Annotated in this window: 50 protein-coding genes; 17 read left to right on the top strand and 33 right to left on the bottom strand. The window is 75.2% G+C overall.

All coding sequences use genetic code 11. The features are described 5' to 3' along the window. Positions 1–21 precede the first annotated feature (21 nt). The 19 genes from AC0IVP_RS02890 to AC0IVP_RS02800 form a co-directional block, all read right to left on the bottom strand. Positions 22–1,263, bottom strand: a complete 1,242-nt coding sequence (locus AC0IVP_RS02890) for an MFS transporter (RefSeq protein ID WP_471754400.1) — start codon at positions 1,261–1,263, stop codon at positions 22–24. Positions 1,264–1,350: 87 nt separating this feature from the next. After that, positions 1,351–2,448 carry an alpha/beta hydrolase family protein gene (locus AC0IVP_RS02885; protein WP_471754398.1) on the bottom strand — a complete coding sequence of 366 codons (1,098 nt, stop codon included), beginning with the start codon at positions 2,446–2,448 and terminating at the stop codon, positions 1,351–1,353. Beyond that, a complete protein-coding gene (gene mhpA / locus AC0IVP_RS02880; protein ID WP_471754396.1) occupies positions 2,445–4,001 on the bottom strand; it encodes a bifunctional 3-(3-hydroxy-phenyl)propionate/3-hydroxycinnamic acid hydroxylase MhpA in 1,557 nt (518 codons plus the stop codon). The genes AC0IVP_RS02885 and mhpA overlap by 4 nt, the downstream gene beginning before the upstream one ends. A 124-nt stretch (positions 4,002–4,125) precedes the next feature. Then, positions 4,126–4,782 carry a TetR/AcrR family transcriptional regulator gene (locus AC0IVP_RS02875; RefSeq protein ID WP_471754394.1) on the bottom strand — a complete coding sequence of 219 codons (657 nt, stop codon included), beginning with the start codon at positions 4,780–4,782 and terminating at the stop codon, positions 4,126–4,128. 218 nt (positions 4,783–5,000) lie between these two features. Beyond that, positions 5,001–5,459 (bottom strand): hypothetical protein, encoded by a 459-nt coding sequence (locus AC0IVP_RS02870; protein WP_471754392.1) that lies wholly within the window; start codon positions 5,457–5,459, stop codon positions 5,001–5,003. Further along, complete coding sequence (locus AC0IVP_RS02865; protein ID WP_200938755.1) at positions 5,414–5,659, bottom strand: hypothetical protein; 246 nt, start codon at positions 5,657–5,659, stop codon at positions 5,414–5,416. Before AC0IVP_RS02865 ends, AC0IVP_RS02870 begins: the two co-directional genes overlap by 46 nt. 18 nt (positions 5,660–5,677) lie before the next feature. Further along, positions 5,678–6,484 carry an HAD-IIB family hydrolase gene (locus tag AC0IVP_RS02860; RefSeq protein WP_056291365.1) on the bottom strand — a complete coding sequence of 269 codons (807 nt, stop codon included), beginning with the start codon at positions 6,482–6,484 and terminating at the stop codon, positions 5,678–5,680. Further along, the gene (locus tag AC0IVP_RS02855; protein ID WP_471754390.1) at positions 6,481–7,410 is read right to left on the bottom strand and encodes an HAD family hydrolase; all 930 of its coding nucleotides are present in this window, start codon (positions 7,408–7,410) and stop codon (positions 6,481–6,483) included. Before AC0IVP_RS02855 ends, AC0IVP_RS02860 begins: the two co-directional genes overlap by 4 nt. Then, the gene (gene serS, locus AC0IVP_RS02850; RefSeq protein WP_056291360.1) at positions 7,407–8,705 is read right to left on the bottom strand and encodes a serine--tRNA ligase; all 1,299 of its coding nucleotides are present in this window, start codon (positions 8,703–8,705) and stop codon (positions 7,407–7,409) included. The genes AC0IVP_RS02855 and serS overlap by 4 nt, the downstream gene beginning before the upstream one ends. A gap of 99 nt (positions 8,706–8,804) precedes the next feature. Continuing rightward, positions 8,805–9,818, bottom strand: a complete 1,014-nt coding sequence (locus tag AC0IVP_RS02845) for a D-alanine--D-alanine ligase family protein (protein ID WP_471754388.1) — start codon at positions 9,816–9,818, stop codon at positions 8,805–8,807. Beyond that, complete coding sequence (locus tag AC0IVP_RS02840) at positions 9,818–11,056, bottom strand: ATP-grasp domain-containing protein (RefSeq protein WP_200938754.1); 1,239 nt, start codon at positions 11,054–11,056, stop codon at positions 9,818–9,820. Before AC0IVP_RS02840 ends, AC0IVP_RS02845 begins: the two co-directional genes overlap by 1 nt. A gap of 98 nt (positions 11,057–11,154) precedes the next feature. Continuing rightward, on the bottom strand, positions 11,155–11,976 hold the full coding sequence (locus AC0IVP_RS02835; protein ID WP_471754386.1) for a TauD/TfdA dioxygenase family protein: 822 nt from the start codon (positions 11,974–11,976) through the stop codon (positions 11,155–11,157). A 9-nt stretch (positions 11,977–11,985) separates the two neighbouring features. Next, positions 11,986–12,765: an O-methyltransferase gene (locus AC0IVP_RS02830; protein WP_200938753.1), complete on the bottom strand. Its 780-nt coding sequence runs from the start codon at positions 12,763–12,765 to the stop codon at positions 11,986–11,988. Positions 12,766–12,775: 10 nt separating this feature from the next. Beyond that, positions 12,776–14,005, bottom strand: coding sequence for a sedoheptulose 7-phosphate cyclase (locus AC0IVP_RS02825; RefSeq protein ID WP_056291352.1), 1,230 nt, complete (start codon positions 14,003–14,005; stop codon positions 12,776–12,778). A gap of 40 nt (positions 14,006–14,045) precedes the next feature. Next, positions 14,046–14,708, bottom strand: coding sequence for an HAD family hydrolase (locus AC0IVP_RS02820; protein WP_471754384.1), 663 nt, complete (start codon positions 14,706–14,708; stop codon positions 14,046–14,048). Between the two features lie 216 nt (positions 14,709–14,924). Next, positions 14,925–16,082, bottom strand: coding sequence for an RNA polymerase sigma factor (locus tag AC0IVP_RS02815; protein ID WP_471754382.1), 1,158 nt, complete (start codon positions 16,080–16,082; stop codon positions 14,925–14,927). Further along, the gene (locus AC0IVP_RS02810) at positions 16,079–16,486 is read right to left on the bottom strand and encodes a YciI family protein (RefSeq protein WP_471754380.1); all 408 of its coding nucleotides are present in this window, start codon (positions 16,484–16,486) and stop codon (positions 16,079–16,081) included. The genes AC0IVP_RS02815 and AC0IVP_RS02810 overlap by 4 nt, the downstream gene beginning before the upstream one ends. Before the next feature lie 99 nt (positions 16,487–16,585). Then, entirely contained in the window at positions 16,586–16,966 is a 381-nt protein-coding gene (locus AC0IVP_RS02805) for an ArsR/SmtB family transcription factor (protein ID WP_056291345.1), read from the bottom strand. Next, positions 16,963–17,625, bottom strand: a complete 663-nt coding sequence (locus AC0IVP_RS02800; protein ID WP_471754378.1) for an SRPBCC family protein — start codon at positions 17,623–17,625, stop codon at positions 16,963–16,965. The genes AC0IVP_RS02805 and AC0IVP_RS02800 overlap by 4 nt, the downstream gene beginning before the upstream one ends. Positions 17,626–17,701: 76 nt before the next feature. Here AC0IVP_RS02800 and AC0IVP_RS02795 point away from each other — a divergent pair, with 76 nt between their 5' ends. Together AC0IVP_RS02795 and AC0IVP_RS02790 are read left to right on the top strand one after the other, a co-directional pair. Next, positions 17,702–19,135: a GuaB1 family IMP dehydrogenase-related protein gene (locus AC0IVP_RS02795; protein WP_056291341.1), complete on the top strand. Its 1,434-nt coding sequence runs from the start codon at positions 17,702–17,704 to the stop codon at positions 19,133–19,135. Continuing rightward, on the top strand, positions 19,132–19,479 hold the full coding sequence (locus AC0IVP_RS02790) for a metallopeptidase family protein (RefSeq protein ID WP_056291339.1): 348 nt from the start codon (positions 19,132–19,134) through the stop codon (positions 19,477–19,479). Before AC0IVP_RS02795 ends, AC0IVP_RS02790 begins: the two co-directional genes overlap by 4 nt. Positions 19,480–19,603: 124 nt before the next feature. Here the strand turns inward: AC0IVP_RS02790 and pheA are convergent, their stop codons facing one another. After that, positions 19,604–20,539: a prephenate dehydratase gene (gene pheA / locus AC0IVP_RS02785; RefSeq protein WP_056291337.1), complete on the bottom strand. Its 936-nt coding sequence runs from the start codon at positions 20,537–20,539 to the stop codon at positions 19,604–19,606. Between the two features lie 128 nt (positions 20,540–20,667). On the opposite strand from pheA, the gene AC0IVP_RS02780 reads away from it, so the two are divergent. From AC0IVP_RS02780 to AC0IVP_RS02740, 9 genes are all read left to right on the top strand, one after another. Beyond that, on the top strand, positions 20,668–22,533 hold the full coding sequence (locus tag AC0IVP_RS02780) for a diguanylate cyclase (protein ID WP_471754376.1): 1,866 nt from the start codon (positions 20,668–20,670) through the stop codon (positions 22,531–22,533). A gap of 178 nt (positions 22,534–22,711) precedes the next feature. After that, positions 22,712–25,618 (top strand): diguanylate cyclase, encoded by a 2,907-nt coding sequence (locus AC0IVP_RS02775; RefSeq protein WP_471754374.1) that lies wholly within the window; start codon positions 22,712–22,714, stop codon positions 25,616–25,618. 2 nt (positions 25,619–25,620) lie between these two features. Beyond that, positions 25,621–26,277, top strand: a complete 657-nt coding sequence (locus tag AC0IVP_RS02770) for a pentapeptide repeat-containing protein (protein WP_471754372.1) — start codon at positions 25,621–25,623, stop codon at positions 26,275–26,277. Between the two features lie 199 nt (positions 26,278–26,476). Further along, positions 26,477–27,739, top strand: a complete 1,263-nt coding sequence (locus AC0IVP_RS02765; protein WP_471754370.1) for an RNA polymerase sigma factor — start codon at positions 26,477–26,479, stop codon at positions 27,737–27,739. Between the two features lie 3 nt (positions 27,740–27,742). Next, a complete protein-coding gene (gene larC / locus AC0IVP_RS02760) occupies positions 27,743–28,936 on the top strand; it encodes a nickel pincer cofactor biosynthesis protein LarC (protein ID WP_471754368.1) in 1,194 nt (397 codons plus the stop codon). Positions 28,937–29,106: 170 nt separating this feature from the next. Continuing rightward, on the top strand, positions 29,107–29,706 hold the full coding sequence (locus AC0IVP_RS02755; protein ID WP_200938750.1) for a TMEM165/GDT1 family protein: 600 nt from the start codon (positions 29,107–29,109) through the stop codon (positions 29,704–29,706). A gap of 123 nt (positions 29,707–29,829) precedes the next feature. Next, positions 29,830–31,296 carry a diguanylate cyclase domain-containing protein gene (locus AC0IVP_RS02750; RefSeq protein ID WP_471754366.1) on the top strand — a complete coding sequence of 489 codons (1,467 nt, stop codon included), beginning with the start codon at positions 29,830–29,832 and terminating at the stop codon, positions 31,294–31,296. A 45-nt stretch (positions 31,297–31,341) separates the two neighbouring features. Then, complete coding sequence (locus tag AC0IVP_RS02745; RefSeq protein WP_471754364.1) at positions 31,342–32,763, top strand: YcaO-like family protein; 1,422 nt, start codon at positions 31,342–31,344, stop codon at positions 32,761–32,763. 128 nt (positions 32,764–32,891) lie between these two features. Then, positions 32,892–33,758 (top strand): bacteriorhodopsin, encoded by an 867-nt coding sequence (locus AC0IVP_RS02740; protein ID WP_471754362.1) that lies wholly within the window; start codon positions 32,892–32,894, stop codon positions 33,756–33,758. Here AC0IVP_RS02740 and AC0IVP_RS02735 read toward each other — a convergent pair. From AC0IVP_RS02735 to AC0IVP_RS02715, 5 genes are all read right to left on the bottom strand, one after another. Continuing rightward, entirely contained in the window at positions 33,752–34,780 is a 1,029-nt protein-coding gene (locus AC0IVP_RS02735) for an SRPBCC family protein (RefSeq protein WP_471754360.1), read from the bottom strand. The genes AC0IVP_RS02740 and AC0IVP_RS02735 overlap by 7 nt on opposite strands. Further along, positions 34,777–36,798 (bottom strand): NAD(+) synthase, encoded by a 2,022-nt coding sequence (locus tag AC0IVP_RS02730; RefSeq protein ID WP_056291325.1) that lies wholly within the window; start codon positions 36,796–36,798, stop codon positions 34,777–34,779. Before AC0IVP_RS02730 ends, AC0IVP_RS02735 begins: the two co-directional genes overlap by 4 nt. Positions 36,799–36,943: 145 nt before the next feature. Then, positions 36,944–37,960: a polysaccharide deacetylase family protein gene (locus tag AC0IVP_RS02725; protein WP_471754358.1), complete on the bottom strand. Its 1,017-nt coding sequence runs from the start codon at positions 37,958–37,960 to the stop codon at positions 36,944–36,946. A gap of 26 nt (positions 37,961–37,986) precedes the next feature. Then, positions 37,987–40,290: a HelD family protein gene (locus AC0IVP_RS02720; protein ID WP_471754356.1), complete on the bottom strand. Its 2,304-nt coding sequence runs from the start codon at positions 40,288–40,290 to the stop codon at positions 37,987–37,989. Positions 40,291–40,363: 73 nt separating this feature from the next. Continuing rightward, the gene (locus AC0IVP_RS02715) at positions 40,364–42,148 is read right to left on the bottom strand and encodes an FAD-dependent oxidoreductase (protein ID WP_471754354.1); all 1,785 of its coding nucleotides are present in this window, start codon (positions 42,146–42,148) and stop codon (positions 40,364–40,366) included. A gap of 71 nt (positions 42,149–42,219) precedes the next feature. On the opposite strand from AC0IVP_RS02715, the gene AC0IVP_RS02710 reads away from it, so the two are divergent. After that, on the top strand, positions 42,220–43,113 hold the full coding sequence (locus AC0IVP_RS02710) for a hypothetical protein (protein ID WP_056291312.1): 894 nt from the start codon (positions 42,220–42,222) through the stop codon (positions 43,111–43,113). A gap of 18 nt (positions 43,114–43,131) precedes the next feature. Here AC0IVP_RS02710 and AC0IVP_RS02705 read toward each other — a convergent pair whose 3' ends face one another. Genes AC0IVP_RS02705 through AC0IVP_RS02675 form a run of 7 tightly spaced genes read right to left on the bottom strand, consistent with a single transcriptional unit; the run spans position 43,132 to position 50,419 of the window. After that, positions 43,132–44,541, bottom strand: coding sequence for an FAD-binding oxidoreductase (locus AC0IVP_RS02705; RefSeq protein WP_471754352.1), 1,410 nt, complete (start codon positions 44,539–44,541; stop codon positions 43,132–43,134). Further along, a complete protein-coding gene (mqo, locus tag AC0IVP_RS02700; protein WP_471754350.1) occupies positions 44,538–46,004 on the bottom strand; it encodes a malate dehydrogenase (quinone) in 1,467 nt (488 codons plus the stop codon). Before mqo ends, AC0IVP_RS02705 begins: the two co-directional genes overlap by 4 nt. A gap of 27 nt (positions 46,005–46,031) precedes the next feature. After that, positions 46,032–46,769, bottom strand: a complete 738-nt coding sequence (locus AC0IVP_RS02695) for a sulfite exporter TauE/SafE family protein (protein WP_471754348.1) — start codon at positions 46,767–46,769, stop codon at positions 46,032–46,034. Between the two features lie 23 nt (positions 46,770–46,792). Continuing rightward, a complete protein-coding gene (locus AC0IVP_RS02690) occupies positions 46,793–47,188 on the bottom strand; it encodes a universal stress protein (RefSeq protein WP_056291304.1) in 396 nt (131 codons plus the stop codon). Beyond that, positions 47,185–48,711, bottom strand: coding sequence for a tripartite tricarboxylate transporter permease (locus tag AC0IVP_RS02685; RefSeq protein ID WP_056291302.1), 1,527 nt, complete (start codon positions 48,709–48,711; stop codon positions 47,185–47,187). The genes AC0IVP_RS02690 and AC0IVP_RS02685 overlap by 4 nt, the downstream gene beginning before the upstream one ends. An 11-nt stretch (positions 48,712–48,722) precedes the next feature. Next, positions 48,723–49,409 (bottom strand): tripartite tricarboxylate transporter TctB family protein, encoded by a 687-nt coding sequence (locus tag AC0IVP_RS02680; protein ID WP_471754346.1) that lies wholly within the window; start codon positions 49,407–49,409, stop codon positions 48,723–48,725. Next, a complete protein-coding gene (locus tag AC0IVP_RS02675) occupies positions 49,406–50,419 on the bottom strand; it encodes a Bug family tripartite tricarboxylate transporter substrate binding protein (RefSeq protein ID WP_056291300.1) in 1,014 nt (337 codons plus the stop codon). The genes AC0IVP_RS02680 and AC0IVP_RS02675 overlap by 4 nt, the downstream gene beginning before the upstream one ends. Positions 50,420–50,571: 152 nt before the next feature. On the opposite strand from AC0IVP_RS02675, the gene AC0IVP_RS02670 reads away from it, so the two are divergent. The 5 genes from AC0IVP_RS02670 (at position 50,572) to AC0IVP_RS02650 (ending at position 56,580) form a co-directional block, all read left to right on the top strand. Further along, the gene (locus tag AC0IVP_RS02670; protein WP_471754344.1) at positions 50,572–51,465 is read left to right on the top strand and encodes a LysR substrate-binding domain-containing protein; all 894 of its coding nucleotides are present in this window, start codon (positions 50,572–50,574) and stop codon (positions 51,463–51,465) included. Positions 51,466–51,591: 126 nt separating this feature from the next. Then, the gene (kdgD, locus tag AC0IVP_RS02665) at positions 51,592–52,497 is read left to right on the top strand and encodes a 5-dehydro-4-deoxyglucarate dehydratase (protein ID WP_235564543.1); all 906 of its coding nucleotides are present in this window, start codon (positions 51,592–51,594) and stop codon (positions 52,495–52,497) included. Further along, positions 52,497–54,092, top strand: a complete 1,596-nt coding sequence (locus tag AC0IVP_RS02660) for an aldehyde dehydrogenase (NADP(+)) (RefSeq protein WP_471754342.1) — start codon at positions 52,497–52,499, stop codon at positions 54,090–54,092. Before kdgD ends, AC0IVP_RS02660 begins: the two co-directional genes overlap by 1 nt. Then, the gene (locus tag AC0IVP_RS02655; protein WP_471754340.1) at positions 54,092–55,417 is read left to right on the top strand and encodes an enolase C-terminal domain-like protein; all 1,326 of its coding nucleotides are present in this window, start codon (positions 54,092–54,094) and stop codon (positions 55,415–55,417) included. The genes AC0IVP_RS02660 and AC0IVP_RS02655 overlap by 1 nt, the downstream gene beginning before the upstream one ends. After that, complete coding sequence (locus AC0IVP_RS02650) at positions 55,414–56,580, top strand: L-talarate/galactarate dehydratase (RefSeq protein ID WP_056291289.1); 1,167 nt, start codon at positions 55,414–55,416, stop codon at positions 56,578–56,580. The genes AC0IVP_RS02655 and AC0IVP_RS02650 overlap by 4 nt, the downstream gene beginning before the upstream one ends. A 103-nt stretch (positions 56,581–56,683) precedes the next feature. Here the strand turns inward: AC0IVP_RS02650 and AC0IVP_RS02645 are convergent, their stop codons facing one another. Beyond that, positions 56,684–57,625, bottom strand: a complete 942-nt coding sequence (locus AC0IVP_RS02645) for a protein kinase family protein (RefSeq protein WP_471754338.1) — start codon at positions 57,623–57,625, stop codon at positions 56,684–56,686. Positions 57,626–57,671 lie beyond the last annotated feature (46 nt).

Raw genomic sequence — 57,671 nt, 5'->3', positions numbered from 1 at the left:
CCTGGGAGGTGGGGGGTGCCGTCAGTCACGGGTGACGTCCAGCGGCACGTCGTGGTGCCGGGTGACCACAGCGGTGACCGCTGCGACGAGCAGGGAGAGGACGGCCAGCACCCAGAACGCCTGGCGGAGACCACCGACGCCGGCCGCCACGGCGGAGATCAGGACGGGGGCGGCGAACTGACCCAGGTACAGCGCTCCCGTCCACGCCCCGGTGCCCCGTCCACGGTGGTGGAAGGCGAGCTGGTTCACCGACCAGGTCAGCAGGGTGGGCAGCAGCATCCCGGTGCCGAGGCCGGAGAGGACGGCGCCGACGACGATCACCGGCACGGTCGTGGTGCTCGCCACGAGCGCGAAACCGAGCCCGGTGAGGCCGAACTCCAGTGGGAGCAGCGTCCGCGGGGTGCGGTGGGCGTTGGTGGCGAAGGTGAGGCAGCCGGCCGCGGTGGCCAGCGCCATGACGGCGCTCACCGCACCGATGCTCGCCGGGGAGGACATGCCCGCACCGGTCAGCAGGAACGACAGCTCCACGATCAGGGCGAAGAACACCGTGCCGCCGGCCAGGGTGACCAGGCACGGCACCAGCAGCCGTCGCCACGGCATCGGCGCGGCGGCCACGGCGTCCCCGGTGCCCCGCGTGTCCCCTGCCTCCCGCGTCGCGGTGGGCTGCCAGATGAGTGCCACGACCAGGACGGCCAGGAGCAGGGCGACGGCGTAGAGCCAGAAGGGCGTCCGCCAACCCACGCTGCCCAGGGCCCCGCCCACGAGCAGGAAGACGGTGGCCGCCAGCGCGGTCACGAGGACCTGCAGGCTCAGGTACCGGCTGCGCTGCCGACCCGACCAGTAGTCGCCCAGCAGCGTGGTCGCGCAGGTCATGATCGCGGCCTCGAAGACCCCGACGACCACGCGACTGGCGATGATCGAGGACAGGGTCGTCAGGTACAGCGGTGCGGTCCCGGCGACGGCGTAGCCGACGAGGGCGACCACGAGCAGGCGTCGGCGGTCCAGCCGGTCGACGACGAACCCGGCGAAGGGCGCACCCAGCCCGATGAGCAGCGCCGGGATCGCGAGCATCACGGGGACCAGCGTCCCCACGCCGGGTGTCGCGGCGAACTCGGCGGCGATCTGCGGGAGGACCGGTGCGATGAGGACGGCCCCCAGGGGGGACATGCAGGAGACCGCGAGCAGGAGGAGCAGCTGGCGGCGACCGGCCGTGCGTGGGACGCCGGCCGTCGTCGGGGCGGGTGCGGTGGTGCTGTGGGACATGTCGGGACCTCGTCGTCCGGTGGGCAGGGCGGGATCGCCGGCCCGGGTCCGGGTCGGCGTGGTGGTGGGGTGGTGCGGGAGGGCGGGTCAGCGGAGGAGCTGGTCGGCCGTCCAGTCCGCGGTGAGGGCGTTGCGGCCGGCGGAGTGGCCGTAGAGGGTGTGCTCGCCGTCGGGCCACACCCGGACCATCGTGGTGCGCGGGTCGGCCCCGACGGTGAACAGCTCCTGCTGCTCCTGGGTCACCAGCGGGTCGCGGCCGCCGTGCAGCACCAGCAGCGGGCAGCGGACCGGGGCCGTCGAGCCGTCGAAGGCCAGCGAGGCCAGGACCTGCGCCAACCGGTCCAGGTCGTCGGTGCCGGTGGCGGCCAGGAGCTGCTCGCGGGCAGCGCGGAACTCCGGGACGCCCGGGGCGGGCGGCCCGCCGTTGACCACGCAGGCCCCGACCCGGTCGTCGGAGGCGGCCAGCAGTGCGGCGAACAGGCCACCGAAGCTGTTGCCGTGGACGCCGACGCGGTCCCCCAGCGCCGGGTGGCGTTCGACGACGTCCAGGAAGGCCCCGAACCCCGCCGCCACGTGTTCGTCGACGTGCAGGCCGTGCTCCAGGCGGGGCACGCCCTGCCCCGGGCCCTCGGCGAGCAGGCAGGCCAGCCCGCGGCGGGTGTAGGCGTCGGCGACCCCGAGGAAGCTCGCGCCCCAGCCGGACATGCCGCCCCACACCACGACCGTGGCGTCCGCCGTCCCGGACGGCGGCAGGCACAACCAGCCCGACAGCTCACCACCCCGGTACGGCACGACCACCCGCTCCATCGCCGGTCCACGCAGCGTGGCCACCCGGGCGACAGCCTCGACGTGGGCGCGGTAGAGGTCACGCTTGCGGTCGTCGTCGGCGTTGAGGGCCAGCTGGGCGACGGTGAAGGCCGCCGCGGCGAAGCCGGCGGCCTCGGTCGCGGTGACCGGATGGCCCATGTCCGCGGCCCGTCCCGAGCGCACCCGCTGCGCCGTCCCGAAGGACTCGGCCACGGTGGTCCAGTCCTCCCCGCCGGCCGTGCGGGCCAGCAGGGCGCGGGCCTCGGCCGGGTCCATGCCGTAGTCGACGAGGCGGGTGGCGGGCGCCGCCCGGTGCATGGCCGCGGTCGCCGGGTCCAGCTCCGTCGGGGGCACCGTGCCGGTGGACGGCGCGGTCACGACAGGACCGCCGCAGCCGACGGCGCGGACACCGCGGCCCGCAGGTCCAGCACCAGCGCCTCGACGTCCGCCGGGGACGACGCGGTGCCGAACAGCACGAAGTCCGGCCGGGCCAGGTAGGCGCACGCCCCCAGCTCGTCGAGGTAGCGGGTGTGCACGCCGTCCAGGTCCACGACGTCGGCCCCCAGGTGCACCACCCGGCAGCCCAGTCGCCGCAGCACCGCGGCGGCCTCCTCCCCCAGCACCACCGCGGGATCGGCGGTGGTGACCAGGACGAAGCCGGGCCCGACGACGTCGTCGAGCAGGCCCGTGGCCGCACCCGTGGAGACCCTGCCCTGCGGCACGAGTCCGCCGACGCCCTGCTCCGGCCCCTGCCCGGGCCGGAGGACCCCGCTCAGGAGCGGTGGCATCGCCGGGGGCGGGGGCGCCGAACCGGTCCGGAACGCCTCGTCGCGGTGCGCGGCGGCAGCGGGGTCGTGCGTGTTCGCCACCCCGCCCAGGCCCACGGACATGTGCACCAGGGCGGTGGCGTGCGGACGGCGCTCCTGCTCGTAGGTGTCCAGCAGGTCGTCGGGCGCCTCGCCGCGCAGGACGAGGTCGAGCTTCCAGGCCAGGTTCGTGGCGTCGCGGATGCCCGAGCACGCCCCCTGGCCGAGGTAGGGGGGCATGGTGTGCGCGGCGTCGCCGGCGAGCAGGACCCGGCGGTCCCGCCACTGCTGGGCGACCCGGGACTCGAAGGTGTAGACGATCTGCCGGATGACCCGGACGTCGTCGGGCCCCAGGCCGTGGGCGTCGCGCAGCAGTTCCCAGACCTTGTCCGGGTGCTCGAAGTCGCTGGTGGCCTCGCCGGGGAGCAGCGCGAACTCGAAGCGCTGCCGGCTCCGCCCGATGCCCATGTACATGTGCCCGCGGGCGGGGTCGCAGTACTGCTTGCTGACGCCGTACTCGGCCGGCGGGGCGGTCAGCCACTCGGTGTCGAAGTTGAGCCAGCGCTCGTTGAAGCCGTGGTCCTCCCGCCCGATGCCCAGCAGCTCGCGGACGGCGCTCTTGCTGCCGTCGGAGGCGATCACGTACCGGGCCCGGACGGACTGCTGCGAGCCGGGGCCGGCCGCCTTCCAGCGCTCGAGGTCCAGCTCGACGTGCTCGGCGGTCTGGGTCAGCGCGGTCACCGACCACCCCTGCCGGACGTCGACGGCGGGGAGGGACCGGACGCGGGCGTCGACGGCGTCCTCGACGTCGGGCTGGTACATCGAGATGTGGGTGGGGTAGCCCATCGTGCCCACGGTCGCCGGCAGGTGCAGCAGCTCCTCGTCGGCCCCGTTCACCCAGCGGTACTCGACGGGGGTGGAGTCGGCCAGCGCTGCCGCCACGTCACCACAGGCCTGTACCGCGCGCGCCGTCTCGTCGTCGATGTGGGTGAACCGGGGCAACCCGTACAGCGAGGGCCACCGCTCGCACACCAGCACCCGGTGTCCGAGCCGGCCGAGCAGCGACGCGGCCGCCATCCCGGTGGGCCCGTATCCGATGACCGCCACGTCGTAGACGTCGTCCACGCCAGCCTCCACTCCTCGAGTACCGCCTCCGTTGGCGGCGCTGCCGTGGCGTGCACCACAGCAAATGTGAGGAGAGGTTCACAGAACAGCGACGGAGAGTCAAGAGCTCCCCCGCCGCCCCGGGTCAGGAGGGTGGTGGCCCCAGCAGGTAGCCGGCCACGGCGGCCTGCAGCTCGCGGACGAGCGCGTCATAGGGCAGCGGCCGCGCCGACTCCAGGAACTCCCCCTGCACCACACGGTGGGCGCACGTGGCGTACGTCAGGCGGTGGGCGAAGTCGATGGCCGCCTCGACGTCGCCGTGGTGGCGCAGGGCGGGCGCAGCCAGCATGACGGTGTCCCGGAAGACCCGGCCGCCGGCGACGCTGGCCTGGGAGCCGGTCGCGAACACCGCCTCGTCCTGGGTCCCCAGGAGCATGAACACCCGCAGCAGGGGGGCGTGGGCCTCGAAGGTCCAGGCCACGCCGGAGACCGCCGTGTCGATCACCTCCCGCGCAGTGGTGGTCGCGTCCAGGCCGGTGTCGGCGACCCGCTGGGCGTACTCGGCGCGGAACGCAGCGGTGAAGTGGGCCTGCAGCACGGCGAACAGCCGCTCCTTGTCACCGAAGCGGCGGTACACGCTGCCCACCGCGACGCCGGCCGCCTGGGCTACGGCGGCGATCGTCAGGGCGCCAGCACCGCCCTCCTGGAGGAGGCGCAGCCCGGCAGCGACGATCTTGTCGACGGTCTCGCGACTCCGCGCCTGGACGGCGGGCGGAACGAGGGGAGCGCTCGGGTCGGACACCGGGCGAGCCTACGTTCGCCTGTCACACCGTCCCGATCGATGTGAGCTGATGTTCACATCGAACGGCCGTTCCCAAAGGGACGAGCCGCGTGACGGGGGGTGTCCGGGTCGGCCACCCCAGGGGCGAGCCGGACCGCGGGGTGGCCGACCGGACGACTGTCGCGGACGCAGCACCTCCCGGGTGCCACCCCGGTGGCCCACCAGGACCACGCACCGGGTCAGGGGTCGTCGGTGGCGCGGGAGTCGGTGAGGGAGAGCGCGCCGTACGTGGCGAGGACACCGACGACGCCGACCAGGACCAGGTAGGTGGTCCGCTCCCCACTGGAGGAGGAGTGCACGAGCTCGGAGGTCCAGACGCCGGCGGGCAGCGTCGAGGTGACCAGCGCGGCGATCATGGTGCCGACGATCGCCGTCCCCAGGCTCGAGCCGACCTCCTGGGCGGTGTCGTTGAGCGCGGCGCCGATGGAGGTGCGGTTCGCCGGCATCGCCTCGACCAGGGCGACGGCGCAGATCGTCATGATGATGCGCAGGCCCGTGGTCAGCACGACCATGGCGACGGCGATCGCGGGGTAGCCGTGCTCGACGGCCCAGGCCATGCCCAGCAGGGACACCGCGAGCAGCACGGCGCCGGTCAGGCAGGCGGTGCGGTGCGGTGCCCGGAGCGTGCGGCCAGCCACTCCGAGAGCGGGGTGGCGGCGAGCATGGTGATGATCAGCGGCAGGTCGGCCAGGCCGGCTCGCACCGGGCTCCAGCCGTAGGCGTACTGGAAGTGCCGGATCAGCCCGAACAGGACGCTGGCCATGGTGATGGCCGCGGCCATCTGGGTGATGGCCGCGCCTCGCGCAGGTCCCGAGGCGAACAGGCGCAGGTCGAGCATCGGGAACTCGGTCGAGGGTCAGTGCAGGGAGGCCAGGAACCTGGCCACACCGTCCTCGTCGTTGGTGTCGGTGACGTCGGTGGCGGCGGCGAGCACGTCGGGGTGCGCGTTGCCCATGGCGACGGCGCGACCGCCGCCGTCGCGGACCCACTCGAAGGCGGCGACGTCGTTGGGCATGTCCCCGAAGAAGACGACGTCGGCGGCGGTGAGCCCCCGCTGGGCGCAGACGTCGGCCAGGCCGGTGGCCTTGGTGACGCCCTTCGCGGAGATCTCCACCAGCGCGTCGGAGGAGGAGTTGGTGACCGTCGCCAGGTCACCGACGACGTCGTCCACCAGCGCGATGAACTCCTCGCGGGAGAGCTGCTCGTGCCGGGCCAGCAGCTTGGCGACCGGCTCGGCGACCATCTCCTCCAGGGTCGCCTCGGCGACGCCGGCGGCGTTGACGTCCCAGCGCGGCTGGTACACCGGCTCGTGCCGGAACTCCAGGCCGTACTCGACGGCGAACCAGGTGCCCGGCTGGGCCGCGCGCAGGCCCGCGGTCACCCGCTGCAGCACCTCGACGGACACGGTGCGCTCGTGGGTGACCTCGAAGGCCCCCAGGTCCAGCATCACCGCCCCGTTGCAGCACACCGCCGTCCCGGTGGGGACCACCTCGCGGATGGCCACCATCCAGCGCGGCGGGCGGCCGGTGGCCAGCACGAACGGCACCCCGGCCTCACCCCAGCGGGCGATCTCGGCCAGCGTGGCCGGTGCCACGGTCTCGTCGCTGCGCAGCAGCGTGCCGTCCATGTCGCTGGCGATCAGCCCGGGCTTCCAGTCACTCACAGCGCCAGCGCCTCGAGGTAGCGGGCCACGCCGTCGACGTCGTGGCCGCTGGTCCGCGCGGTGGCGACGGCCGCGACGGCGGGGTGCGCGTTGGCGACGGCGACCGACCGGCCCCCGGCCTCGTTCACCGCGGTGATCATCGGCAGGTCGTTGGGCATGTCGCCGAACACGACCACGTCGGACATCGCGACGCCGAAGCGCTCCAGGGCGATCGCCAGGCCGCTGGCCTTGGTGATCCCCGGCGGCAGCACCTCGATGAAGCCCAGCCCGGCGTGGGTGACCTCGGCGGACGACGGGTCGGTGACCGAGCGGGCCAGCGACAGCAGCTCGTCCTGTCCCAGCGTCAGCGAGCGCAGGAAGACCTTGAGCACCGGTCCGTCGGGCAGCACCTGGTCCCGCGGCAGCAGGTCGGCGGGCTCCGGGTAGGGCCAGTCGAAGCCGTGCTGCACCCGCAGCGGGGACAGCGCACCGCTCTGGGTGGCGGCGTCCTCGACGGCGACGACGAGCTCGCCGGTGACCGCCTCGATGGCGGCGATGGCGGCGTGCGCCTCGTCCCGGGGCAGCCCGACGGTGCGGAGCACCTCGTCGTCGGCGGGGGTGTCGCCGAACGCGACGACGAACCCGCCCTGGGCCAGGACGCCGATGCCGCGCCCGCCGAGTGCGGTCCGCACGCTGTCCAGCAGCCGGGGCCCACGGCCGGTGACGCCGACGACGGGCACACCCGCGGCCCAGCTGGCGTCGATGGCGGCCCGGGTGCGGTCGCTGACGACCCCTTCGCTGGTCAGCAGGGTGCCGTCGAGGTCGGTGGCGACCAGCCTGGGCCGCCACGGCCCCACGTCGCCGAGGTCGACGACGAGGTCGCTGCCCTCGCCGCCGCTGTGCTTCGGGAGGGTGTTGGCGGCGCGGGCCGGGATGTGTGCGGTCACGCGGTCGGTGCTGCGGTGGGCACCAGCGACATGCCCGGCGTGAGGACGGCGTGCCCGCCCAGCCAGGGGCGCAGGGCGGCCGGCACGTGCACCGAGCCGTCGGCGCGCTGGTGCACCTCGAGCAGGCAGGCGATGGTGCGGGCGATCGCGCACAGCGTGCCGTTGAGGGTGGCGACGGTCTGCGGCTTGCCGTCGGCGTCGCGGGAGCGGATCGAGAGGCGGCGGGCCTGGAACGTGGTGCAGTCCGAGGTCGACGTCAGCTCGCGGTAGGTGCCCTGGGTGGGGAACCAGGCCTCGATGTCGAACTTGCGGGCGGCACTGGTGCCGAGGTCCCCGGCGGCGATGTCGACGACCCGGTAGGGCAGCTCGAGGGCCTGGAGGAACTCCTCCTCCCACTGCAGCAGGCGCAGGTGCTCGGCCTCGGCGTCCTCGGGGGCGCAGAAGCTGAACATCTCGACCTTGTCGAACCAGTGCACCCGGATGATGCCCTTGGTGTCCTTGCCGTAGGACCCGGCCTCGCGCCGGAAGCAGGAGCTCCAGCCGGCGTACCGCTTGGGCCCGGCCGACAGGTCGAGGACCTCGTCGGCGTGCATGCCGGCCAGCGCGACCTCCGACGTCCCCACGAGGTACAGGTCGTCGCGCTCGATGCGGTAGACCTCCTCGTCGTGCTCGCCGAGGAAGCCGGTGCCCTCCATCGCCTTGGGCCCGACCAGGGCCGGGGCCACGACCGGGGTGAAGCCGGCCGCGACGGCGCGGGTGATGGCCAGCTGGGCCAGCGCGAACTCCAGCAGCGCGCCCGGGCCGGTGAGGAAGTAGAACCGGGAGCCCGACACCTTGGCGCCGCGCTCCATGTCGATGGCGCCCAGCGCGGTGCCGATGTCCAGGTGGTCGCGGACCTCGAAGTCGTAGGTCGGCACCTCGCCCACGGTGCGCAGGGTGACCGCGTCGTCCTCACCGCCGGGCGGGACCTCGGGGGCCACGACGTTGGCGATCGCCAGGTGCGCGGTGCGCAGCGCCTCGTCGGCGGTGCGGGTGGCCTCCTCGGCGGCCTTGACCTCGGCGGCCAACGCCTTGGCCCGCTCCAGGACGGCGGGACGCTCCTCCGCGGTGGCCTTCTTGACCGCCTGGGAGGCGGCCTTCTGCTCGGCGCGCAGGTCGTCGGCGCGGTGCACGGCGGCCCGACGGTCGGTGTCGGCCGCGAGCAGGGCGTCGACCCGGGACTCGTCGTCCCCCCGGGCACGCTGGCTGGCGCGGACGAGGTCGGGGTTCTCGCGGACGAGGCGCAGGTCGATCACAGGGTCGATCGTAGGAGGCGGCGTCCCGGCGGCACCGAGTGCGCAGCCATGCCGGTCGTCACGTCCCGGTGACCGGCACGGCTGCGCACTCGACGGGGATCAGCGGGAGAGCGCCGCGGCCACGGCTGCGGCGAAGAGCTCGGGCAGCTCGATGCCGGCGGCGCGGGCCATGGTGGGGATGACGCTCTGCCGGGCGAAGGAGTTGTACAGCCCGGCCTCCAGGAACCAGGGGACGCCGTCGGGGTCGACCCGGAAGTCGAACAGCGAGTAGTCCCGGCAGCCCAGCGCGACGTGCGCGGCCCGGGCGGCCTGGTGGACGGCGGTGGTCACCGGGTCGGCCGGGTCCACAATCCAGACCGTCGGGGTGTCCTTGGCCATCAGGCCCAGCTGCCCGTCGTCGGAACGGCGGATCTTGTCCTCGGCGCTGCGCACCTCGTGCCCGGCTGCGAAGCCGTACTCCTCCAGCGGCAGGGCCACCAGCTCGCCGTCCCGGACGACGATGCCGCAGCGCACCTCCCGGCCCAGCGGCACGAAGTCCTCGACCAGCGCCTGACCCGACTCCGCCCAGGCGGCGGCCAGCGCGGCCCCGTACTCGCCGGCCGAACGCACCAGCGTGACGCCGACGGAGTTGTCGCCGTCCACCGGCTTGACGACGACGGGCGGCGCCAGCGTGGGCGCCTCCCCCGGCGACAGCACCTCCCCGGCCGGCACCGCGACCCCGGCGGCGGCCACGACCGCGCGGGCCCGTCCCTTGTGCGCGCCCAGTGCCATCAGGTCCGGCGGGTTGCCCACGTAGGTGATGCCCAGGGTGTCCAGCAGCGCCCGGACGTGCGTCATGCCGGGGATGCAGAACATCTGCGGCAGGGCGACGTCGACGTCGAGGTCGACCAGCCGGGCGACGGCCGCCCCGATGGGCAGCGGCTCGGCGTCGGGGAGGGCGTCCAGCGAGGTCGGGAACCGCCACGACCCGTCCGGCGAGACGTGCGCCAGGACCATCTCGTACCGGGCCGGGTCGGCGACCGAGGCCAGGCAGTCCGCGGCGTACAGCCGGGACAGGTCGTCGAAGAAGGCGCTGGTCGGCGACCCGACCAGGTGCAGCACGCGCAGTGTCATCAGTCCCCCGCCGGCTGGACGAGCTTGCCGATGTTGAAGTCGATCCGCATCCACGCCCCGCGGGCCAGCAGGCTCCGCACCAGCAGCACCGGCACCTGCACGTGGTGCAGCACGAGGTGGGGCAGCGGGTCGGCCCGGTCGAACACGGCCTCCTTGCCCTCCCGGACCACCCGCCAGCGCTCCCGCGCGGTCCGCGGGGCGCTGATCGCGCGCCACAGCTCGTGGTAGAGCCAGTAGGTGGGACGGCTGGTGGGCAGCGGCTCGAGCGGGGTGTCGCGGGCGTGCAGGTAGGCGTCGGCCAGCCCGGGGTGGGCCGGGTGGTCGTGGAACACCGTGATCGCCGAGTGCGTCCGCGGGTTGCACTCGATCGCGTAGGGCGTGCCGTCCTCGGCCACCAGGAAGTCGAAGGACACCTGGCCGCTCAGGCCCAGCTCCCGGACGAACGTGGACACCCACTCCCGCACCCGGGGCAGGTCGACCTGGGCGTAGTTCACCTGGAACGCCGAGGACGGGCAGCAGCACCACACGGTGATCTCGCCGTCCCGGGCGGTGGAGTGCGTGCAGACCTCGTCGCCGGTGACGAACTCCTGCAGGATCCAGGGGTTGTCCGGGGTGATCGGCTTGCCGGCCAGGAACGCCTCCGTCGCCGCGCGGGTGGGCAGTGGCAGTGGGGTCAGGTCCAGCCGGTGCACCGGGTCGTAGGCGATGGACTTCAGCACGTAGGGCCTGGTCGCACCGGTGAAGTCGTGGTCGAGGACCTGCTCGGGCGAGGTCACCAGGTGCGTGTCCGGGACGCTGAGGCCCAGCGAGGCGGCCAGCGTGGTGAACCGGTGCTTGTCGTCCAGCGTGCGCACCTGCTCGGCGTCCAGGCTCAGCACCTCGCACTCCCCGGCCAGCAGCTCGGCCGAGGCGGCGTCGAACTCCGAGGCCACCGGCGAGCAGACCGGCACGTACAGGTCCACCCCCTCCGCCCGGACGACGTCGAGCAGCGCCTGCGCGTAGCCGGGGTCCCGTGGGTCGGGGACGACGTGGAACGCGGACACCGCGCGGGAGAACCGGTGCCCGGTGAACCGGTAGGTGGCCTTCTCCACCAGCACCACGCGGTGCCCGGCAGCGGCGAAGGACCGGGCCAGCTGCAGGGCCTTGGTCATCTTGCCGCCGCTGATCAGCACGGTCCTCGGCTCGGCCGCCGGCACCGGACGGCGCGGCCGGGTGGTGACCAGCGCGGCCGCCGTCACCGCCAGGTCGACCGGCAGGGTGAGCGTCAGCGCGGCCAGCGCACCCAGCGAGCGCCAGGGCGTCGGCCGCGGCCGGGCGGCCGGGGTGGCGACGGCGGTCAGCGGCCCGACCCGTCGTCGGCGGCGGCGGCGGCGGCGGCGGGGCCGTAGTCGGCGACCATGCCGCGGTGCATCACCCGGTCGCCGACGACGACGGAGTGGTCACCGCGGTGCAGCACGCAGCCGTTGTCCCACATGACGACGTCGCCGGGCGCCCAGGCGTGCGCCAGGCTGTTGTCCTCGCTGGTCGAGTGCGCGTACAGCTGCGCGACCAGGTCGGCTGCCTCGACGTCGTCCAGGCCGCTGACCGCGGCACAGCGCTTGGGCGTGGACAGGTACAGCGCCGTCCGGCCCGACAGCGGGTGCGGCCGCAGCACCGGGTGCTCGGCCTCGGTCTCGTCCTCGGCGGTCAGCAGCGCCGGGTCGATGCCGGTGACGACGTGCCGGATGCTGCGGCCCTCGACCCGCTCGCGGAGCTCGGCGGGCAGCGTCCTGGCGGCGCGGTACTGGTTGGTGAAGACCGTCTCCCCGCCCTGCGAGGGGATCTGCACCGCGCGCAGCGCCGTGTAGGCCGGCGGGGTGGACAGGTAGGAGCTGTCCACGTGGAAGGTGCTGCGCGGCGGCTCCGCCCGGCCCACGTTGCTGATCACGTTGAGGTCGGGGAACCCCTCGACCGGGGTCTCCCCGGCGGTGAAGGCCAGCGGCCCGAAGGACTGCAGGAAGGCGAGGAAGACCTCGTCGTCCACGTGCTGGTCGCGGAGCACGACGACGCCCCGCTCGGCCAGCAGTGCCCGCAGCTCGGCGACGTCGGTGTCGGTGGCCGCGGCGATGTCGAGGTCGGTGACCTCGGCACCCAGGGGTTCCCAGGTGGTGGTCTGCACAGCAGCTCCTCAGGTGTCGGTGCGGCGGATCAGGGTGATCCCGTCGCGCAGCGGGACGAGCACCTGCTCGACCCGGGGGTCGGCGGTGACGGCGGCGTTGAACGCCGCCACGGCCTCGCCGTTGGGGGTGGCCGCCCCGGTCCAGGGCTGGCCCTGCATCAGGGTGTTGTCCACGGCGACCAGGCCGCCGGGGGCGAGCAGGTGCCCGTCCAGCAGCGTGGCCAGGTAGTCGCCGTAGCCGGCCTTGTCGGCGTCGATGAAGACCACGTCGAAGACCTGCCCCTCGGCCGCCAGCGCGGTCAGGGTCTCCCCCGCCGGGCCGACCCGGACGTCGATGCGGGCCCCGGCCGAGGACTCCGCGAAGCACTCCTGGGCGAAGGCGGCGACGTCGGCGTCCAGCTCGCAGGCCACCACCTCGCCGTCGGCGGGCAGCGCCTCGGCCATGGCCAGCGCCGAGTAGCCGGTGAACATGCCGATCTCCAGCACCCGCCGGGCCCGGGTCATCCCGAGCAGGAAGGACAGGAACCGGCCCTCGACGTGCCCGGAGAGCATCTCGGCCTCCAGCGAGCCGGTCCAGGCGGCCGAGCGGGTCCGCTCGGCCAGCCTGGCCAGCGCCGGGGACTCCGGCGAGGTGTGCTCCTCCAGGTAGGGCTCGAAGCCGACCGCGAGGTCCCGCAGGGCCTGCAGCTCGGCCGCGAGACCCGCGTCGACGCCGTCCAGCCGGTCGGCGACGTCGTCGAGCCGCTGGGCCAGGATGCCCAGCGGGGTGACCGGTCGGAGCCTGCTCACCGGTGCCACGTCAGGCGGAGACGACGGGGCTGGTGCGCGGGACCATGAACGCGTCGATCCCGGCACCGCCGCGGGGCAGCGCGGAGGCGACCTCGCGGTGCAGGGCGAGGGTGGCGACGAGCTCGTCGTCGTCGACGTCGTTCATGAACGTGCACTCCCCGATCGGCTTCGGCGCCGCGGCGCGGAGCAGTCCGTCACGGGTCTGCAGGATCGACCTGGTCGAGTCCCGGAGCAGGTCGTCGGTGAGGTACGGGCTGTCGACGGTGAGACCCAGCCGGCTGAAGAGGGCCAGCACCCGGTCCCGGTCGGCGACGGAGATGTAGCCGCGGGCCGCGGCCAGGGTCGCCGAGTAGGCCATGTCCACCGAGATGGCGTGCCCGTGGAAGTAGGGCACCTCGGGGGTGAGCTCCAGGGTGGGGCTCCAGGTGTGGCCGTAGGCGATGACCCGGTCCAGGTCCAGCTCGGCGAGGTTGGGCACCTCGAGCTGGAGCATCGTGTCGATCGCCTCGTCGGTGACCTGGTCGGCGACCTTGCGGATCTCCGGGGTGCCGTCGAGGTGGCCGAAGCGGGTGCGCAGCAGGTCCTCGCCGTGCTCGTCGAGCAGGTCGAACACCGTCCGGTTGGCCACCACGGCGATCTTGATCAGCTCGGCCATGCCGTTGCGGACCTGGTCCTCGGCGAGGCTGGCCAGGAAGGAGAAGTCCAGGAAGACCGTGGAGGAGGCGTGGTAGGCCCCGAGCCGGTTCTTGGCCTTGCCGTGGTTGACCGCGACCTTGATCGACACGCTGGCGTCGATCAGCCCGATGAGGGTGGTGGGGATCCGGATGTAGGGCGTGGACCGCTTGTAGGAGGCACACGCGAACCCGGCGACGTCGGTGACCAGGCCACCGCCCACCACCAGCGGGGCCTCGGTGCGCAGCAGGCCCCAGGCGGAGAACGCGTCGACCAGGCGCTCGAGGGTGCCCAGCGTCTTGTCGGTCTCGGCGATGGCCACCGGGATCACCGTGAGGGCGATGCCGTGGTGGTCGAAGTAGGCCTGCATCGCCTCTCGGTGCAGGGCCAGCACGTTCTCGTCGACGACGGCCAGGCAGCGACCGGCGGCGCGGTAGCAGTCGGCCAGCTGCGGGTTGTGCGGGGCGAAGACGCCGTCCACGGGGACGAGGCTGTACTCGGTCTTCTGCACGGCCTCGACGTGGAATCCGCCGGCGGTGCGGGTGACGGTGGAGCTGACGGTGCTCATGCGGTTCTCCTGGTCTCGGGGATCGCGGTCGGGGTGTCCGTCAGGCCTGCAGGCCGGCGGGCAGCTGCGCGGGGTCCAGCCGGTCGACGACCCGGGAGGCGGCGCTGAAGTCGTGCGAGGCGGTGTTGGTGTTCGGGAAGGCGAGCACGGTGACGCCGGCGGCGTTGGCGGACTCGACGCCGCCCACGTTGTCCTCGACGGCCACGGCGTCGGCCGCGTCCTCGCCCAGGGTGCGCAGCGCGTAGGCGTAGGCGGCCGGGTCGGGCTTGGACTCGGTGACGACGGAGTTGTCGACGACGAGGTCGAAGTCCTCCAGGGACAGCTCGTCGACGCCCTGCACCAGCGCGACGACGTTCTCCGGCGAGGTGGTGGTGACCAGCGCGACCTTGGCGCCGGCGGTCTTCGCGCTGCGCAGGGACTCCACCACGCCCGGGCGGGCGGTCAGCCCGCCGCGGCCCAGCTTCTGCTGGAAGAGCTCGGACTTGGTGGCGTGCACGGCGGCGGCGTCGACGTCCTGACCGCGCTCGGCGGCGTACCCGGCGATCCGGTCGGCGCCCCCGTTGCCGCGCAGCATCTCGCGGTAGTCGTCCTGGTCCCAGCGCCAGTCGAGGTCGTGGGCGGCGAACGCCTCGTTGAACGACTCCCGCTGCAGCTCGGAGGTGTCGGCGAGGGTGCTGATGGAACCGAAGAGCAGGGCAGACACGGGCGACTCCGTCGTGAGGGGCGTCTGCCGGGCTGGTGCCCGGCACGGCGACCGCGACCCTACCCACGCCCAACGACGTTTACGCTGGCTGTGTCCGCAATTCTCGCCGCAGACACCGGGCGGCGGGACGACCGTCCCCTCACCGCCTGCGCGCGCAGCCGACCACGGCCGGGCCGGCGGCGCACCTCGGGCCGCCGCACCCGGCCCGCCACCGCGTCACTGGACGGTGCGGTCACCGTGCAGCCGGGCGGCCTGCCGGGTCAGGTGGTGCCGTTCCGCGGCGTCGGTGGCCAGGGCCGCGGCGCGCCCGTACAGCTGCTGCGCCAGGACCGGGTCACCGGCGCGTTCGTGCAGGTAGGCGGCCACCGCCGTGTACCGCGGCAGCGCCTCGTCGAGCTCGGCGAGGGCGGCCAGTCCTGCCTGCGGCCCGTCGGCCTCCCCCACCGCGACCGCCCGGTTGAGCCGTGCGACCGGGGAGCCGGTCAGCCGGACCAGCTCGTCGTACCACTCGACGACCTGCACCCAGTCGGTCTCCTCGACACTGCGGGCGTCGGCGTGCAGCGCGGCGATCGCGGCCTGCGCCTGGTACTCCCCCAGCCGGTCCCGGGCCAGCGCCGCCTGCAGCACCGCGACCCCCTCGGCGACGGCCGCGGTGTCCCACCGGCTGCGGTCCTGCCGGGCCAGCGGCACCAGGGCGCCGTCGGCGTCGGTGCGGGCGTCCCGGCGGGCCGAGTGCAGGAGCACCAGGGCCAGCAGCCCGTGCACCTCCGGGTCGTCGACCGCTGCCGCGAGCTGGCGGGTCAGCCGCAGCGCCTCCACGACCAGGTCGACGTCCCCGGAGTGGCCCTCGTTGAAGACGAGGTACAGCACCCGGAGCACGGTGCCCAGGTCGCCGGGGTGGTCGAACCGGACCCTGGCGAGGCTCCGCTTGGCCCGGCTGATCCGCTGCGCCACCGTCGCCTCGGGCACCAGGTACGCGGCCGCGATCTGCCGGGTGGTCAGCCCGCCGACGGCGCGCAGCGTCAACGCCACCGCCGAGGACGGCGACAGCGACGGGTGCGCGCACAGCGCGTACAGCCGCAGCGTGTCGTCGACCCCGGACACCGGGCCCGGCGCCGGCTCCTCCCCGACCCCGTCCTCCCGGCGCCGGCGGGCGGCGTCCGAGCGGGTGGCGTCCAGGAACCGGCGCCAGGCCACGGTGACCAGCCAGGCGCGCGGGTCCCGCGGCGGGTCGGCGGGCCACACCCGCCAGGCCTCCAGCAGCGCCTCCTGGACGGCGTCCTCGGCGGCGGCGAAGTCCGCCCCGCGGCGGACGAGGGCGGTCAGCACGACCGGGGTCAGCTCGCGCAGCAGGCCCTCGTCCACCGGGGTCACTCCCGGACCGTGGGCGGGGCCTGCAGGAAGGGCCGCAGCTCCAGCCACTCGTGGATCGGCTCGCCCCCGGCGCCGGGTGCGGCCGACAGCTCGGCAGCCAGCTCCAGCGCCCGCTCGTGGTCGTCGACGTCGATCGCCATCCAGCCGGCGACGAGGTCCTTGGTCTCGGCGAAGGGCCCGTCGGTGACGGGCGGGCGGCCGGGGCCGTCCGAGCGGACCCAGGTGCCCTCCTGGGACAGCGCCTGGGCGTCGACGAACTCCCCGTTCGCGCGGAGCCGGTCGGCGAACTCCTCCATGTAGCGGATGTGCGCGGTGACCTCCTCCGGCGTCCACTCCGACATCGGGGCGTCGTTGGTCGGGGCGGGTGCGCCGCGGTAGTGCTTGAGCAACAGGTACTTCGGCATCGGGTCTCCTCGGTCCGGTGCGGCCCATCGTGGCCGCCTCCACCCCGGGGACGGAACCGCCGGCCCGATCTCGACACGGACGCTCCCCGCCCCCGGCGCTCAGGCCCGCCGCGCCTGCCCCCCGGGCCCTTCCGGCCGCCGGGCCCGGCGACCGCGCGCCACCTCGGTGGCCAGTGCGTCCAGCGGCTGGGCGAAGGGCGCCAGTGGGTCGGTCAACCGCACCAGCCACTCCCGGACGGCGACCAGCCCCTCGGCGCCCAGCGCGTAGACCCGGCGGGTGCCCTCGGCACGGACCGTCACCAGGCCCGCGTCGAGGAGCACCCGCAGGTGCTGGGAGACCGCCGGCTGGGAGATCGGCCCGTGCTCGCGGAGGGCGTCGACGACCGCTCCGGCCGGTCGCTCCCCGCCGGACAGCACCTCCAGCACCCGCCGCCGGGTGGGGTCGCCCAGTGCGTCCAGGGCCGCCGCGGCCGCCGTCACGCCTCGTGCGGGTCGCCGGTGTAGAACGCCGTCGTCGCCCGGCCGGCGGCGCGCGCGGTCTCCGCGGGGTCCCCGTCGGCGACCGCGGCCTCGGCCCAGCCGGTGGCGGCGGCCTCGACGAAGGCCCGGCCCGGCGGGGTGGTCGGGAAGGCCAGGCCCGCAGCCGGGTCGACCGGGGCGCCGTCCGCGGCCAGGTGCAGGCCCAGGGCCATCAACGCCAGGTCCCAGCCCACCCCGACCGCACCCGGGCCGAACTGCTCCCACATCGCCGGGTCGACCGGGGCCTCGTGCACCAGCTCCAGGACGGTGCCCGCGGCCGCCGGGGTCAGCGAGACGGTCAGCCAGGAGACCATCTCGCCGAACTCCCAGGTGACGGCGAAGGACTCGGGCTCCGCGCACCGCTCGACGACGCCGCCGGCGTTGCCCTCGGTCTGGTACCGCCCGCCCACCGACAGGTCGCCGGTGACCGGCAGGAACCAACGCGGGATCCGCTCGGGGTCGGTGAGTGCCTGCCACAGGTCGCCGCGGTCGGTGCCGTAGGCGCGCCGCGCGACGGCCACCCGGGTCGGCACGCCGTCCCTGGTCGAGCGGCGCACCTCGCGGGCCACCAGTCCCGCCACGCCCACCGGGTCCTCGATCACGTCGGTCTCCCTCTTCATAAGTGAGTGCTTATGGAAGAAACCTAGCGGCTGCCGGCCCGGCACACCAGACCCCGGCGTGCGGGACCATGGGGGCATGCGGTTCCTCAACGACCAGCGCCCGGCCACGGACCTCACCTACGCCGACGTCTTCATGGTCCCCGGCTCCTCGACCATCGGGTCGCGGCTGGAGGTCGACCTGACGACGCCGGACCGGGTGGGCACCACCATCCCGGTCGTGGTGGCCAACATGACCGCCATCTCCGGCCGCCGGATGGCCGAGACCATCGCCCGCCGGGGCGGCCTCGCCGTCCTGCCGCAGGACATCCCGACCGACGTCGTCGGCGAGGTCGTGCAGTGGGTCAAGGCCAGGCACACCGTCTACGACACCCCGATCACGCTGGCGCCCACCGCCACCGTCGCCGAGGCGCTGCAGCTGCTCACCAAGCGCGCGCACGGCGTCGTCGTCGTGGTCGAGGGCGGCCGGCCGGTCGGCGTGGTCACCGACGGCGCCTGTCAGGGCGTGGACCGGTTCACCCAGCTGTCCCAGGTCATGGCGCCGGACCCGCTCACCGTCCCGGTCGGCACCGACCTGCCCGAGGTCTTCGACGTGCTGTCCGAGGCCAGGGTCAACGCCGCCCCCGTCGTCGACGGCGACCAGCTGGTCGGCGTGATCACCCGCAAGGGCGCGCTGCGCAGCGCGCTCTACACCCCGGCGGTCAACGGTGCGGGCCAGCTGCTCACCTCCGCCGCGGTCGGCATCAACGGCGACGTCGCCGGCAAGGCCGAGGCGCTGCTCGCGCACGGCGTCGACGTCCTCGTGGTGGACACCGCGCACGGCCACCAGGCCAAGGCCGTCGAGGCGGTGCGTGCGGTGCGCGCCGTCGCCGGCAGCACCCCCGTCGTGGCCGGCAACGTGGTCACCGCCGAGGGCACCCGCGACCTGGTCGAGGCCGGCGCCGACGTCGTCAAGGTCGGCGTCGGGCCCGGCGCCATGTGCACCACCCGGATGATGACCGGCGTCGGCCGCCCGCAGTTCTCCGCCGTCGAGGAGTGCGCGGCCGCCGCGCGCGAGGCCGGCAGGCACGTCTGGGCCGACGGCGGCGTCCGGCACCCCCGCGACATCGCGCTGGCACTGGCCGCGGGCGCGGCCAACGTCATGGTCGGCTCCTGGTTCGCCGGCACCTACGAGAGTGCCGGCGACGTGCACGAGGACGGCACCGGGCGGCTCTACAAGGAGAGCTTCGGGATGGCCTCGGCCCGCGCCGTCAAGGCCCGGACGTCCACCCAGTCCGGCTTCGAGCGGGCCCGCGCGGGCCTGTTCGAGGAGGGCATCAGCTCCTCCCGGATGTACCTGGACCCCGCCCGCCCCGGCGTCGAGGACCTCGTCGACGGCATCGTCGCCGGCGTCCGGTCCTCCTGCACCTACGCCGGCGCCCGCACGGTCGACGAGCTGCACGAGCGCGCGGTGCTCGGCGTCCAGTCCGCGGCCGGCTACGAGGAGGGCCGCCCGCTGCCCACCAGCTGGTGAGGCCGCTGCCGGTCGAGGAGTTCGAGGACCTGGTCGCCGACGCCCTGGACCAGGTCCCGGCCGAGCTGATGGCCCTGGTGGACAACGTCGTCGTCCTGGTCGAGGACCGCAACCCCGACGAGCCCAGCCTGCTGGGCCTCTACGAGGGCTACGCGCTGACCGAGCGCAGCTGGGACCTCTCCGGTCAGCTGCCGGACCGGATCATGGTCTACCGGGAGGCGATCTGCGACGTCTGCGAGACCGCGGAGCAGGTCGCCGAGGAGGTCACGATCACCGTGGTGCACGAGATCGCGCACCACTTCGGCATCGGCGAGGAGAAGCTGCACGAGCTCGGCTGGGGGTGAGGACGCCGGCCGGTCGAGGGGGTTGCGTCCTGCTCCTGGAGCCGCACACTGGGTCACCATGACCGGTCTGGGTGGTGCCGTTCCAGCGGCCCGTCCTGCGCCGGTGCCGCCCCCGGTGACCGGGTCAGCCGGCCGACGCGCGCACGTCGGCCAGCCACTGCTCGGCGGCGGCGAAGGACCCGTCCGCGGCGGCGGCCAGCACCGGCTTGACCTCCCGACCGTCGGCGCGCGGGTAGGAGCCCAGGAAGCGCACCTCGTCGCAGAGCCGGTGCAGGGCGACCAGCGCGTCGCCCACCCGGCGGTCGGCCAGGTGCCCCTCGACGTCGAGGGAGAAGGAGTAGACGCCCAGCCGCTCCCGGCGCGGACGGGACTCCAGCCGGGTCAGGCTGATGCCGCGGGAGGCCAGCTCGGACAGCAGGTCCAGCAGTGCCCCGGTGCGGTCGGCGACGACGCAGTTGAGCGTGGTCTTGTCCGCCCCGGTCGGCGCCGGCAGGCGGCCCGGCCGCTCCACCTGGACGAACCGGGTGACGGCGCCGGGCGCGTCGGCCAGCCGCTGCGCGGCGACCTCCAGCCCGTAGCGGGCGGCGGCCAGCGCGGGGCAGACCGCGGCGTCCCCCTCGCCGAGGGCGACCAGCCGGGCCGCCTCGGCCGTGGAGGCGGCGGCGACCACGGCGGCGCCGGGCAGGTGCTCGGCGACCCACCCGCGGGTCTGGGCCAGCGCGTGCGGGTGGCTGGCCACGGTGCGGACCTGCCCCAGGCCGGTCCCGGGACGGACGCCGAGGACGAAGTCGACCTCCAGGAAGACCTCCCGGGTGACCACCACGGGGTCCCCGGCGGCCAGCCCGTCGATCGTCGGGGAGACCGATCCCTCGACCGAGTTCTCCATCGGCACGAAGGCCGCGTCGACCTCGCCGGAACGCAGTGCCGCCAGCGCCGCGGGCACGCTGGCCAGGGGCACCGACTCCCCCTCGGAGGAGGCACCGGTACTGCGGAGGGCCGCTTCGGTGAAGGTACCCTCGGGCCCGAGATAGGCGAACCTGGTCGGGGGCTTCGACGGCATCCGAGCAGGGTAGTGCGGCCGGGTCGGGTCCAGTCCCCGCCCCGGGGGGAGCTGCCTCGCCACCGGCCGGACGCACGGACGAGGGGACACCTCTCGGACCGGCGTCCCACAGGTGAGTGGAGGACCGCGTGACCACCGGCACCCCGGCCCTCGTGGACGACGCGGCTCTCGCCGCGGCCCGGTGGGCCCTGCTGGAGGCCAGCGACCGGGAGGACGCCCGGGCCTTCGTGGACTCCCTCGCCGAGGTCGAGGTCGAGTTCGCCGAGGCCGGCACCCCGCGGTGGACCGCGTGGTCGCACGCCTTCACCGCCCGGCGGCTGCTGGTCGGCGACGAGGTCCGCGCCGCCGGTGACGAGGTGGCCGCCGCGCGAGCCGCCGCCGAGGCCTGCCCGGCCGACGCCGAGCGCGCCCTGGTGCTGGCCTACCTGGCCCACCTGGAGGTCAGCGGCGACCGGTTCGACGCCGCCCTCCACCTGGCCGTGGACGCCAGCCTGCTCACCGACCAGGTGCCCGCCGACCAGCCCAGCCGGGAGCTGCACCAGGCCCACCACTGGCTGTCCCTGGCCCTGACCCGGCTGGACCTCGAGGAGCTCGCCGTCGCCCAGGCGCTGCGCGGGCAGCGGGTCGCCTCCGCGCTCGCCGACCCGGCCGACTGCTGGCGGCTGCTGCGGCTGTGCGCCCAGCAGCACGCCGAGCTGGCCCAGACCGTGCACCGCCGCGGGGACGACGCCCGCGCCGCCCGGCTCGCCGCGATCGCGCTGCGCTGCTCCTTCGCGGCCTCGGACCTGGACTGGGAGCCGCCGGAGGCCGAGGCCGACCTGCTGGCCGTCGTGCACGCCTGGGCGCTGACGCTGGCCGACGACCTCGACGGCACGCTGCCGGCACTGCGGCGGGTCCGCGGCCGGGTGGAGGCCACCGGCGGGCTGTGGTTGCTGGGCTACGCCGACCTGGCCCTGGCCCGGCTGCTCACCCGGACCGCGACCCACGCCGTCGGCCCCGCACTGGTCGGCGTCACCGCGGACCCCGCGGCCGCTGCGGCCGCCGACGAGGCCACCGACCTCCTGGTCGCCGCGGCCGGCGCCTTCGCGGCCGTCGGCGACCACCGCCGGCACCGCCAGTGCCTGCTGGAGCTGGGGCAGACCACCGCCCAGCTGGGCCGGGCCGCCGAGGCGCTGCACTGGCTGGAGGCCTACCGCGCCGACGCCAGCCGGATGCACCTGCGCGGACGCGAGCTGTGGGCCGAGATGTTCGTCCGCCGCAGCCGGCTGCGCGAGGCCGAGCGGCAGGCCGCGGTCGCCCGCCGGCACGCCCTGGAGGACCCGCTCACCGGGCTGGGCAACCGGCGCTCGGCGGAGCGCCGGCTCGGCGAGCTGGACCTGGCCACCCGGCCGCTGTCGCTGGCCGTCGTCGACGTCGACCGGTTCAAGACCGTCAACGACGACAACTCCCACCTGCACGGGGACGCCGTGCTGCGCAGGCTGGCGGAGCTGCTCCGGCTGCACTGCCGCACCGGGGACCAGGTCTTCCGCTGGGCCGGGGACGAGTTCCTGGTGCTGCTGCCCGACGCCACCGAGGCCCAGGCCGTGCTGGCGATGGAGCGGCTGCGGCACGCGGTCGTGCACTGCGACTGGTCCGAGCTGGGCATCGCCGACCCGGTCACGGTCAGCATCGGCATCGCCACCTCGCACCCGGGCACCGCCGGGTCCCCGGGCACGCGCACCTGGCGCGAGGTGTTCGACTCCGCCGACCTGCACCTGTTCACCGCCAAGCGCGCCGGGCGTGACCGGGTGCGCACCGGAGCTCCGACGCCCGCGGACGCCTCCCCGGGGTCCACCCGGGTGCCCTCCCAGCAGGCCGGCGCCGCGTCCTCGGCCGCCGGCACGCCGCGCGCACCGCAGGCCTCGGTCGACCAGCTGGTCGCCGACCTCCTCGGTGCCCGCGTGGTGCGCCCGTCGGGCTGGGCCTTCGACGTCGAGGACGAGGGCGCCCCGTGACCGGCGCCCGCCCCCGTCCGGGCCGCCGGTGACCCCGCGCGCCACCTCCGCCGGGCAGGCCCCGCCCCGCCGCACCCCGGCCGACCGGCCCGCCTGGGGTGCCGGCCGGGACGGGCACGCCCGGCGTGCCCCCGGCCCGGTGCGTGACAGCGGGCCCACCAGCGTGCACAGTGCCCTGGTGCCACCCGGGGTCCTGCACGAGCAGGTCAGTTCCGCGCTGGCGAACTGGCAGCTCGACCTCGCCGAGTCGCTGCTCGCCGACGTCGATGCTGCCGGCGACCCCACGGCCACCCCCGCCGGACCGCCCTCGACGGCCCCGCTGACCTCGCTGGCCCGGGCCTGGGCGGACACGCTGCGCGCCGAGCTGCTCGTCCGCCGGCTGCGGGTCGCCGGGTTCACCCTGCTGGGCGACCCGATCGACGAGCCCGGCCGGGACCCCGAGGAGCCCCTCGACCTGCACGACGGCGTCGCCGAGCTGCTGGACGCGGGCGGCCCCGACGCCGAGGTCGACCCCGGTGTCGTCCTGGGCACCCGGTCGGAGTCCGCGGCCCACGCGGCACGGGCGATCGCCCTGGTCCGGTCGGCCCGGGCGGCCTTCGACGCCTCCGACGACGACCTGCAGCGCGCGGCCGGGCTGACCCGGCACGCCCGGATCGAGCTGCTCTCGCGCCGGGTCGACGCCGCCATGGACGAGGCCGTCGAGGCCGCCAGCCTGCTGGACCCGGCACTGCCGGTCAGCCCGCTGCTCGTGCACACCCTGGGCGCCCTGTCCGCCGTGCTGGCCGACCTGGAGCTCATGCCGCTGGCCCTGGACTACCAGCGCCGCGCGCACCTGACCGCCCGGCGGCTGGCCGAGGACGTGCCCGGCGCGGGCTCCGCGGCCCTCGTCGGGGACAGCGCCTCCAGGCTGGCCTCGTTGTGCGCCGAGGTCGGCGAGAGCCTGCTCGACGACAGCACCCCCGAGGACGCCCTGCCGCACTTCGCCGAGGCCCTGGCGCTGGCCGAGCGGGCCCAGGACGAGCTGCCCACCGGGGACCCGCGCCGGGTGGCCGCGGAGGTGGTGCTCGGCTGGGCGCTGGTCGGTCTGGGCGAGTGCGCCGACGCGGTCCCCGCCCTCCGGCACGCCGTCACCGCCGCCGACGGCGACCGCGGACTGCTGGCCTCCGCGCTGCTGGCCCTGGGCCGGGCCCTGCGCCGGCAGGGGCTGGGCACCGAGGCCGACGAGCCGCTGGCGCAGTCGCTGGCGCTGGCCACCGAGCACGGGCTGCCCCGGCTGCGCCGCTCCGCGCTGCGCGAGCTGTGCACGCTGCACGCCGACCTCGACGACGCCGTCCGGGCCCTGCCCTACCTGCAGGCCTACCTGGCCGACGAGCTGGACCGGGTCGACGAGCGCCGGACCCGCTGGGTCGAGCTGTTCGGACGACGCAAGAGCCTGCTGGAGACCGAGCGGGCCGCCGGGCAGCTGCGCCGGCAGGCCTACGAGGACCCGCTGACCCACCTGCCCAACCGCCGGTACGCCGAGGCCCGCCTCGACGGGCTGCTGACCGCCGGGGCCGCCCCCGCGCTGGCCGTGGTCGACATCGACCACTTCAAGTCCATCAACGACGCCGCCGGCCACCCCGGTGGAGACGCGGTGCTCCGCGCCGTCGCGCAGCTGCTCGTGGACGGCGTCCGGGACACCGACGAGGTGTGCCGCTGGGCCGGGGACGAGTTCGTCGTCCTGCTGCCCGACACCACCGCCGAGCAGGGCGAGCGCGCCATGGAGCGCATCCGGCTGTCCATCTCGGGCAACGACTGGTCCGCGCTGGGCATCGACGTGCCGGTCACGATCAGCGTGGGCATCGCCTCGGCCGCCCGTGGCGACGACCGGCGCACCCTCTTCGCCGCCGCGGACGGCGTCCTCTACGACGCCAAGCGCAGCGGCCGGGACCGCGTCGTGCGGCTGTCCGGGGTCACCCAGACCCGCGCCCCGGAGGGCTCCGCCGGCGACCCGGCGACCACACACCCGGTCGCCCCCGCCGTCCTGGAGGGCGAGCTGCTGCCGGCCGACACGGCCCCCGACAGTGACCCGGGGTCGGGGCCCGGGCCGGTTAGTGTCACTGACGTGCATCCGCAGCGAGCCGAGGACGACGAGCCCGAGGCCGGCCGGACCCGCCGGTCCCGCCCGACCGACGTGCTCTTCGGCGACGGCCCCGGGGCGCCCGCGCCCCAGGAGGCCCCGGTCGAGGACGAGCACACCGACACCGACACCGACAGCGACAGCGACACCGCCACCGGCTCCGGCTCCGGCGACCCCGATGACGGCGCCGGCGGCTTCGCCCGGCTGCTCGTCGAGCCGCTGCCCGGCGCCGGTGGCCCCCGCACCCAGCGCGGGCGCACCGTCGGCCCCGTCGACCCGCCCGCCGAGCCCGGGCCGTCGGCCCGCCCGGTGAGCAGCAGCCCGGCCACCCGGGAGCCCGTCTCCACCCCGGGCCCCGAGGTCATCTGGGGCACCGGCCGCAGCACCGAGCAGGTGCTGGCCCTGGTCCGCGAGGCCCGCCGCGAGCACCCCGACCGGGCCGCGGTCGTCGTCCGTGCGACGGCGGACACCCTGGTCGCCCTGGCCAGCGAGCACGACGCGTACACGACCATGGACGCCGCCGCGATGGCCGCCGCCGTCGGCCCGCTGCCCGAGCCGCGCGGCCGGGTCGGCGTGCTGTGCGCCAGCTCCGGGGACACCCCGGTGGCCGCCGAGGCCGCCTTCGTCGCCAAGGTCACCGGCACCGAGGTCGTCCGGGTCGACGACGTCGGGGGCAGCCGGCTGCGCCCGCTGCTGGCCGACAGCTCCCTGCTCACCGACGTCGACTGCCTGGTCGTCGTCGCCGGGCTCGACGCGGCGCTGGCCACGGTGGTGTCCTCGATGACCGAGGTGCCGATCGTCGCGGTGCCCACCTCGACGGGCCAGGCGAGCTCCTTCGGCGGGTTCGGCGCCCTGCTGACGATGCTGAACTCCGCCGCCCCCGGCGTCGTGGTGTCCAACATCGACAACGGGTACTCCGCCGGCGTCTTCGCCGCCCGCATCGCCCGCCGGTCCCTCCCCCGCTGAGCGTGCCGCCCCGCGCCCGGGCCGCCACCCCGCTCACCGCCGCCCCCGAGCTGCCCGACCTGGTCCCGGTCGCGCTGGAGGACCTGGACCTCGACGGCCTCGTCGAGGGCCGGTCGGTCTCCGGGCACGCCGAGGACCTGCACGCCGACGACGTCGAGCTCGAGGGCTGCCGGCTCGACGGGCTGCGGCTCATCGGCGGCCGGCTGACCCGGTGCTCCTTCACCGACGTGGAGGTCACCGGCTCCGACCTGTCCGGCGTCGACGTCCCCGACGGGCGGTGGCACCGGGTCGCGGTCGCCGAGACCCGGCTGGCCGGGACGTCGGTGGCCGGCGGGATGTGGCAGGACGTGACCCTGGACGACGTCCGGGCCGCCCGGCTGGACCTCCGGTTCGCCACCCTGCGCCGGGTGCGCTTCACCGGCTGCGACCTGGACTCGGTGGACCTGACGTCGGCGACCCTGGACGGCGTGGTCTTCACCGACTGCCGGCTGCCGGCCGCCCGGTTCGTCGGCACCACGGTCAAACGGGCCCAGTTCGTCCGTTGCGAGCTGGACGGCGCCCACGGGGTCCCCGCCCTGTCCGGGGCGCACGTCGACCAGGTCACCCTGATGAGCCTGGCAGCGCCGATGGCGCTGGCCCTGGGCCTGCGACTGACGTGAGAGCACCCCTCCCGGAGGACCTCGCGACGGGTTCTGGCACACCCGGCGCCCGACGGCGACTACTCTGTGGGGCTGACCGCCCTGGCGGACCGCACTCCCCCCTCAGGACCGGTGCGGCCGCCGCCGCACCACCACCGGCCTCTCCGCCGGGACGCCCGTCGTCCCCGCGACGCCGACGACCACGTCAGGAGAGGCGTTCGTGACTGCCGCCCCCACCGCTTCCGCTGCCAAGGCACCCGCCAAGAAGGCCCCGGCCAAGAAGGCCGCCGCCAAGAAGGCGGCCCCCAAGGCCGCGCCGAAGACCCCGGCTGCGAAGAAGGCCGCCCCCAGCACCGGCCCGGGCACCGCCAAGGGCATCTCCGTCTCCGACGTCGTCGAGGGCGAGGACGCCCTCGACACGACGACCACCGACGACGACTCCGACGACGAGGCGCCTGCGGAGGCTGCGACCACCGGCACGACCGAGGCCCCCGAGACCGACTGGGAGGACGAGGCCGAGTCCGCGGCGCTGCTCAAGGCCCGCAAGGACGCCGAGGCCACCACCTCGGCCGACACGGTCCGCGCCTACCTCAAGCTCATCGGCCGGGTGAAGCTGCTCACCGCCGAGGAGGAGGTGCACCTGGCCCGCCGGATCGAGGCCGGCCTGTACGCCGCCCACAAGCTGATGGAGGCCACCGAGGCCGGCGAGCGGCTGCCCACGCAGACCCGCCGCGACCTGTCGATGGTCGAGCGGGACGGCCAGCGCGCCAAGGACCACCTGCTGGAGGCCAACCTGCGCCTCGTGGTGTCCCTGGCCAAGCGCTACACCGGCCGCGGCATGGCGTTCCTGGACCTGATCCAGGAGGGCAACCTGGGTCTGATCCGCGCGGTGGAGAAGTTCGACTACACCAAGGGCTTCAAGTTCTCGACCTACGCGACGTGGTGGATCCGCCAGGCCATCACCCGCGCGATGGCCGACCAGGCGCGCACCATCCGCATCCCGGTGCACATGGTCGAGGTCATCAACAAGATGGGCCGCATACAGCGCGAGATGCTCCAGGAGCTGGGCCGCGAGCCCACCCGCGAGGAGCTCGCGGTGGAGATGGACGTGACCCCGGAGAAGGTGCTGGAGATCCAGCAGTACGCCCGGGAGCCCATCAGCCTGGACCAGACCATCGGCGACGAGGGCGACAGCCAGCTCGGTGACTTCATCGAGGACTCCGAGGCCGTCGTGGCCGTCGACGCGGTCAGCTTCAGCCTGATGCAGGACCAGATGACCTCGGTGCTGGCCACCCTGAGCGAGCGCGAGGCCGGCGTCGTCCGGCTGCGCTTCGGCCTCACCGACGGCCAGCCGCGCACCCTGGACGAGATCGGCCAGGTCTACGGGGTCACCCGCGAGCGGATCCGTCAGATCGAGTCCAAGACGATGTCCAAGCTGCGCCACCCCAGCCGCTCGCAGTCCCTCCGGGACTACCTCGACTAGACGGTGATCGGGTGGCTCGACCTCGCCGCGGGGGCGAGCGGGGACATGCTGCTCGGCGCCCTCGTGGACGCCGGGGTCCCGCTCGCGGTCCTGCAGGACGCGGTCGCGGCCCTGCCGGTCGAGCCGGTCACGCTGACCACCGAGCAGGTCACCCGGCACGGCCTGGGCGCCACCCGGGTGCACGTGCACACACCGGAGACCGGGGTGCACCGCACCTGGGACGACGTCGGGACGCTGCTGGGGGCAGCCGCCCTGGACGAGGCCGTGCGGAACCGGGCACTGGCGGTCTTCGCCCGGCTCGCCCACGCCGAGGGCCGGGTGCACCGGGTGCCGGCCGAGCAGGTGCACTTCCACGAGGTCGGCGCCCTGGACGCCCTGGCCGACGTCGTCGGCACGGTGGCCGGGCTCCGGTGGCTGGGCCTGGACTCCCTCACCGCCTCCTCCGTCGCCCTGGGCAGCGGCACGGCCCACGGTGAGCACGGGGTGGTCCCGGTGCCCGGCCCGGCCGTCCTGGAGCTGCTCAGGGGCCTGCCGGTGCACGCCGGGCCCGTCCCGCACGAGTGCTGCACGCCGACGGGGGCCGCGCTGGTCGCCGAGCTGGTCGACGTCTGGGGCCCGATGCCGGCGATGCGCCCGGACCGGACCGGATCGGGCGCCGGTGGCCGGGATCCGCGGGAGCTGCCCAACGCCGTCCGGCTGGTGCTCGGCGAGCCGGTGACCCAGCCGGGCACCCAGCCGGGCACCCCGCTGCTGCTGGAGACCAACATCGACGACCTGGACCCGCGGTTGTGGCCCACCGTCCTCGAGCAGCTCTTCGCCGCCGGCGCCTCGGACGCCTGGCTGACCCCGATCGTGATGAAGAAGGGCCGCCCGGCGCACACCCTGTCGGTGCTGACCCGGCCGGAGACGGCGGCCGCCGTCCAGCGGGCGGTGTTCACCCAGACCTCCACCATCGGGCTGCGGGTCACCCCGGTCGGCAAGGTCGCCCTGGACCGCGAGCAGTCCGACGTCGCCGTCCTCGGCGGGCGGGTCGGCACCAAGACCGCCCGCACCGACGACGGCACCCCGGTCAACGTCAGCGTCGAGTGGGAGGACGTCGCCGCGCTGGCCAGGGCACTCGACCTGCCGGCCAAGGAGGTGCTGCGCGCCGCCACGGCCGCCGCCTGGGCTAGGGTGTCGCCCGGAGAAGGGGAGTAGCCCCCCGTCCGCTGGTCGACATGCTGGTGCCCCCGGGCACCCGGTCAGCGGGTCCGGTGCGAACCGGATGGGCGAGACCTTCGACCGCTGCAGTCCACCCACCCGTGGCGCGGCCGGTCGGAGGCTGCGTGCCCCTGCCCGGTCGTGCCGAGCAGAGAAGAGCCCCTCCGTTGGTCCTGTCGGTCATCGCCGCCGCCTTCATCCTCATCCTCCCGGTCGAGCTGCCGGACAAGACGCTCTTCGCCACCCTGGTGCTGGCCACCCGGTTCGCGCCGCTGCCGGTCTTCGTCGGCGTCGGGACGGCGTTCGCCGTCCAGGTGGCCATCGCCGTCACCGCCGGGTCGCTGCTGTCCCTGCTGCCCGAGGCGCTGGTGACCGGCGTCGTGGCGCTGCTGTTCCTGGTCGGCGCCGTGCTGTTGTGGCGCAGCGCGGGCAGCGGCCCCGAGGACGGCGGCGAGGCCGCCGAGCGGCGCGAGCAGACCCCGTTCCTGCGCGCCGCCGCGATCAGCTTCGGCGTGCTGTTCGCCGCCGAGTGGGGCGACCTCTCCCAGCTGGCCACCGCCGGCCTCGCCGCCCGGTACGACGAGCCGCTGTCGGTCTTCGTCGGCGCCTGGGCGGCCCTGCTGGTGGTCTCCGGGCTGGCCGTCTTCCTGGGCAAGAAGTTGGCCGACCGGCTGCCGATCGCGCTCATCCGCCGGGTCGCCGCCGGCCTGTTCCTGGTCTTCGCCGTCATCGCCGTCGTGGAGACGGTCCGCACGCTGGCCGGCTGACGCCACCCACACGGGGGACGTCCCCCGGGGCCACCTCAAGTGCGGAACCACTTCGTCCGTTGAAGGGGTGAGGGGTGTCGCGCCCCGCGGCTCCAGGCGATGGCACGGTGAGGACGGGTGACGGTGACGGGCGACAGGCCGGTGCACGACAGGTCGCAGGAGCCGTGGCACCCGCCCCTGCCGCCCGACGACCCGGGGCTGCGCGAGCGCCAGCACGAGCTGCTGCAGGAGATCGACCTGCTCGACGTCCCCGGCGGCAGCGAACTCGACGCTCTCACCCGGGTCGCAGCCACCCTCGCCGGCACCCCGTACGCGACGGTCAACCTGCTGGACACCGAGCGGCAGTGCCAGATCTCGACCTCCGGCTTCGTGGGCGCCGACACCCCGCGCGCGGACTCGCTGTGCGACCGCGCCGCCCGGCTGCCCGGCGTGTTCTCCTCCTCCGACCTGTCCCTCGACCCGCGCTTCACCGACAGCCCCTGGGTCGACGGCCGGTGGCAGGCCGTCCGGCTCTACGCCAGCGCCCCCCTCGTCGTCGACGGCACGACCATCGGCACCCTGTGCGTGCTGGACGACCGGCCCGGGCAGCTGTCGGACGCGCAGCTGGCCCGGCTGGAGGACCTCGCCGCCGTCGTCGTCGCCCTGCTCGAACGGCGCCGGGACCACCGACTGGCCGAGGAGGCCCGGGCGGAGCTCGCCCGCACCCGGGCGTTCGAGCAGACCCTGCTCGACGCGCTCCCCGCCGGGATCGCCGCGTGCGACACCGAGGGCACCGTCACGCTGTTCAACCGGGAGAGCCGGCGCTGGCACGGCGGCGACGTGCTGGTCGACCTGTCCCCCGAGGAGCTGTCCCGGCACTACACGCTGCTGCGCCCCGACGGCCGGTCCACCTTCCCGGTGGAGGAGCTGCCGCTGGTCCGGGTGCTCAGCACCGGCCGGCCCGCCTCCGCCGAGCTGCTGCTCCGCCCGCACCGGGCTCCCGAGCGGCTGATCGCCTGCTCCGGGGTCCCGGTCCTGGACCCCGACGGCGCTCCGCTGGGCGCCGTGGTGACGATGTCCGACGTCACCGACCAGCGGGCCCTGGAGGAACGGCTACGCACCGCGGCCCTGCACGACGTGCTCACCGGGTTGCCCAACCGCGGTCTGCTGGTCGACCGGCTGGAGCACGCCCTGGCCACCGCAGCCTGGGACAGCGGGACCGTCGCCGTCCTCTACTGCGACCTGGACGGCTTCAAGGCCGTCAACGACGGCCACGGCCATGCCGCCGGCGACGCGGTGCTGGCCCAGACCGCCGCACGACTGGCCGCCGTCGTCCGGCCCGGGGACACCGTGGGGCGGATCGGCGGCGACGAGTTCGTGCTCGTCTGCGCAGGGGTGGACGGCGCACGGGCGGCGGACGCGATCGCCCGCCGGGTGGTCGCGGCGATGACCGCGCCGTTCGTGTCCGCCACCGGCACGCACTCCATCGGGGTCAGCGTGGGCATCGCGCTCAGCAGCCCCGGCACCACCCCCGAGACCGTGCTCACCGCTGCCGACGAGGACATGTACCGCGTCAAGCGGGCCCGCCGCGGGTCCTCGCGCCGGGACTGAGCCCGCCGGGAGGTGGCCGGGCCCGTTCCCGGGCAGGCTGGCCCGGTGAGCACCGATCCCGCCGCCGCGTACCGCGCTGCACTGCCGCCCGGCGAGCTGTTCGAGCTGGACCTGCGCGGACACGACCGCACCGGCGTCCCGACGACGGCGACGGTCTGGCGCTCGGGCGACCGGGCCGGGCACGGCGTCGGCTACGGCGCCACCGAGGCCGCGGCCGCCACCGGCGCCTGGGGTGAGCTGGCCGAGCAGGTGCTGCTCGACGACGCACTGCTGCGCGTGACCCCCCGCACGGCCACGTACCCCGAGCTGCTGGCCGAGCGCGGGGCCGACCGGGTCGCCGACCCCCGCACGCTGGTGCTGCCCGCCGGGGCCGACCCGGACCGGCCGCTGCGCTGGTTGCCCACCACCCGCTGGGCGACCGGCGAGGAGGTGCTGGTGCCCGCCGAGCTGGTCGCCCCGCACGCCACCGGCATCGCCGGCGACCCGCCGCCCGGGGGCTGGCTGGTCACCCCGATCACCAACGGCATGGGCGCCGGGGACACCGCCGAGCGGGCCGTCGCCCATGGCATCGGCGAGCTCCTGCAGCGCGACGGGAACACCGTGGACTTCCGCGCGCTGGAGCGCGGCACCGTGGTCACCGGCATCGACGACCCGGACGCCTGCGCCGCGATCGCCGCGCTCGAGGACGCCGGGCTCAGCGTGAGCGTGCGGCTGGCCAGCACCGAGTTCGCCGTCGTCGTGCACGCGGTGGCCACCGACCCGGCCGCCGACGTGCCGGTCGTGGTCAGCGCCGTCGGGGAGGCGGCCGCTCCGGACCGGGCCGAGGCCGTGCGCAAGGCGGTGCTGGAGCTGGCGTCGTCCCGGGCCCGACGGGCGTTCGCCTTCGGCCCCCTGGACCGGGTGGGTGCGCTGCACCCGGCCTACCTGGCCGCCGAGCTGCAGCACCCGCTGCCGCCCCAGGAGACCCGGGCGCTGGAGGCGATGACCGGCTGGACCGGGCTGTCCACCGCCGAGCTGTCCGAGCTGATGGCCCCGGCCTGGGTGCGCCGGGACACCGTCGCCTACTCCGACCTGCCGACCTCGGAGGTGACCGGGCCGGCCGGGACCCTGGCGCTGTGGCAGCAACGGCTGACCGGGTTCGACCTGCTGGTGGCGCACACACAGGTCGGCGACGTGCACGTGGCCAAGACCCTGGTGCCCGGGCTGGAGGTGGAGACGCTGTCCTACGGCCGGATCGGCGAGCGGGTGCTGCGCCGGCTGCTGGAGCGGGACAGCCCGCTGGTCGGACGCGGGGTGCCGACGACGGCCGATCGGCTGCCGGTGCGGTTGACCCGGGAGGCCACCGAGCGGGTCGGCGGCCCGGCCTGGCTGGACACCGCAGAGGTCCGGCGCACCGTCGGGGCGCTCTACCCGCTCTACCGGGAGCCGACCCGGCACGCCCCGCAGCGGCTGGCCGCCGGGCTCTGACCCGTTTGTCGTCGGCGACCACGCGGTAGGAGGGCCCCGGCCCAGCCCCGGCCGCAGACGCCCCGCGGTCCCCGGGCCGCGGCGACCTGCCGGGGGCCGGGGCGACCGGCGGGCCGGCCGGGAGCACCGTGGACACCCGCCCGCCCGAGCTGCAGACGATGCCGCTGGGCCTCTACGACCTGGTCACCTACGCGATCCTGGGCTCCGGCTTCGCGCTCCTGGCCTACACCGTCTGGTCGGCGACCAGCCGGGACGAGGTGGGCGTCCGCTACCGCCCGGCCGTCCACGCCGGCACCTGCATCGGTGCGGTGGCCGCCCTGTCCTACCTGCTGCTCTTCCGCGACTGGGACGCCGGTTTCACCCTGTCCGGCGACCAGTACGTGCCGGAGGAGGGGGCCCGGTCCACCCTGGCCACGCGCTACGTCGACTGGACCGTCACGGTGCCGCTGCTGACCGTCGAGCTGCTCGCGGTCTGCTCGGTGGCCGGCGCCCGAGCCCGCACCCTGCGGGCCACCACCATGACCGCGGCCGCGCTGATGATCCTCACCGGCCACCTGGGGTCACAGGTCGTCGACCAGGGCCGCAGCACCACCGCGCTCGTGGCCTGGGGCCTGGTCAGCACGGTCTTCTACGGCTACCTGTACGTCGCGCTGATCGGCGCCGTCCGGGCGTCGATGCCCACGATGGGCCGGGAGGCCGCCGTCAGCCTGCGCAACGCGACGATCGTGCTGCTGGGCAGCTTCGGGGTGTACCCGCTGGTCTACAGCGGGCCGGTGTTCCTCGACGTCACCCCGGCCTGGTTCGCCGGCATGCAGGTCGCCTACTCGGCGGCCGACGTGCTGGCCAAGGTGGGCTTCGGGGTGCTGGTGCACAAGGTGGCGGAGCTGCGGACCGCCGAGGACGTCGCCGCCGGCGAGGACACCCACCCCGAGCCGGTCTGGATCAACCACGTGCGGCACAGCACCGCCGTGCAGCCGCCGCAGCGCCCTCAGTGACCGGGCGTCGTGCGGCGCTCGGCCATCGCGGCCAGCCGCTCCAGTGCCTCGGTGTTCCGATGCTTGAGCAGGGCCTCGGACACCGGGTTGTGCACCCACCTGCCGGGGCCGCTGATCGGCACCTCGGTCATGGTGATGCGGGTGCCGCCGTCCTCGGCGCGCAGGTCCAGCTCCACCCGGGCCTCGCCGAACGGGCGGCCCTTGGCGCGCAGCACGAGTCGGCTGGCCGGCTTCGACACCTCGACGACGGCCTCGTCGTCCAGGGTGACCGGCCAGGTGCCCTGGCTGTGGTGCAGCTTGGCCCCGGCCGCGGGCCAGGCCTCCTCGACGGCGCGCATGTGGGAGGCGCCGACCACCCAGTTGCTGTACGTCCAGCCGTTCGCCAGGACGTCCCAGACGGCGGTGGGCGGGGCGGCGACGTGCCGTTCGACGGTGGCCATCCCCCCATCCTGGGGGCCTCGGGCGGCCCCGGCACCGGCAGCGCCGCTTACGCTGGCGGGCGCTGACAGCCTCTCCCGCAGTCCGACGGCGAGGCCGGCGACGGTGAGCCGGTCGGCCGCGCCGCCCAGCACGACCGCCGTCCGCCGGTGCCGGACGCCGGCCAGCCGCAGGCGCAGCTGGACCCTCGTCCCGGCCCCCTCGGGGGCCAGCACGACTGCCCAGCTGAGCCGGACGTGGTCGCGGGTCGAGCGGTGCACCAGCGTGTGCGGGGGTCGCCTCTCGTGGACGGTGAAGGTGGCGTGCCGGCCGCCCCAGTCCGGGATCACGTCGCCGACGGCGAGGCCCTGCAGGGTCGGCTCCAGGTGCCGCGACCCGCGCCGGTCCGGTGGCGTGAGCGCCTCGACCCACCGCGGCAGGGGGTAGCCGCCGCGCCGCTTGCCCAGCTGCACGAACCACGGCCAGACGGCGTCCGGGGGTGCCGGCAGCGAGAAGGCGGTGTCCATCGCGATCGTCGCGTCCGGGACGACGTCGTCCCCCGGGAGGACGGCGGCCCGCTCGGCCGCGGTCGGCCGGACGCTCACCCCGGGACGTTCGCGCGCAGCTCCGCCAACCACAGCGCGGCGGACCCGTCCGAGGGCGCCCGCCAGTCCCCGCGGGGGGACAGCGAGCCGCCGGCGGAGACCTTCGGGCCGTTGGGCATCGCCGAGCGCTTGAACTGGCTGAAGCCGAAGAACCGCTGGCAGAACACCTCGAGCCAGCGGCGGACCTCGGGCAGGTCGTAGGCGACCCGCTTGGCCTCGGGGAACCCGTGCGGCCAGTCGCCGGTGCTCGCGTCCCGCCAGGCGTGCCAGGCCAGGAAGGCGATCTTGGAGGGCCGGAAGCCGTAGCGCAGCACGTGGAAGAGGGTGAAGTCCTGCAGCGCGTAGGGGCCGACGGCGGCCTCGGTGGACTGCGCGGTCTCCCCCGGCACGAGCTCGGGGCTGATCTCGGTGTCCACGATGGCCTGCAGCGTGGCGCCGACCTCGGCGTCGAACTGCCCGGTGCCGATCACCCAGCGGATCAGGTGCTGGATGAAGGTCTTGGGGATGCCGCCGTTGACGTTGTAGTGGCTCATCTGGTCACCGACGCCGTAGGTCGACCAGCCCAGCGCCAGCTCGGACAGGTCGCCGGTGCCCAGCACGATCCCGCCGCGCTGGTTGGCGATCCGGAACAGGTAGTCCGTCCGCAGGCCGGCCTGCACGTTCTCGAAGGTGACGTCGTAGACCGGCTCGCCGTCGGCGAAGGGGTGGTCGATCTCGTCGAGCATCAACCGCGCCGTGGGCTGGATGTCCAGCTCCGCGGCGGTCACGCCCAGGGCCCGCATCAGCGCCCAGGCGTTGCCCTTGGTGTGGTCGCTGGTGGCGAAGCCGGGCAGCGTGAACGCCAGGACGTCGCTGCGCGGGCGGCCGGCCCGGTCCATCACCTGGGCGGCGACGATCAGCGCGTGGGTGGAGTCCAGCCCGCCGGACACGCCGATGACGATCTTCGGGTCACCGATCGCCGAGAGCCGCTGGGCCAGCCCGGCGACCTGGATGTTGTAGGCCTCGTAGCAGTCCAGCTCGAGCCGGGCGTCGTCGCTGGGCACGAAGGGGAAGCGCTCGAGCTCCCGGCGCAGGCCCAGGTCGGCGTCCGGCGGGTCGAGGGTGAACTCGACCGTGCGCGCGGCGGGTGCGTGGTGCCGGCGGTTGTCGTCGAAGGTGCCCATCCGGGCCCGCTCCTGGCGGAGCAGGTCCAGGTCGACGTCGGCGACGGCGCGGCGGTCGCCGTCGGGGAAGCGGTCGGTCTCGGCCAGCAGCACGCCGTTCTCGTAGACCATCGTCTGCCCGTCCCAGGACAGGTCGGTGGTCGACTCGCCCTCACCGGCCGCGGCGTAGACGTAGGCGGCCAGGCAGCGCGACGACGCACTCCGCACCAGCAGGCGGCGGTCCTCGGCCCGGCCCACGGTGATCGGCGAGCCGGACAGGTTGAGCAGCACGGTCGCCCCGGCCAGCGCGGCCTCCGCCGACGGCGGGATCGGCACCCAGACGTCCTCGCAGACCTCGGCGTGCACGACCAGCCCGGGCACGTCGGTGGCGGCGAAGAGCAGGTCGGGCCCGAAGGGCACCTCGGCGCCGCCGACCCGGATGGTGCCGGTCTGGTCGTCGCCGGGGGCGAGCTGGCGGCGCTCGTAGAACTCCCGGTAGGTGGGCAGGTAGGACTTCGGCGCGACGCCCAGCACCCGCCCCCGGTGGACGACGACCGCGCAGTTGTAGACCCGGTTGCGGTGCCGCAGCGGGGCGCCGACGACCAGCACCGGCAGCAGGTCGGCGCTGCCGGCGACGACGGTCTGCAGCGCCACCTCGACGGCGTCCAGCAGCGGGTCCTGCAGCAGCAGGTCCTCGATGGAGTAGCCCGACAGCGTCAGCTCGGGGAACACCGCGACAGCGACGCCGTCCTCGGCGCAGGCCCGGGCCTGGCGCAGCACGGACTCCGCGTTGGCCGGCGGGTCGGCCAGGGCGGTCCGCTGGGTGCACGCGGCGACCCGGGCGAAGCCGTGCTGGTAGACCGACTCGAAGCGCATGCGCCCAGTCTCCCGTGTCCGGGGCGGGTGCGCGGCCGGGCCACCCCGTGCGGGTGTGCGGCCCCGCCCCCGGCGGAGGAAGCTCTACACCCCCTCGTGGCTCGCAGAGGGGGTGTGGAGCTTCCTCTGCCTCACGGGGGCGGGGTCAGGCGAGGCGCTCCACGGCGGCGTTGCTGGTCCAGAGGCGGACGCCGGCTGCGGCCACCGCGGCGTCGCCGGGGGCGGTCGGGTCGAACGGGGTGCCGCCCAGCCACGCCCAGGCGGCGGGGCGGCGGCCGAGGACCTCGGTGAGCCGGGCCAGCGGCCGGGTCACCTGCCGCTCGACGTCGCCGGCCGTGCGCACGGACGCCGAGCTGGCGTGGGTGGCGGAGTGCCCGCAGACGACGTGCCGGGCGGCCAGGTCGGCGAGGGCGTCCCAGCTCATCGCCAGCGGGCCGTCCCCGGGCAGGTCCTCCGCCAGCACGCCCAGGTCGTGCTCGGCGGCGAAGGCGCGCTGCTGGTCGACGGGGCAGTCCAGGAACTCCGTGGGCGGGTAGAACCAGCCGACGAGGCCGAGCTCCTCGCACAGCGGGGCGGCGACCTGCGCGGCGCTGGCGAACCCGTCGAAGAAGGCCGGGACGACGCCGGGCCGCGGGTCCCGCCAGACGCCGGTGTCCAGCGCGGCGTGCAGCTCGGCCTCGGTGACCGGGGAGAACCGCTCGGCGTACCAGGCCAGCTCCCGGCGGAGCTCGGCCGCGTGCGAGGCCGGGGTGTTGTGGAAGTTGACGACCCGCAGGTGCCGCCCGGCCAGCACGGCGTCCCGGACCCGCCCGGCCTCCTCGTCCCGGGCCGCCGCCGGCGGCAGCGGGGTGTCCCCCGGCCGCCACGCGGCCAGCGGCAGGTCGGCACCCCCGACGGGGGCCGACGGCGGCCGGAACCGCAGCCAGGCCACCGCGGCCAGCGCGTCCTGCACGGTGACGTCGGGGTCGGCGCCGCGCAGCACCGCCCAGGCCTGCTCGACCGCGCAGGCCAGCTCGCGGTCGGCGGGCAGCGGGTGGTCGGGCGGTCCGGTGTCCGGTCGGGTGCGGTCGGCCAGGGCCACCAGCATGGCGACCCCGGCCCGGTCCTCGTCCTCGGCGGCCACGGCGCGGGCGGCGGCGAGCAGGTCGGCTGCTGAGCTCATCCCCACCCAGGGTGCGCGCGGTCCGGTCAGCCCTGCAACCGGTGCATCGACTCCGGCAGCGGCTCGGTGTGCAGCACGGCCAGCCGCTGGGTGGCCCGGGTGAGGGCGACGTAGAGGTCGCTGGACCCGCGGGTGCCCTCGCTGAGCACCCGGGCGGGCTCGACGAGCACGACCGAGTCGAACTCCAGCCCCTTGGCCTCGTGCGGGCGGAGCACCACGGGGCCGGCGGAGGAGTCCGCGGCCCCGCCGGAGGTGACGGCGGGCAGCGCCGCGGTCAGGGCGGCGACGACGTCGTCGAACCGGCTGACCGGGGCGATGACGGCCGTCGTCCCGCTCTTGCCGGCGAGGTCGGCGGTGACGGCGGCGACCCGGTCGGTCAGCTCGGCCTCGGTCAGCAGCTCCACGGCGGGGAACTCCCCGGCCGAGCGCACCGACCGCGGGGCCTCCAGCTGCGACCCGGAGGCGGCCAGCACGTCGGCGGCGACCTCCATGATCTCCGTCGGGGTCCGGTAGTTGACCGTCAGCTGGGCCATCCGCCACTGCGTACGGGCGTGCGGGGTGAGCACCTCGGCCCAGCTGGAGGCACCGGCGGCGCTGCCGGTCTGCGCCAGGTCGCCGACGACGGTCATCGACAACGTCGGGCACTTGCGGGCCAGCACCCGCCAGGCCATCGCGGACAGCTCCTGCGCCTCGTCCACGACGACGTGCCCGAAGGTCCAGGTGCGGTCGGCGGCGGCGCGCTCGGCGGTGGACCGGTAGTCGGCCTCCTCCTCGCGGGCGGCCAGGCCCTCGGCGTCCAGCAGGTCGCCGGCGGTGAGCTCCTCGGACTCCTCGTCGTCGTCGGCGTCGTGCGAGCGGGAGCCGTGCAGCAGGTCCAGGGTGCGCTGGGCGTCGTCCAGCCCGGCCTGGCGGCGACGCTGCGCGGCGGCCCGCTCGGCGCTGTCGTCGACGCCGAGCAGCTCGTCGGCCTCCTCCAGCAGCGGGACGTCGGCGACGGTCCAGGGCGCGTCGGCGTCCCGGGCCAGCAGCACCCGGTCCTCCTCGGACCACCCCTTGGTCGCCGCGGCGACGCGGGCCGGGGAGGCGTACAGGTCGCGCAGCAGCTCCTCGGGGGTGAGCAGCGGCCACAGCTCCTCGACCAGGTCGGCGACGGCGGGCTCGCCGGCGATCTCCCGGCGCAGGGCGCGGCGGTCCTCGGCGTCGAGCAGGTCCTCCCCGCCGCGGACGTCGGAGGCCATCCGGTCGGCCACCCGCTGCGCGATCAGGTCGACCAGTCCGCGGTAGAACGCCGGGCGGGCCAGGTTGTGCAGCCGGGACGCCCGGCGGGCCTGGGTGCGCACCCGGGCGACGTCCCCCGCGCGCAGCCGGATCCGCTCCCGGTCCACCACGACCTCCCGGGTGCCGCGCAGCACGCCCTGCCGGTCCTTCACGGCCGCGGCGACGACGTCGACCATCGCCAGCCGGCCCTTGACCTCGGCGACGTCGGCGGGGTCCTCGGCGCGGGCGTCCAGGCCCGGCCGCAGCTGGCCCAGCCCGGCCAGCAGCACGCCGGTCTCACCGAGGGCGGGCAGCACGTCGGCGATGTAGCGCAGGAACGTCGGGGTCGGCCCGACGACGAGCAGACCGCTGCGGGCCAGCCGGTCGCGGTGGGTGTAGAGCAGGTAGGCCGCGCGGTGCAGGGCGACGGCGGTCTTCCCGGTCCCCGGCCCGCCCTGGACGACGAGCACACCGCGGGAGTCCGAGCGGATGATCTGGTCCTGCTCGGCCTGGATGGTCCGCACGATGTCGGTCATCCGGCCGGTGCGGTCGGCGGTGAGCGCGCGCAGCAGCGCGGCCTCGCCGGTCAGGCCGTGCTCGTCGGCCTCCTCGCCCTCGGCGAGCACCAGCACCTCGTCGTCGATCCCGGTGACCCGGCGGCCCAGGGTGCGGATGTGCCGACGACGGCTCACGCCCTCGGGCCGGAACGGGGTGGCGGTGTAGAACGGCCGGCTGGCCGGGGCACGCCAGTCGACCAGTGCCGGGTCGCCGCCGGCGTCGTCGGCGGGCAGCCCGGTGCGGCCGACGTACAGCGGCTGCGCGACCTCCTCGCGGTCCAGGCGGCCCAGCACCAGGCCGGCCTCGGCGGCGTCCAGCTGCACGATCCGGGTGCCGTGGAAGCGGACCGCGGCCTCCTTCTCCCCCATGGCCTGCGCGTTGTCCACGAGCGGGGCGGAGATGGCCTGCTCCCGACGGCGGACGGCGAGCTCGCGGGCGGCGTCGAGCCGGGCGTAGAGACCGGTGACGTGCTCTTGTTCGGCGACCAGTGCGGGGTCGGGGGTGGAGCTCGACACGGGCAGGTCTCCTGGGGGTGGTGCGGCGGCGCGGGAGGCGACCACGCTAGTCCGCGGGTCGCCTCCCCGTCGGTCAGCCCGTCGCGACCGGTCCCAGCACCGCGTCCAGCGCGCCGGCCAGCCACTCCCGGGCCTGCTCCGGCGACGTCGGGGCGGCCGCGTGCCGGGCGGCGACGTAGAGGTCGGGCCGCACCAGCAGCACCCCGCCGTCAGCGGTCTCCCGCAGGTCGGTCCAGGTGCCGTAGGGGTCGTCGACCGGCAGGCCCGGCCCGATCGCGACCGGGGTGATCGTCAGCCCGCGCTGGGCGCCCAGCTCGGCCGCGGCGGCCAGCCAGGCGTCCCCACCGACCCCGGTGACGACGGCGAAGCGGCCCGTGCCGGCCAGGTCCAGGGTGGACACCTCGTGCCCGGCCCGGGTGACCCAGGTGTGCGGCAGCTTGGCGCCGGGCCAGGTGGTGGGCCGGGCGTACAGCTCGGCGTCCCGCTCGTAGGGCGGCATCGGCGTCCCGTCGGGGACGACCGCGGCGGAGGCGTAGCGCTGGTTGTGCTCGACGCCGTGGGCGTCGAACTCGTAGGCCTTGTACGCGATCGCCTCCCGGACGGCGGCCCGGACCCGGTCGCCGTCGGGCCCCGGCGCCCGGCGCAGCGCGAGCTGACGCTCCAGCACCTCGACGTCGGTCGTGTCGGTGAGCTCGAGGGCGGCCATGATCCGGCCGGTGTCGGCGATGGACCGGTTGGCCCGCTCCACGACCTGCCGTGCGATCGGGGCGCGCTCGGCGTCGTAGGAGTCCAGCAGGCTCGGGTGGGCGGTGCCGGCCACCACGTGGGCCAGCTTCCAGGCCAGGTTGTAGGCGTCCTGGATCGAGGTGTTGGAGCCCAGGCCGTTGGTCGGCGGGTGGCGGTGCACGGCGTCCCCGGCGCAGAACACCCGGCCGCGGCTGATCGTCGTCGCGAAGTGGTGGTTGACCGTCCAGGGCGAGCCGGACAGCACCTCCATCTCGAAGTCGTCGGTGCCCACGAGGCCGACGGCGAGCTCCCGGACGAAGGAGTCGGTCAGCTCCGGCGGGCCGTCGGCGACCGCGTAGCCCCACATGAGCATCCACTCGGTCCAGGGCTTGATCATCCGCAGCACGCCCAGCCCGACGCCCTCCTTCTCCGCGCCCGGCTGGAGCATCCAGTAGAGGACCGAGGGCCGGTGGGCGACCAGGTGGGTGAGGTCGGCGCGGAACACGATGCCCAGCGCGCCGCCCACCGCACCGGGGCCCTCGAAGGGCAGCTCCAGGTCCGTGGCGACGGCGCTGCGGGCGCCGTCGGCGCCCACCAGGTAGCGCGAGCGGACGTCGAACTCGACCCCGGTGAGCCGGTCGCGCAGCGTGGTGGTGACGCCCTCGTCGTCCTGGACGTGGCGCAGGTACTCGGTGTCGAAGCGGACCCGTGCGCCGCGGTCCTGGGCGGCCTTGACCAGCACCGGCTCGGTGAGGGTCTGCGGGGCGTCGAGCATCGTGCACGGGCTGGCCAGGGCGTAGTCGGCGTGCCGCACGGTGTCGGTGCCCCAGCTGGGGATCCGGCCGAGCTCCTCGCCGACCAGGCTGGTGCAGAACGTCGTCGTCCCCATCAGCTCCCAGGGGGTGGCCAGCGCGGTGAGCGTCTGCTCGACGCCCATGTCGCGCAGGGTCTCCATGGCGCGCTGGTTGGTGATGTGCGCCCGCGGCTCCTGGGACAGCCGCCCGTACTTGGTGACGACGAGGACCCGCGTCCCGTAGGTCGCCAGGAACAGCGCGGCCGAGGCCCCGGCGGGGCCGGTGCCCACCACCAGGACGTCGGTGTCGACCACGGTGGGAGTGCCTGCGAGCGTCATGCGCCGGACACTGGTTGAGCGCTCCACCTGTGTCAAGCGTCACTGCTCAGCGGCCCGCCTACCCTCGGTGCGTGCCCGTGCTCCCTCCCGACGTCGCGGCCGCCCGGGACGCCGCGCACCGACAGCGGCTGGCGCCCTGGGTCGAGCCCCACCAGCAGCGGCGATCCCGGCACGAGGCGCACCCGGTGTGGGACTTCCTGTTCACCTACTACTCCGAGCCGCCGGCCCGGCTGCTGCGCTGGCACGCCGGTGTCGGCACCTCGGTCACCGGGGAGCTCGCGCAGGAGCGGCTCGGCTGGCCGCTGTACGCCCGGCTCGAGGACGGCTCGGTCGGGCTGGACGTCGAGGCGTTCCGCGCGAAGCGGGGCGCGGCGACCGGATGGACCGCCGGGCTGCTGGCCCGCACCGCCGGCCGGGCCGGGCAGTTCGGCTGCTTCGGGCTGCACGAGTGGGCGATGGTCTACCGGGCCGGCGAGGTCCGGCACGGCGGCGTCCCGCTGCGGCTGGGCGCGGCCGGCACCGACGCCGTCGTCGAGGGGCACCGGCTGCAGTGCACCCACGTGGACGCGTTCCGGTTCTTCACCGCCGACGCCGTCCCCCGCAACGCGCTGACCCCCACCCGGGAGACCCAGGCCGAGCTGGAGCAGCCGGGCTGCCTGCACGCCACGATGGACCTCTACAAGTGGGCCTACAAGCTGTCCCCCGCCGTGCCCGGGGAGCTGCTGGCCGACTGCTTCGTCCTCGCCGCCGACGTCCGGGCGCTGGACATGCGGGCCAGCCCCTACGACCTGGCCGACCACGGCTTCCCGCCGGTGCCGATCGAGACCGCCGCCGGCAAGGCCGAGTACGCCGAGGCCCAGCGCGGCTTCGCCGCCCGCGGCACCGCCCTGCGCGAGCGCCTGCTGGCCGTCTGCGACGCCGTCCTGGCGCCCGCACCCGCGCCCGCCCCCGCCGCCCTCGGTTGATCAGGGGCGGCGGGGGCCTCAGAGGACCTTGCCGGGGTTCATCAGGCCTCGCGGGTCCAGGAGGGTCTTCAGGCCGCGCATCAGGTCCATCGTCACCTCGTCGGTGACCACCGCCAGGGCCTCGCGCTTGGCCTGGCCGATGCCGTGCTCGGCGCTGATGCTGCCCGACCGGCGGGCCACCTCGCGGTAGACGACGTCGGCCAGCTCGTGCGCGCGGGCGGCGAACACGTCCGGGTCGGCGCCGACCGGCGGGGTCAGGTTGTAGTGCAGGTTGCCGTCCCCGACGTGGCCGTAGGTGACCAGCCGGACGCCGGGCGCCGCCATCCGCAGCGCGGCGTCGGTGGCCGCGACGAACTCCGGCAGCACCCCGACCGGCACGGTGACGTCGTGCTTGAGGCTGGGCCCCTCCGGGTTCTGCGCCTCCGAGATGCCCTCCCGCAGCGTCCACAGCGCCGCGACCTGCGCCGACGACGAGGCGACGACGGCGTCCGCGACCAGGTCCTGCTCGACGGCCTGCCCGAGCACGTCCTCCAGCAGCGCGTCCAGGCCGGCGTCGGGGCGGGCATCGCCCAGCTCCAGCAGCACGTACCAGGGGTGCACCTCGGCGAAGGGGTCCCGGGCGCCGGCGACGTGGGTCAGCACCAGCTCCAGGGCCTGCCGGGACACCAGCTCGACGGCGGTCACCCGGTCCCCCGCCGACCGGCGCAACAGCCCGAGCAGGTCGACCGCGGCCTGCACCGAGGGCAGCGCTGCCCACGCCGTCGTCGTCGAGCGCAGCGCCGGCACCAGCGACAGCACGGCCCTGGTGACGACGCCGAGCGTGCCCTCGGCGCCGATGAACAGCTGGGTCAGGTCGTAGCCGGTGTTGTCCTTGCGCAGGGCCCGCAGCCCGTCCCAGACCCGGCCGTCGGGCAGCACGACCTCCAGGCCGAGCACCTGGGCGCGGGTGTTGCCCCAGCGCAGCACCCCGGTGCCACCGGCGTTGGTGGCGATCGTGCCGCCGATGGTGGCGCTGCCCTCCGAGCCCAGCGAGACCGGGTAGAGACAGCCCACGGCCGCCGCCGCCTCCTGTACGGCCTGCAGCACGGCGCCGGCCTCGACGGTGACCGTCAGCTCGGCCGGGTCCACGGCCAGCACGGCCCGCATCCGGGTCAGCGACAGCACCACCTCCGCGCCGGACGCGTCGGGCACCGCGCCGCCGCACAGCCCGGTGTTCCCGCCCTGTGGGACGACGGCGACCCCGGCGGCCGAGCACAGCCGCAGCACCGCTGACACCTCCGCGGTGCTGGCGGGCCGGACGACGGCCAGCGCCGTCCCGGACCACGCGCCGCGCCAGTCGGTCAGGTAGGACGCCGTCGCGGCGGGGTCGGTGAGCACGCCGGCGTCGCCGAGCTCGGCGCGCAGCCGGTCGACGAGCTCGGCGTTCACGCGGCGGCCCCGACGGCGGGCAGACCCAGCACCGAGCGGGCGTCGGCCACCGCGTCCAGGTCGAGGGTGTCCCCCCGGTGCCGGGCCAGCCGGTCGGCCCAGTCGGTGGCCCTGGCCGGGAAGCAGCGGTCCAGCAGGTCGACCATGACCGCCACCGCTGTCGATGCCCCGGGGGAGGCACCGAGCAGGGCGCCGAGACTCCCGCCGGCGGAGGTGACCACCCGGGTGCCGAAACCGACCATCGCGCCCCGTCCCCCGGTGCGCTCGAGCAGCTGGACCCGCTGGCCGGCGGTCACCAGCTCCCAGTCCGCCGCCCGCGCCGTGGGCACGAAGCCGCGCAGGGACGCCGTCCGGGCCGTCGGGGTCTGCGCCAGCTGCCCGACCAGGTGGGCGGTGAGCGCGCGGTTGTCCCGGGCGGTGGCCAGCAGGGTGGGGACCGCGTGCGGCCGCACCGACCGGAGCAGGTCGCTGCGCCGACCGGTGCGCAGGAACCGCGGGGAGAACGCTGCGAACGGGCCGAAGAGCAGGTGCTCCCGGCCCTCGACGCTGCGCAGGTCCAGGTGCGGCACCGAGATCGGCGGGGCGCCGGGCGCTGCGTGCCCGTACAGCTTGCCGCGGTGTGCGGCGACCAGCTCCGGGTCCGACGTCCGCAGGAACCGGCCGCTGATCGGGAACGCCCCGAGCCCGCGGACCTCGGGCACGCCCGCGGCCTGCAGCACCGGCAGGGTCGCGCCCCCCGCGCCGACGAAGACGAACCGGGCCCGCACCCGGCGGGCCAGCCCCGACCGCCGGTCGGTCACCGTGGCAGCCCAGCCGGCGCCGTGCCGACGCAGCCGGGAGACGTGCTGGCCGACGGAGACCTCCGCGCCGCGCCGGGTGAGGACCTGGAGCAGGCCCCGGGTCAGCGTCCCGTAGTCGACGTCGGTGCCCTGCCCGGAGCGGGTCAGCGCGAACGGCTCGTCGCCGGTCCGCCCCCGCGTCACCAGCGGCACCCAGGACGCGGCCTCCTCGCGGTCCTGCGTGAAGCGCGTGTCGGCGAACAGCGGGTGGTGCGCCAGCGCCTCCCGACGCCCCCGGAGGTGGGCGACGCCCTCCGCGCCGCGCCCCAGCCCCAGGTGCGCCACGGGACGCACGAAGGAGGGGTCGAGGTCCCCCGCGGCCACCAGGTCGGCCCACAGCCGCAGCGAGGCGGCGAACTGCTCACCGATCCGCACGGCGGCCGTGACGTCGACCGAGCCGTCGGCCCGACGGGGGGTGTAGTTGAACTCGCAGAGCCCGGCGTGCCCGGTGCCCGCGTTCATCCAGGCGGCCGAGCTCTCCAGACCGCCCTGGTCCAGCCGTTCCAGCACGGCGATCCGCCAGTCCGGCTGCAGCTGCGAGAGCAGCACGCCCAGGGTGGCGCTCATGACGCCCCCTCCGACGAGCAGGGCGTCGACGTCCTCGGTGGGCACGACGGGTGGCACGGGGACCTCCAGGGGGATCGGGTCGGGTCAGGCGGACGCGAGGACGGCGGCCAGCACCAGCCCGGCCACGCCGATGCCGCGGCGCAGCCACAGCCCGGGCAGCCGGCGCACCAGCGGCGGGCCGAGCACCCCGCCGACGAACAGCCCGGCGGCCAGCGGCAGCACCGCGGCCCAGGCGACGTCGGCGAAGAGGGCGAAGCCGATGGCGGCGAGCAGGTTGGAGGCGCCGGAGACGGTGTTCTTCAGGGCGTTGCCGCGGGCCACGGTCTCGCCCGTGGTGAGCAGCAGGACGGCCAGCAGCAGCACCCCGGATGCGGCCCCGAAGAACCCGCCGTAGACCGACACCGCGGCCACCCCCGCGCCCATCGCCCAGAGGGCCCGGCGGGGGTGCCGGCGAACCTCGGCGGTGCCGTCGGAGGCCAGCTCGCGAGGCGGGCGCTGGAGGAGGATGAGCACCGAGGCGGCGGCGATGAAGAACGGCACCACCGCCTCGAAGGCCGATGGCGGGGTGGTCAGGAGCAGCGCGGCCCCGGCGACACCACCGGCCATCCCCAGCGGCAGCAGCAGCGCGATGCGCCGTCCCTGGCCGCGCAGCTCGGGCCGGGAGGCGCCCACGGCGCCGACGCTGTTGAGCACCAGCGCGACGGTGTTGGTGACGTTGGCGGTCACCGGCGGGAGCCCGGTGGCCAGCAGCGCCGGGTAGCTGACCAGCGACGCCAGACCGGCGACGCTGCCGGTCAGCCCGGCGCCGAGGCCGGCCAGCACCAGCAGGCCGGCCTCGAGCGCGCTCAGCGGGCGGGCTTGACCGCGAGGACCGGGCGGTCGCTGTCGAGGAGGATCCGCTGGGCGCTGCTGCCCATGAGCAGCTTGCCCACCGGGGACCGCCGGCGGATGCCGATGACCAGCACGGACGCCTGCACCTCCTCGGCGACCCGGAGCACCTCGTCGGCGGCGTCGCCCTCGTGGGCGGTGCGGCGGACCTCCACCTGCACGCCGGCGGCCGAGGCCCGGCCGGTCAGCCCGGTGACGGCGTCGTCGTCGGCGGCGGTGCTGCTGACCGGGGCACCGCTGCGCGGGGAGTTCAGCACCAGCAGCGGCTCGCCGCGGCGGGCGGCCTCGGCGACGGCGGCGTCGAACGCCGCCTCGCCCTCGGGCGAGGGCAGGTAGCCCACGAGCACGGTCACACGAGCTCCTCGGTCTTGTCGGCGGCGGCGGGCCGGGCGGCCCGACGCCGGTTGCGCACGGCCTGGACGACCGGCAGCAGCAGGACGACGAGGAACACCGTCAGCAGCACGCCGGAGATCGGCCGGGTGAAGAAGCCGGTGGGGTCGCCGTCGAAGAGCAGCAGCGACCGGCGCAGCGAGCTCTCCAGCAGCGAGCCCAGCACGAAGGCCAGCACCAGCGGGCCGGGGTCGAAGCCGCACTTCTTCATCAGGTAGCCGATGACGCCGAAGACGATCACCAGCACGATGTCGAAGACGTTGTTGTTGACGGTGTAGACGCCGATCAGGGTGATCAGCACGGTGATCGGGGCCAGGATCGCCGGGCGCACCCGCAGGATCCGGACGAAGACCCCGACCAGCGGGATGCTCATCACCAGCAGCAGCACGTTGCCGATGTACATCGAGTTGATGACGCCCCAGAACAGCTCGGGCTCCTCGGTGACCAGCTGCGGGCCGGGTGTGATGCCCTGGATGAGCAGCGCCCCGAAGATGACCGCCATGGTGGCGTTGGCCGGGATGCCCAGGGTCAGCAGCGGGATGAACGACGACGTCGCGGCCGCGTTGTTGGCGGTCTCCGGGGCGGCGACGCCCTCCACGGCGCCCTTGCCGAAGCGGCTGGGGTCCTTCGCGCGGCGCTTCTCGATGGCGTAGGCGGCCAGCGAGGCCAGCACCGCACCACCGCCGGGCAGGATGCCCAGGAAGAAGCCGATGACCGAGCCGCGGCCCACGGCCCCGCGGGACTGCTTGAGGTCCGACCGCGACGGCCAGACGTTGGAGACCTTGGTGGGCGCGTTGACCGCCCGGTGCCGCTCCTCCAGGTTGTAGAGGATCTCGCCCAGGCCGAACAGGCCCATCGCGATCGGCACGAAGTCCAGGCCGTCGGCCAGGCTCAGGTTGTCGAAGGTGAACCGCTCGGCGCCGGTGAACCCGTCGCGGCCGATGGTGGCCAGCGCCAGGCCCAGGCAGGCGGCGATGAGCGCCTTGGGCCGGCTGCCGGAGCTGACGGTGGAGACCAGCAGGATGCCCAGCAGGGCCAGCGCGGTGTACTCCGGCGGGCCGAAGTCCAGCGCGTACCCGGCGATGACCGGGGCCAGGAACGACAGCGCGACGATGGAGACGGTGCCGCCGACGAAGGAGCCGATCGCGGCGATGCCCAGCGCGGTGCCGGCGCGGCCCTGCTTGGCCATCGCGTGGCCGTCGAAGACGGTGACCACCGAGGAGGCCTCGCCGGGCAGCTTGAGCAGCACCGAGGTGATCGTGCCGCCGTACTGGGCGCCGTAGAAGATGCCGGCCAGCATGATGATCGAGGTCACCGGCTCGATGCCGATGGTCAGCGGCAGCAGGATCGCGATCGTGGCGGCCGGGCCGAGGCCGGGCAGCACGCCGATCAGCATGCCGATGACGACGCCGATCAGGCAGTAGAGCAGGTTGGTCGGCTCGATGACGACGAGGAAGCCGTCCAGGACCGGGCTGAGGGAGTCCACCGGAGGGCCTCCTAGAAGAGGTGCGGGATCGGGACGGACAGCGCCACGACGAACAGCGCGTAGAAGACGGCGACGACGCCGAGGCTGACCAGGACCGACGTCCGCCAGCCCTCCCGGCCCAGGAACCGCAGCCAGACGAAGCACAGCAGCACCGCGGGGACCTCGAAGCCGATCACGTCGATCAGCAGCACGAAGCCGACCAGGGTGGCCAGGCCCGCCAGCACGCCCCAGGCGCGGGAGGTGAAGGCCTCGGCGTCGGTGGTGCGGCGGGAGGCCACCGCGGTGGCGACCGACAGCGCGATCAGCGCGATCGAGACCAGCAGCGGCCAGGTGCCCGGGCCGGGGGCCTCGGCGGTGCCCACGCCCAGGGACAGCGACCCGAGCAGCACCGCGACCCCGATGCCGAGGGTGACCACCGCGGTGACCAGGTTGGTGACCGGGCCCGCCGTGGGCGGCCGGTCCTCCTCCGCGACCTCGTCGACCAGGTCGTCGGCCTCGGCGGCGGTCGCACCGGGGAGCACCCCGGCGTCGGGCAGCGCATCCGGTCCGACCGCGTGGTGCGGGGCCGACCCGGCGTCCCCCCGGACCGCCGGGGAGGCCCCCGCCCCGCCGTCCCCGGGCTGACCGGGGACGGCGGGACGGGTGGCGTCGTGCTGGGTGGCGCCGTGCTGGGTGGAGCCCGAGGAGGGGGAGGTCACGCGCCGCCGCCCAGGTCGATGCCGTACTCCTCCGTCAGCGACCGGTAGTTCTCCAGGTTGTCCGACCAGACCGTCTGCAGCTCGCTGCCGTCGATCTCGTTGGCGGTGAGCAGCCGGTCGGCGTTGAAGTCCTGGTAGCCGGAGTCGGCGAAGGCGGTGTCGAAGGCGTCCTGCAGGGCCGAGACGACCTCGTCCGGGGTGCCGTCGGGGGCGACGATCGCCCGGGACTGCTGCACCTCGGCGTCGGCGTAGCCCTCCTCGACGGCCGTGGGCACGTCGGGCAGGAACTCGTTGCGCTCGGCGGCGAAGGTGACGATCGGGGTCAGCTCGCCGGCCTCGATCTGGCTGAAGGCCTCACCGAGCTGGATGGCGGCGATGTCGACCTGGCCACCGAGGACGGCGGTCAGGGTCGGGGCGCCACCGTCGAAGGGCACCGGGGTGGCCTCGACGCCGAGCTCGCCGGTCAGCAGCGCGGTGGACAGCTGGCTGCCGGTGCCCACGCCCGTGGTGCCGTAGGTGACCGAGCCGGCCGCGGTGATGTCGTCGATGCTGGCGATGCCGCTGTCGGCGGCGGTGACCAGCACGTAGTCGTCCTGGGAGATGCCGGTGACGACGGTGAAGTCGTTGATGTCCTGCGCCTCGTCCTCCGACACGGCCAGCGGCGTGATGTAGGCCAGCGTGCCGTTGAAGACCATCAGCGTCTGCCCGTCGGGCTCGGAGCCGGCGAGCTCCTCGGCGGCCAGCGCGCCGTTGGCGCCGGGCCGGTTCTCCACGCTGATCGCCACGCCGAGCTCGTCGGAGGCGATCTCGGCCAGCGCGCGGCCGATGAGGTCGGTGCTGCCGCCGGGGTCCTGGCCGATGAGCAGGGTGATCGGGCCGTCGGGGAAGCTCGCCGCGGCGTCGTCACCGCCGCCGCCCCCTCCGAGGTTGCCCCCACAGGCCGACAGCGTCGCGACCAGCGTCGCACCCATCCCCGCCACGGCCCATCGGCGCGTCGTGTTCCACGTCATGTCGTCCTCCTCGTCGAGAGCGTCGTCCCGGCCACACGGCCCACCCTGCCGCTGTGAGCGCGGTCACGGGCCTGGGACTCGGGGGACCGTATGTCGGCGCAGCGATGCCGGTCCAAGCCCGATGAGGCATCGAGCGATACCCTCGACGCATCGTGTTCAGCCTCGACCAGCTCCGGGGGTTCGTCGCCGTCGCCGACGAGCTGCACTTCGGGCGCGCCGCCACGCGGTTGCAGATGACCCAGCCCCCGCTGTCCCGGCAGATCCAGAAGCTCGAGCGCGACATCGGCGCCCAGTTGCTGGACCGGGACAACCGCGGGGTGGCCCTCACCCCGGCCGGGCGGGTCTTCCTGACCGAGGCCCGCCGGCTGCTGTCCCTCGCCGACGCGGCCCCCGACCTCGCCCGCCGGGTCGCCGCGGGCTCACGGGGCACGATCCGGATCGGCTTCACCGCGGCGTCGGCCTACCGGGTGCTGGGCCGGCTGCTCGGCCTGGTCGCCGAGGCCCTGCCGGACCTGGACGTCGACCTGCAGGAGGGCGTGTCCCGCGAGCAGGTCGCCGGGCTGCTCGGCGGGGAGCTGGACCTGGGGCTGGCCCGGCCGCCCTTCGACCGGGCCGCGTTCGCCTCCCGGCTGCTGGACCGCGAGGCGCTGCTGGTCGCGGTACCGGCCGACCACCCGCTGGCCACGGCTGCCGGCCCGGTCGACCCCGCCGTGCTGGCCGACGAGCCGATGGTCATGCACTCCCCCAGCCAGGCCCGGTACTTCTACGACCTCGCCGTCCGACTCGTGCCGATCCGGCACGAGAACGTCGTGCACACGGTCAGTCAGGTGCTGACGATGCTGCTGCTCGTCGGTGCCGGCCGCGGGGTGGCCCTCGTCCCGGCCTCGGCCACCGCCCTGGGCATCGACGGGGTGGTCTTCCTGCCACTGGCCCCCGCCGACGCCGAGCCCGTCGAGCTGCACCTGCTGTGGTCCCGGGAGTCGGTCAACCCGGCGCTCCCGCGGGTGCTCGAAGCCCTCGCCCCGCTGCGACCGCCGACCCGGTGATGCCCGGAGGGCATCGCCGCATGCCGATCCGGTCTTGGACAGGCATCGCCGACCGTTCCTAACGTGGCCTGCGCCACGCGCTGGACCCACCGGCGCCCGTCCGACGCGAGGACCACCGTGAGCCTGATGTCCCCGGCCGACCTGGCCCCCCAGCTGGCCTCCGGCCTGCTGTCCTTCCCGGTCACCCACTTCGACGCCGACCTCGCCTTCGACGAGGCGCGCTACCGGGAGCACCTGTCCTGGCTGTCCGGGTTCGAGGTCGCCGGGCTCTTCGCGGCCGGCGGCACCGGCGAGGGCTTCTCGCTCACCGGCGCCGAGGTCGACCGGGTCGTCCGGGCCGCCGTCGCCGAGGTGGACGGCGCCGTCCCGGTGCTCGCCCCGGCCACCGGCGGCACCGCGACAGCCGTGGAGATGGCCAAGGCGGCGGCCGACGCCGGCGCCTCCGGCCTGCTGCTCATGCCGCCCTACCTGACCGAGGCCAGCCAGGACGGCCTGGTCGACCACATCACCGCCGTCTGCTCGGCCACCGACCTCGGCGTCGTCGTCTACAGCCGGGCCAACGCCGTGCTCGACGACGTCGCCGTCGCGCAGGCCGCGGACCGCAACCCCACGATGATCGGCCTCAAGGACGGCGTCGGGGACATCGAGCGGATGACCCGGACCTACGCCCGGGTCGGCGACCGGCTGGTCTACGTCGGCGGCCTGCCGACGGCGGAGACCTTCGCGCTGCCGCTGCTGGAGCTGGGCGTGAGCACGTACTCCTCGGCGGTCTTCAACTTCGTGCCGCAGTTCGCCACCGAGTTCTTCGCCGCCGTGCGCGCCAAGGACCGGGCCGCGGTGTACGCCAAGCTCAACGACTTCGTGCTGCCCTACCTGGACATCAGGGACCGCAAGAAGGGCTACGCGGTGTCCATCATCAAGGCCGGGCTCACCGCCGTGGGCCGCGACGGCGGCCGGGTCCGCCCGCCGCTGACCGACCTCACCGAGGCCGAGCTCGCCGACCTCACCGTGCTCATCGACAAGGTGTCCTGATGACCTCCACCCAGACCCTGACCGGCTCCTCGATCATCGCCGGGGAGACCGTCGCCGGTGACGCCGGCACGCTGCGCGCGATCGACCCGGCGACCGGGGAGACCCTGGAGCCGGCCTACTCGCTGCTGGCGCCGGCCGAGGTCGAGCGGGCCACCCGGGCCGCCGCCGAGGCCGCCCCGGCCTACGCCGCGCTGTCCCCGGCCCGCCGCGCGGCCTTCCTGCGCACCGTCGCCGACCGGGTCGAGGCCCTCGGGGAGACCCTGGTCGCCCGCGCCGTCGCCGAGTCCGGCCTGCCCGTGGGTCGGCTGACCGGCGAGCTGGGCCGCACCACCGGCCAGCTGCGGCTGATGGCCACCGTCGTCGAGCAGGGCGACCACCTGCAGGCCCGGATCGACCCCGCGCTGCCCGACCGCACCCCGCTGCCTCGCCCGGACCTGCGCCAGGTGCACGTGCCGCTGGGCCCGGTCGCCGTCTTCGGCGCCAGCAACTTCCCGCTCGCCTTCTCCACCGCCGGCGGCGACACCGCGGCCGCCCTGGCCGCCGGGTGCCCCGTCGTCGTCAAGGCGCACAACGCGCACCCCGGTGCCGCCGAGCTGGTCGGGCGCGCCGTCACCGAGGCCGTCGCCGAGCACGACCTGCCGGCCGGCGTCTTCTCCCTGCTCTACGGCGGCGGCAACGAGATCGGCCAGGCGCTGGTCAGCGACCCGCGGATCACCGCCGTCGGGTTCACCGGCTCCCGCGGGGGCGGGCTCGCGCTGGTCGCGGCCGCCGCCGCCCGGCCGGTGCCGATCCCGGTCTACGCCGAGATGTCCTCGATCAACCCGGTGCTGGTCATGCCCGGCGGGCTGGGCGACCCGGCCGCGCTGGCCGCGGGCTACGTCGGCTCGCTGACCCTGGGCGCCGGCCAGTTCTGCACCAACCCGGGCCTGCTGCTGCTGCCCACCGGCCCGGACGGCGACGCCTTCCTGGCCGCGGCCGGCGAGCTGGTCGGCGCGGCCACCGGCCAGACCATGCTCACCCCGGGCATCGCCGAGGCCTACCGGACCGGCGCGCAGGCGCTGGCCGCCGCGGGAGCCGAGCCGGTCGCCGAGGGCACCCCGGGCTCCGGCCCGCACGCCCCCGCCCCGGCCGTCTACGCCACCACCACCGCCGACCTGGCCGCCCGCCCCGAGCTGCAGGCCGAGGTCTTCGGCGCGCTGGGCCTGGTCGTCCGCTACGGCTCCACCGACGAGCTGCTCACCGCGGTCGGGGACCTCGAGGGCCAGCTCACCGCCACCGTGCACGCCGGCGCCGGCGACACCGAGGCGCTGGCCCCGGTGCTGCCGCTGCTGGCCACCAAGGTCGGCCGGGTGCTGTTCGGCGGCTGGCCCACCGGCGTCGAGGTCAGCCACGCGATGGTGCACGGCGGCCCGTTCCCGGCGACGTCGGACGGCCGCTCCACCTCCGTCGGCACGCTGGCCGTGCACCGCTTCCAGCGGCCGGTCTGCTTCCAGGACGCCCCCGACGAGGTGCTCCCGCCGTCCCTGCAGCGGGCCAACCCGTGGGGCCTGTCCCGCCGCGTCGACGGCGTCGTCCGCCGTCCCGAGGAGCAGTGATGGTCTCCCCCACGATCGCCCGGGTGCAGGTCGTCCCGGTCGCCGGGCGGGACAGCATGCTGCTGAACCTCTCCGGCGCGCACGGCCCGTTCTTCACCCGCAACATCGCCGTGGTCACCGACTCCGAGGGCCGGCAGGGCGTCGGCGAGGTCCCCGGTGGCGAGGCGATCGCGACCACGATCACCGACGCCGCCGAGTTCCTGGTCGGCCAGCCGGTCGCCCGGCTGGGCAGCCTGCTCGCGCAGGTGTCGCGGGCCTTCGCCGCCCGGGACGCCGGCGGCCGCGGCCTGCAGACCTTCGACCTGCGGACGACGGTGCACGCCGTCACCGCGCTGGAGTCGGCGCTGCTGGACCTGCTGGGCCAGCACCTGGGCGTGCCGGTGGCCGAGCTGCTCGGCGAGGGCCAGCAGCGGGACTCCGTGCCGATGCTGGGCTACCTGTTCTACGTCGGGGACCGCACCGCCACCGACCTGCCCTACCTGGTCGAGGACTCCCCGGCCGACGACTGGGAGCGGCTGCGCCGCGAGCCCGCCCTCACCCCCGACGCCGTCGTGGCCCTGGCCGAGGCAGCCCGGGCCCGCTACGGGTTCACCGACTTCAAGCTCAAGGGCGGGGTGCTCGCCGGGGCCGAGGAGGTCGCCGCCGTCACCGCGCTGGCCGAGCGGTTCCCCGACGCCCGGATCACCCTGGACCCCAACGGCGGCTGGCTGCTGTCCGAGGCCGTCGAGCTGTGCCGCGACCTGCACGGCGTCCTCGCCTACGCCGAGGACCCGGTGGGCGCCGAGGGCGGCTTCTCCGGCCGCGAGGTGATGGCCGAGTTCCGCCGCCGCACCGGCCTGCCCACGGCCACCAACATGGTGGCCACCGACTGGCGGCAGATGGCACACGCCGTCCGCTCGGCCGCCGTGGACATCCCGCTGGCCGACCCGCACTTCTGGACGATGCGCGGCTCGGTCCGGGTCGCCCAGCTGTGCGACGACTTCGGGCTGACCTGGGGCTCGCACAGCAACAACCACTTCGACGTCTCGCTGGCCATGTTCACCCACGTCGGCGCGGCCGCCCCGGGCACCATCACCGCCCTGGACACGCACTGGATCTGGCAGGACGGGCAGCCGCTCACCACCGACCCGCTGCAGATCCGCGACGGCGCGATCGCCGTCCCCAGCACCCCGGGCCTGGGCGTCACCCTCGACGAGGACGCCGTGGCCGCCGCACACGAGCTGTACCTGGAGCACGGCCTGGGCGCCCGGGACGACGCGGTCGCCATGCAGCACCTGCTCCCGGGGTGGCAGTTCGACCCCAAGCGCCCCGCCCTCGTCCGATGACCGTCCTGGAGACCCCGATGACCGTCCCGACCACCTCCCCCGTGCTGGACCGGATCGCCTCGGTGACGCTGAGCTCGGTGACGCTGCCGCTGGCCACCCCGATCAGCGACGCCAAGGTGTTCACCGGCCGGCAGAAGCCGATGACCGAGGTCGTCTTCCTCTTCGCCGAGATCACCACCGTGAACGGCTTCGAGGGCATCGGCTTCGGCTACTCCAAGCGCGCCGGCGGCCCCGCCCAGTTCGCCCACGCCAAGGAGATCGCCGACGTCCTCATCGGCGAGGACCCCAACGACATCTCCCGGCTGTGGACCAAGCTGGTCTGGGCCGGTGCCTCGGTGGGCCGCAGCGGCGCCTCCACCCAGGCCATCGCGGCCATGGACATCGCGCTGTGGGACCTCAAGGCCAAGCGCGCCGGCCTGCCGCTGGCCAAGCTGCTGGGTGCCCACCGGGACTCGGTGCGCTGCTACAACACCTCCGGCGGCTTCCTGCACGAGACGATCGAGCAGGTCTGCGACAACGCCACCGCGACACTCGAGGCCGGCATCGGCGCCATCAAGATCAAGGTGGGCCTGCCGGACTCCAAGGAGGACGTCCGCCGGGTCTCCCGGCTGCGCGCGCACCTCGGGGACGACGTCCCGATCATGGTGGACGCCAACCAGCAGTGGGACCGGCCGACGGCGATCCGGGTCAGCCGGGCGCTGGAGGAGTTCGACCTGGTCTGGATCGAGGAGCCGCTGGACGCCTACGACGCCGAGGGCCACGCCCAACTCGCCCGCGCGCTGGACACCTCCATCGCGACCGGGGAGATGCTGACCAGCGTCGCCGAGCACGCCGAGCTGATCCGGCACGGCGCGGTCGACGTCATCCAGCCCGACGCCCCCCGCATCGGCGGCATCACCCAGTTCCTCAAGCTGGCGACCCTCGCCGAGACCCACCACCTCACCCTGGCGCCGCACTTCGCCATGGAGATCCACGCGCACCTGGCGGCGGCCTACCCGATCGAGCCCTGGGTCGAGCACTTCGACTGGCTGACCCCGCTGTTCCACGAGCACCTGGAGACCGCCGGCGGCCGGATGTACCTCTCCGACCGCCCGGGCCTCGGCGTCACCCCCACCGACCAGCTCCGCGCCTGGACGACGGCCAAGGCCACCATCACCGCCTGACCCTCACCCACCCGCCCGCACACCCGCCCGCCCGCCGGTGATCATGGGGTTGGTGCACGCCGACACGCCGTCGCCCGGCGTGTCGGCGGGGCGACTCCCATGATCACCGCCGGAGGAGGTCGGCCAGCGGGGAGCTCGCGCGCCAGCCGGCGGCGAAGCCCTCCAGGGCATCGGCCATGCCGGGCAGCTCACCGGCCAGCGGCAGGACGGCCAGCAGCTGCAGGGCGCGGCCGCGCTCGGCCACCTGCAGGGCGCGCTCGTCCAGCGGGCGCAGGCCCAGCCGGGCGGCCTCGGCGTCGTAGCCGGCCCGCACGCCGGCGGGCACGGAGGCCAGGTCCCACTCGGGCGGCCCCTGGCCGACGTGCTCGAAGTCCGAGCTGAGCAGCGCGGACGGCGTGGCGATCACGTTGTAGAACGGCGCGTCCCCGTGCACCGGTTGCGCCGGCGCGTCCGGGAAGGCCGCCGCCCAGGCAGCCGGCTCGGTCGCCAGGGGCGCCAGCAGGTCCCACTCCCCCTGCGCCCGGACGACGTCCTCGGCGGTCAGCCAGGCGGGCCGGTCCGCCACGAGCTGCCCCAGCGCGTCAGGCACCGACTCGTCCAGCGGGACCAGCCAGTCCAGCTCCACCGGGCAGTCGGCCAGTGCCGCGTGCAGCCGGGCGACGAGGGCCCCGCTCTCGGTCTCGGGCACCTCCCGGTCGGTCTGCTCCACCCACCGCCACAGGGTCAGAGCCTGTCCGTCGGCGACCAGCGGCTCCGGGTGCGCCGGGACGACGACGGGGAACCCGCGGCCGGCCAGCCACGCGGTCACCGCGAGCTCGGCGCGCATCTGCCGCAGCCGGGCGGGCAGGTCCGCGCGCACGGTGCGCGGCAGGACCGTGGGCACCCGGGCCACCACCGGCTCGGGCGCCAGGTGGACGACGACCGAGAACGCCTCGTAGAGCACCGCCGGGTCGGCGCCGGTCACCCCGACCGAGCGCGCTGCGTCGACGGCCGCGTCCACGGCCGCCTCCCGCCGGGTACCGCCGGGGCCGAGGGGGCTGCTCATGGGCCCGGACCCTCCCACCTGCACCCCGCCCTCCGCACCCGGTTTC

It is taken from the genome of Klenkia sp. AC732, from assembly GCF_979256525.1.
This window is presented reverse-complemented; position numbering and strand designations above follow the sequence as displayed.

Bases quoted from the DNA above. Each gene is read 5' to 3' on its own strand.
- AC0IVP_RS02845 (WP_471754388.1), bottom strand. From the start codon at position 9,818: ATGACACTGCGCGTGCTGCACCTGGTCGGGTCGCCGACCAGCGCCTTC.
- AC0IVP_RS02725 (WP_471754358.1), bottom strand. From the start codon at position 37,960: ATGAGCTCAGCAGCCGACCTGCTCGCCGCCGCCCGCGCCGTGGCCGCC.
- AC0IVP_RS02865 (WP_200938755.1), bottom strand. From the start codon at position 5,659: ATGCTCGACCTGCGCCTGTTCGCCTCGGGACCTGCGCGAGGCGCGGCC.
- AC0IVP_RS02825 (WP_056291352.1), bottom strand. From the start codon at position 14,005: ATGAGCACCGTCAGCTCCACCGTCACCCGCACCGCCGGCGGATTCCAC.
- AC0IVP_RS02795 (WP_056291341.1), top strand. From the start codon at position 17,702: ATGCGGTTCCTCAACGACCAGCGCCCGGCCACGGACCTCACCTACGCC.
- AC0IVP_RS02650 (WP_056291289.1), top strand. From the start codon at position 55,414: ATGACCGTCCTGGAGACCCCGATGACCGTCCCGACCACCTCCCCCGTG.
- AC0IVP_RS02800 (WP_471754378.1), bottom strand. From the start codon at position 17,625: ATGAAGAGGGAGACCGACGTGATCGAGGACCCGGTGGGCGTGGCGGGA.
- AC0IVP_RS02715 (WP_471754354.1), bottom strand. From the start codon at position 42,148: ATGACGCTCGCAGGCACTCCCACCGTGGTCGACACCGACGTCCTGGTG.
- AC0IVP_RS02730 (WP_056291325.1), bottom strand. From the start codon at position 36,798: ATGCGCTTCGAGTCGGTCTACCAGCACGGCTTCGCCCGGGTCGCCGCG.
- kdgD (WP_235564543.1), top strand. From the start codon at position 51,592: ATGTCCCCGGCCGACCTGGCCCCCCAGCTGGCCTCCGGCCTGCTGTCC.
- AC0IVP_RS02645 (WP_471754338.1), bottom strand. From the start codon at position 57,625: ATGAGCAGCCCCCTCGGCCCCGGCGGTACCCGGCGGGAGGCGGCCGTG.
- AC0IVP_RS02655 (WP_471754340.1), top strand. From the start codon at position 54,092: ATGGTCTCCCCCACGATCGCCCGGGTGCAGGTCGTCCCGGTCGCCGGG.
- AC0IVP_RS02890 (WP_471754400.1), bottom strand. From the start codon at position 1,263: ATGTCCCACAGCACCACCGCACCCGCCCCGACGACGGCCGGCGTCCCA.
- AC0IVP_RS02660 (WP_471754342.1), top strand. From the start codon at position 52,497: ATGACCTCCACCCAGACCCTGACCGGCTCCTCGATCATCGCCGGGGAG.
- AC0IVP_RS02675 (WP_056291300.1), bottom strand. From the start codon at position 50,419: ATGACGTGGAACACGACGCGCCGATGGGCCGTGGCGGGGATGGGTGCG.
- pheA (WP_056291337.1), bottom strand. From the start codon at position 20,539: ATGCCGTCGAAGCCCCCGACCAGGTTCGCCTATCTCGGGCCCGAGGGT.
- AC0IVP_RS02810 (WP_471754380.1), bottom strand. From the start codon at position 16,486: ATGCCGAAGTACCTGTTGCTCAAGCACTACCGCGGCGCACCCGCCCCG.